The organism is Actinomycetospora aurantiaca (genome assembly GCF_037401875.1).
GTDB lineage: Bacteria > Actinomycetota > Actinomycetes > Mycobacteriales > Pseudonocardiaceae > Actinomycetospora > Actinomycetospora aurantiaca.
On the sequence record NZ_JBBEGN010000027.1, the window covers coordinates 1 to 55,147 of the forward strand.

Here is a 55,147-nt window from a genome sequence, read left to right on the forward strand (position 1 = left end):
TCAGGGCCGCCGTCGCCATCGCCGTGAGCACCGGGCCGGCGTGCGCGGCGTCGGTGTGCGACGCGCTGCGCGGGGTGGAGTTGATCAGCCCGAACGCGGCGTGGGCCGCGGTGCGCACCTCCTCGGGCGAGCGCGGCGGCCCGGTGCGCCCGATCGCGTCCTCCCAGATCTCGACGTAGGCGCGCTGCAGCGCCCGCACCCGCCGTCGGGACTCGTCGGGGAGGTTGGCGAGGTCGCGGTCCTGCACCGTGATCAGCTCCGGACGGTGCAGCGCGAAGTCGACCTGGAAGGCGATGAGGGCGCCCAGCCGGTCGGCGGCGCCCGGGTGCGCCGCGACGATGGCCCGCGCCCCGTCGAGCAGGTGCTCGCTGATGCCCACCAGCATCTCGGCGAGCAGGCCCTCCTTCGACGGGAAGTGCCGGTAGATCGCGGGGCCGCTGACCCCCGCGGCCGCGCCGATCCCGTCGATCGAGGTGCCGTGGAAGCCGTGCCGGGCGAACAGCCGCGCGGCCTCGACGAGGATCTGGTCCCGGCGGCGGGTCGGTGCGGCGTGCGCGATCAGGTCCACGACGAGGACCCTACGGGCCTTGCGCCGCCGTGTGAACGCTCGCTAACGTCTCGTGTTAGTCAACGTTCACATGGAGGGTCTGCGGTGACAGCCACGGTCGGTTCGGGGCACGCGGAACTGGTGGACGACCTGCGGTCGAAGCTCGCGACGGTGCGCCTCGGCGGTCCCGAGCGCAGCAGGCAGCGCCACGTCGAGCGCGGGAAGCTCCTCCCTCGCGACCGGGTGGACGCGCTGCTCGACCCGTCGTCACCGTTCCTGGAGCTCTCGCCGCTCGCGGCGCACGGCATGTACGACGACGCGGCGCCCGGCGCCGGGATCATCACCGGGGTCGGGCGCATCGCGGGGCGCACGTGCGTGGTCGTCGCGAACGATGCCACCGTCAAGGGCGGCACGTACTACCCGATGACGGTGAAGAAGCACCTCCGCGCGCAGGAGGTGGCGCTGCAGAACCGGCTGCCGTGCGTCTACCTCGTCGACTCCGGCGGCGCGTTCCTGCCCGCGCAGGACGACGTGTTCCCCGACCGCGAGCACTTCGGCCGGATCTTCTACAACCAGGCGACGATGTCGGGCCTCGGCATCCCGCAGATCGCGGCGGTGCTGGGCTCGTGCACCGCGGGCGGCGCGTACGTGCCGGCGATGAGCGACGAGGCGGTGATCGTCCGGAACCAGGGGACGATCTTCCTCGGCGGGCCGCCGCTGGTGAAGGCCGCCACCGGGGAGGAGGTCACGGCCGAGGAACTGGGCGGGGGCGACCTGCACGCCCGCACCTCCGGCGTGGTCGACCACCTCGCCGACGACGACGCGCACGCCCTCGCGATCGTCCGCGACATCGTCGACACGTTGCCCGTCGACCCCGCGCCTCCGTGGGAGCGCCGGGTGTCCGAGCCCCCGGCGAAGGACCCGCGCGAGCTCTACGACGTCGTCCCGGTCGACGGGCGCAGCGCCTACGATGTGCGCGAGGTGATCTCCCGGCTCGTCGACGGCTCGCGGTTCACCGAGTTCAAGGCCGAGTACGGCACCACGCTGGTCACCGGCTTCGCCCGGCTGCACGGGCACCCGGTCGGCATCGTCGCGAACAACGGCGTGCTCTTCCGCGAGTCGGCCCTCAAGGGTGCGCACTTCGTCGAGCTGTGCGACCAGCGCGGCATCCCGCTGGTGTTCCTGCAGAACATCACCGGCTTCATGGTCGGGCGCGAGTACGAGGCGGGCGGGATCGCCAAGGACGGCGCGAAGATGGTCACGGCCGTGGCCACGACCCGCGTGCCGAAGCTGACCGTGGTGATCGGCGGCTCGTACGGCGCCGGGAACTACGCGATGAGCGGGCGCGCGTACTCGCCCCGCTTCCTGTTCATGTGGCCGAACGCCCGGATCAGCGTGATGGGGGCCGAGCAGGCCGCCACGGTGCTGGGGACGGTCGGCTCGTCGAGTGCCGACTCGGTGCGCGAGCAGTACGAGCGCCAGGGCCACCCGTACTACTCCACCGCCCGACTCTGGGACGACGGCGTCATCGACCCGCTCGACACCCGCACCGTGCTGGGCCTCGCCCTCTCGGCGTGTGCCCACGCGCCCCTCGACGACCCGCGCTTCGGTGTCTTCCGGATGTGAGGACCCGACCGTCAGCAGTGCGGCCATGCTGACACCGGACGTCACATTCGTGCCCTGTACGACCCCGGAGAGGACCCGATGTTCGCCAGCGTGCTGATCGCCAACCGCGGTGAGATCGCCGTCCGCATCGCCGCGACGGTGCGCGACCGCGGGCTAGGCAGCGTCGCCGTGTACACCGACGCCGACGCGTCGTCCCCGCACGTCGACGCGGCCGACGTCGCCGTGCGCGTCCCGGACTACCTCGACGGTGCCGCGATCGTCGAGGCCGGCCGCCGGGCGGGCGCGCAGGCCGTGCATCCCGGGTACGGCTTCCTCGCGGAGAACGCCGGGTTCGCCCGCGCCGTGATCGAGGCCGGCCTGACGTGGATCGGACCGCCGCCCGGGGCCATCGACATGATGGGCGACAAGATCTCGGCCAAGGCCGCCGTCGAGCCCGCCGGGGTGCCGCTGGTGCCGGGCAGTTCCGCGAAGGGCCTCACCGACGCCGAGCTCGCCGACGTCGCCCGCACCACCGGCTTCCCCGTCCTGCTCAAGCCCAGCGCCGGCGGGGGCGGCAAGGGCATGCACGTCGTGGAGCGCGCCGAGGACCTCGACGACGCGATCGCCGCCGCCCGCCGCGAGGCGCGCGGCTCGTTCGGCGACGACACCCTGCTCCTCGAGCGCTACGTCACCAACCCGCGCCACGTCGAGATCCAGGTCCTCGCGGACACCCACGGCACCGTCGTGCACCTCGGCGAGCGCGAGTGCTCCCTGCAGCGCCGCCACCAGAAGGTCGTCGAGGAGGCGCCGTCGGCGGTCCTCGACGAGAAGCAGCGCGACGCCATGGGCCGCGCCGCCGTCGACGCCGCCGTCGCCTGCGGGTACGTCGGCGCCGGGACCGTCGAGTTCGTGACGAACGCGGACGCGAGCGAGTTCTTCTTCCTCGAGATGAACACGCGGCTGCAGGTCGAGCACCCGGTGACCGAGGAGGTCGTCCGCGTCCGCGGCGCTCGGATCGACCTGGTCGCCGAGCAGCTGCGCGTCGCCGCCGGCGAGCCGCTGGGTTACGACCAGGACGACGTCACGCTCGAGGGCCACGCGGTCGAGGTGCGCCTCTACGCCGAGGACCCGGCCCGCGGTTTCCTGCCCACCGGGGGCCGGGTCCTCGGGCTGGACTGGCCCTCGGGCGCCCGGGTCGACGCCGGCGTGCGGGTCGGCTCCGAGGTCGGCAGCGCCTACGACCCGATGCTCGCCAAGATCATCGCCCGCGGCGCCGACCGCACGGAGGCCCTCGACCGGCTCGACGAGGCCCTCGCCCGCACCACGGTCCTGGGCGTCACCACCAACCTCGCGTGGCTGCGCACGCTGATCACCGACGACGACGTCCGTGCGGGCCGGCTCGACACCGGGCTCATCGCCCGGCTCCCCGTCCCCGAGCAGCAGGTGCCCGACGACGTGGTGGTCGCCGCCGCGCTCGCCGGGCTCCTGCGACTCCCGGAGGGCGACGACCCGTTCGAGGCGCTCGGCGGCTGGCGGATCGGCGGCGAGCCCGCGCCCGCGCGCTGGACGCTGGTGCCGGTGGGCGAGAAGGACACCGCCTTCGACGTCGCCCTGCGCGGGCGGGCGGACGCCGCGACGGTCACCGTCGGGGACGGCCCGGCCCGGCCTGTCGTCGGGACCGAGCGAGAGGACCCTCATCGGTCCGCGGAGGGGGCCGGGAGCCCGATGAGGGACCTCTCGACCACCCTCGACGGCGTCACCCGGCGCTACCGGACGGCGCTCGCCGACGGCGTGCTGTGGATCGCCCGCGACGGCGGCACGTGGGCGTTGCGCGAGCGGGAGCGCCTCCAGGCCGCCCGCACGGCCGGCGGCGCGTCCGACGGCGCCGTCACGAGCCCGATGCCGGGCACCGTCACCGTCGTCGAGGTCGAGGCCGGTCAGCAGGTCGAGGCCGGGCAGCGACTCGTCGTCGTCGAGGCCATGAAGATGGAGCACGTGCTGACCGCCCCGATCGCGGGCACGGTCACCGAGCTCGCCGCGAAACCCGGGGCGACCGTCGCGCTCGACGCGCCCCTCGTCACCGTCACACCCGAAAGCGAGTAGTCATGCCCCTGTCCGAGGAGCACGAGGCCCTCCGCGCGACCGTCGAGGAGTTCGCGCAGAAGGAGGTGGCGCCGGTCATCGGGGACTACTACATCCGCGAGGAGTTCCCGTACGACCTGGTCGCGACGATGGGCGAGATGGGTCTGTTCGGCCTGCCGGTGCCCGAGGAGTACGGCGGCATGGGCGGCGACTACGTCGCGCTGTGCGTCGCCCTCGAGGAGCTGGGCCGGGTCGACCAGTCCGTCGCGATCACCCTCGAGGCGGGCGTGTCCCTGGGGATCATGCCGATCGCCCGCTTCGGCTCCGAGGAGCAGAAGCAGCGCTGGCTGCCCGACCTCGCGGCGGGGAAGGCTCTCGGCGGGTTCGGCCTGACGGAGGCCGGCGGCGGCTCCGACGCGGGTGCCACGAAGACCACCGCGAAGCAGGACGACGGCGACTGGGTGATCAACGGGTCGAAGGCGTTCATCACGAACTCCGGGACGCGGATCACCTCGCACGTGACGGTGACGGCCGTGACCGGGCGCAGCGGCGACAAGCGCGAGATCTCCGCGATCCTCGTCCCGAGCGGCACCGAGGGGTTCACGGTGGCGCCGAGCTACTCGAAGGTCGGGTGGAACGCCTCGGACACCCACGAGCTGGCGTTCTCCGACTGCCGCGTGCCGGAGGAGAACCTCGTCGGCGAGCGGGGCCGAGGCTTCTCGCAGTTCCTGTCGATCCTGGACGAGGGGCGGGTCGCGATCGCCGCGCTGTCCACGGGCGCCGCGCAGGGCTGTGTCGACGAGTCGGTGCGCTACGCCCGGGAGCGGCAGGCGTTCGGCGCGGCCATCGGGACCTACCAGTCCATCCAGTTCAAGATCGCCGAGATGGAGACGCGGGCCGTCACCGCCCGCCTGGCCTGGCAGCACGCGGCCGAGCGGATGGCGGCGGGCGTGCCGTTCACCAAGGAGGCGGCGATCGCCAAGCTCGTGTCGTCGAACGCCGCGATGGACAACGCCCGCGACGCGACGCAGATCTTCGGCGGCTACGGGTTCATGAACGAGTACCCGGTGGCCCGGCACTACCGCGACTCCAAGATCCTCGAGATCGGCGAGGGCACGTCCGAGGTGCAGAAGATGCTGATCGCGAAGCGGCTGGGGCTGTAGGGCGGTCGCCGTCGGAGTACGAACGGGCCGTTCGTCACGGAAGAAGGTGACGAACGGCCCGCTCGTGGTTCCGGGACGCGAGTCAGGGCACCTCGACCGGCGCGACGTCATCGGTCCGGGCGCCGATCCGGGAGGCGGAGGTGCTTCCCGACGACAGGTCCACCGCACGGCCCGCGGCGAGGAGGCCGATCTCGGGCATCGCGCCGTAGATCGTCTCCCACTGCCCGGCGCCGACCCGGTAGGTCTCGTGGAAGATGCCGACCGAGTCCGGGGACGTGCGGGCGGCCCGGTTGAAGGCCCGCCAGGCGGGCAGGTGCTCGGCCTCGGCGTTGCGGGCGTACGCCTCGAGGTGCTCGTAGGAGCGCCAGTACTGGACGACGGCGGGCCCACCGAACATCAGGCCGGCGTGGGCCTTCAACATCCCCATCTCGGGATGGCGGGCCAGCTCGGCGAGCATCCGCGGCATGGCCCGCGCGACCGGCAGCCAGGCGCGGACGTCGGTCCACCGGTTGACGTGCATCCCGATCAGGAAGACGACGAACTCGCCCTCGATGTCGGCACTGCGTCGGGTGTAGCGGGTCATGCCGGGACCTCCTCGCGGTGGACTGCGCGGTCGCGCAGGAACAGGAACAGCGGGAAGACGAACGCCGCGGCGATCGCGAAGGAGCCGACGACGAGCAGCACCAGCGACCACGTCGGCCACCCCAGCCGCCGGCCCTCGACCACCATGAACACGCAGGCCGCGATCGCGACGACGATGATGTCGACGGCGGCCGAGGAGCTGGCGGCGTTCGCGAACCACCCCGCGAGGTAGTTCTCGCCGGCGGACATCGAGGCGATGTTGAACCACCAGGTCCCGACGAGACCGACCAGCGAGAGCACCAGGTAGACGATCCTCATGCCGCCACCGCCACGCGGTCCGAGCCGTTCCGGCGCGGCGCGGACCGCAGGGCGGCCAGCGCGAGGAGCAGGGTCCCGACGACGAGGGCGGCGGCCGCCCCCACCGTGAGCGCGTCCGGCGCGAGCAGCGGCTGCCCGCGCAGCGCCTGCCAGGTCAACAGCAGCGTCAGGCCGGTCCAGGCCAGGGCGCCGACGACGACGAGGCGGGTCCGGACGACCTCGTGCCGCAGGACGGGGAACCGGGCCGCGAGCAGGCCGAGGCCGAGCGCGAGCACCGGCAGGGCCTGCAGCGCGTGCAGCCCGACGAAGTGCCCGATGCGCAGGTCGCCGCCCGTCGTCGACCACCCCAGCAGGGGCAGGCCCGACCCGCCGTCGGGCACGCCGACCGCGTGCGCACCCGCCGTCGTCATCGCGCCGGTGGCCTCGGCGGAGGCGATCTGGGCGCCGGTGGGCGAGGTCATGAGGAACGCGACCGCCATGCCGATCAGGGCGACCACGAGCCCGAGCCGGACCGCCCACGCGGTGGCCGCCGGCAGCGAGTGCTCGCGCATCAGCAGGACCGCGATGGCGAGGTTGGCCACCCACAGCACCGCGATCGACGAGCCCATCACCGCCCAGACGACCGTGTCGAGCGTCGTCGAGACGTTGAAGTGGCTGGGCACGCCGCGGACGGCCTGGCCGACGATCGCCACCATCTCGAGGACCGAGGTGACGGCCACGATCGTGCCGAGCCACCCGCCGATCCGGCGGGCCCGCGGTGCGGTGAGCCGGGAGATCATCCACGCGAGCGTCGGCGCGTACAGGGTGAAGCTGAGCGAGAACTTGAACGGCTTCGCCCAGACGGGCTGGCCCCCGACCACGCGCGGGTCGACCAGCAGGCCGACGAGGCTGACGAGGACGAGCAGGATCATGGCGCCGGTGAAGAGGACGAGGGGACGGTTCCAGGCGCGCATCGGGTCTCCCGTGATTAGATAGCGGCACTGTCCGAACAAGAATGGACAGTAAAGCTATCCGCCAGTCCTGGCAAGCGGGAGGAGCCCGATGAGGGTCGGCGAGCTGAGCCGACGCAGTGGCGTGAGCGTCGCGTCGATCAAGTACTACCTGCGCGAGGGCCTGCTGCCGGCCGGGGAGCGCACCGGCCCGAACCAGGCCGCCTACGGCGACGACCACCTGCGGCGCCTGCGCATGATCCGGGCGCTGATCGACGTCGGGGGCCTGTCGGTGGTCGCGACGCGCGACGTCCTGGCGGCCGTCGACGACCCGGAGCTGCCGTTGTTCGTCGCCCTGGGTCGGGCCTCCGGGACGACGACGGCGCCGGAGCCGTCGACCGACCAGGACGAGGCCTGGGAGGCGGCGGAGCGTGCCCTCGCCGCCGAGGTCGACGCCCGCGGCTGGCAGGTGTCCGACCAGAACCCGGCCTGGGCGACGGCCGTCGGCGTCCTCGCCACCTACGCCCGGCTGGGCGACGAGGACCTCGCGGGGCAGCTCGGGCTCTACATGACGACGATGGAGGAGGTCGCCGAGCAGGAGGTCGCGGCGGTCGTCGACCGAGGGGACCGCGCGCGGACCGTGGAGGGCGTCGTCGTCGGGACCGTCCTGGGCGACACGTTGCTCGGGGCCGTCCGCCGGCTCGCGCAGCAGCACCAGTCGCTGAAGCTGCTCGGAGAGACGCCGACCCACCCGCGGGGATAGCGTCGCGATCATGGCTGAGGCACGCATCGACTTCCCGTCCCGCGTCGGCGTCTGGTGGACCAGCGACTCCTGGCGGATCCAGGACGCGGCCGAGGTCGCCCGCGACCTCGAGGGCATGGGCTACGGGTCGCTGTTCTACGGCGAGGCGTACGGCAAGGAGACCCTGACGCAGGCCGGCGCGTTCCTCGCCGCGACCGAACGGCTCGTCGTCGGGACCGGCATCGCGAACATCCACGCGCGCGACCCGATCGCGGCCGAGACGGGCGCGCGGACCATGACCGCCCTGCACCCGGGCCGCTTCGTGCTGGGCCTCGGCGTGTCGCACGCACCGCTCGTCGAGCGCGGCCGCGGCGGGACCTACGCGAAGCCGCTGGCGACGATGCGCGACTACGTGCAGCGCATGGACGCGGTCCCGGCCGAGGTCGAGCCCGGCGCCCGCCCCACCCGCCTGATCGCCGCCCTCGGCCCGAAGATGATCGAGCTGTCGGGCAGCGCCGCCGACGGCGCGCACCCGTACCTGGTGCTGCCGCAGCAGACGCAGGCGACGCGGGACGCGCTCGGGCCGGACAAGTGGGTCGTCTCTGAGCAGGCGGTGGCGCTGGGCGACGACGAGACCGCGATGCGCCGGGCGCACGCGCACCTGGAGATCTACTCGGGGCTGCCGAACTACCGGAACTCGTGGCTGCGGCAGGGGTTCGAGGACTCCGACCTGGTGCGCGGCGGCTCGGACCGGCTCGCCCGGGCCCTCGTCGGGACCGGCTCGGCGCAGGACGCGGCCGCGTTCGTCACCGCGCACCTCGACGCGGGGGCCGACCACGTGCTGATCCAGGCCCTCGGCGACTCACCCTTCGACGACCCGCGCCCGGCGCTGCGGGAGCTGGCAGGTGCCCTCGGCCTGTGAGCAGTAATCCGTCTCTGGACGCGGATCAGTACTCACGAGCTATCGCACATCCCGCCGGATCGGGTGGTCCGGCGGGACCTCCACGAGCACGATGGCGCGGCCGTCCGGGTCGGCGATCCAGCACTCGCGCAGCCCCCACGGCTCGGTGCGGGTGCCCCGCGTGATCCCGACCCCGGCGAGGCGCAGCTCGGTCTCGGTCGCGGCGACGTCGCGGACCTGCATCCAGATCGCGTCCGGCCCGACCGGTGCGTCCGAGCTGCGCCCGGACACCTCCAGGTAGCCGGTGCCGAGGAAGTAGACGACGCCGCCGGGGAACTCCCGGGCGATCGCCAGGCCCAGGGTGCCGCCGTAGAAGGCCCACGCGGCCTCCGGGTCGTGCGGGCGGATCAGGACGCGGCTGGACAGCACCTCCACGTGAGGTCCCACCTTTCCGTGGTTCGCTCGGCCCGGCGGGGGCATCCTGACGGGCGTGAGTGCTCCCGACCAGGACGTCCAGCAGCCCGACAGGAACCGTTGGCGGGCCCTAATCGTCTGCCTGGTCGCCGGCTTCATGACGTTGCTCGACGTCAGCATCGTCAACGTCGCCCTGCCCTCGATGCAGCGGGGTCTCGGCGCGTCGTCGGCGGAGCTCTCGTGGGTGGTCTCCGGGTACGCGCTGACGTTCGGGCTGGTGCTCGTCTCCTCCGGCCGCCTCGGGGACGACCGCGGCCGCAAGAAGATGTTCCTGATCTCGCTGGCGCTGTTCACGATCACCAGCGCGGTGGCCGGGTTCTCGGTCGACCCGACGATGCTCGTCATCGCCCGGCTCCTCCAGGGCGCGGCGGGCGGCATGCTGAACCCGCAGATCATCGGCGTGATCCAGCAGCTCTTCACCGGGCGGGAGCGCGGCCGGGCGTTCGGCCTGTTCGGTGCCGTCATCGGCATCTCGACGGCGGTCGGCCCCCTGGCCGGCGGCGCGCTGCTGGAGTGGGTCGGCGAGGCCGAGGGCTGGCGCTGGGTGTTCTACGTCAACGTGCCCATCGGCATCGTCGCGCTGCTGCTCGGACTGTGGTGGCTGCCCCGCGACGAGGCGCAGGTCGGCGAGCGCCGCCCCCTCGACGTGGTGGGCGCCGTCCTGCTCGGCGGGGCCGTCGTCGCGCTCATGCTGCCGTTGGTGCTCTCCGAGCAGGACGTGTCCGGCGCGCCCTGGTGGCTGATCGGCGTCGCGGTCCTGCTCGGGCTGCTCTTCGTCGCCTGGGAGCGAAGGGCGAAGCGCACGCACGGCCACCCGCTGGTGAACTTCGCCCTGCTGCGCACCCGCAGCTACGCGATGGGGACGTCGCTCGGCCTGCTGTACTTCGCCGGGTTCACCTCGATCTTCTTCGTGCTCACGTTGTTCCTGCAGCAGGGGCGGGGGTTCACCCCGCTGGAGGCCGGCCTCGCCCTCACCCCGTTCGCCGTCGGGTCCGCGGTCTCGTCGGCGGTCGGCGGGCGGCTGATCTCCCGGCTCGGCAAGCCGTTGATCGTGGGTGGGCTGGTGACCGTGGTCGTCGGGCTCGTCGCGACCGACATCGTGCTGCGCTTCGACCCGCCCGACGTCGGCTGGGCGATCGCGCTCCCGCTGCTCGTCGCCGGGGTCGGCGGCGGCTTCGTCATCGCCCCGAACCAGACCCTCGCCCTCGAGGAGGTCCCGGCCCGCGAGGGCGGCACCGCCGCGGGCGTGCTGCAGACCGGGCAGCGGATCGGGTCGGCCATCGGCATCTCGGCGGTCGGCGCGGTGTTCTTCGGCTCGCTCTCCTCGACCCGCGGCGACTGGTCGAGCTCCATCAGCGCCGGCCTCGTGATCACCGTGGGCCTGGTGGTCCTGGCGCTGGTCGTCGGGGTCGTCGACCTGCTCGTCGGTCGTCGGAAGAAGACCGTTCCCGACGACGAGCCGGAGCCGGCTCCCGGGTCCGTCGAGGCGGCCGAGGCCGCCGGACCCGCCGTCGTCGGGACGGTCATGCGGTCCGAGGACGGCGAGCCGGTGCCGGGCGCGGTGCTGACCCTGGTCGACGAGGCCGGTCACCAGGCCGCCCGCGCCGAGGGTGGCGACGACGGGTCGTTCCGGCTGCAGCCCGACCGTCCCGGCACCTACCAGCTCGTCGCCCGCGCGGAGGGCCGGGCGCCGGACGTCGGACGGGTCTCGATCAGCGGGTCGCAGAGCGCCGCCGACGTGGTGCTGGGCCCCTCGGCTACGGAGCACGCCCTCCCGATCATCCACTGACCCCGGGGTCGTCACGCCCGCTTCAGCGGCGGCCGGGCCACGCCGTCGTCCCCGGCGAGCGAGGCCTGGGCGGGCGACCGGGCGAGCACCACGACCCCGCCGAGGGCGAGCACGAGGCCCACCACGAACCACGGGCCCCAGCCCGGCCGGATGCCGTCGCCGAGCAGGGCGAGCCCGAGCAGCCCGGGTGCCAGCGTCTCGGTGACCGCCAGGACCGCCACCACCGGCCCGACCGCCCCGCGCGCCAGCGCCACCGTGTAGAGGCCCAGCCCCAGCGCCGCGTACCCGACCAGCGACCACGCGACCGGGTCCGTCACCACGGTCCGCACGACCTCCTCGAACGACCCCTCGAGGTCGACCAGCCGCACCGCCACCGCGGTCCCGCCGAACGCGAGGCCGGAGATGAACGCCGTCGGGATCGCCCGGCGACTGCGCAGCGCGAGCCCGATCCCGCCGACCGCCAGCACCACCAGCACGACGATCAGCGCGATCGTGCCGCCCACCCCGACGTGCGGCAGCTCGCCGGTCCGCGCGCTGCCCACGAGCAGCGCCAGCCCGACGACGTTGGCGGCGGCCGCGACCAGGTCCAGCCGGCGCAGCGGGGTGTCGAAGACCCAGTGCGAGGCGATCACCGTGATCACGACCTGCCCGGCCACGATCGCCTGCACCGCGACGATCGGCATGTAGCGCAGCGCGAACACCGTCAGGACCCAGCCGAAGATGTCGAGCAGCAGGCCGGCCAGGTAGGTCGGGCTGGTGATCACCCCGGCCGCCCGGGTGGCCCGCCGGGTCGCCAGGGCCTCGAGCATCGCCGCCCCGGCGTTGGCGCCCGCGGCGACGAGGGCGGCCGCGAGCCCGACGACCAGCAACCGCCACCTCCCACGCGTGGTCTCCGACGCCGCCGAGTCTGCCTGCCCGACGCCCCGGCGAAGCGCTCATCGCCGGCGCGCGTCGGCGGCGCGCCACGGGGTATCAGGTCTGTCCCGACGTCGGGTCGGGGGACGTCGACGACGGGGGTTCGACCGTGGCGGTGGCGATCGGCCTCGCGGTGGTGGCGGCGGTCCTGCTCGGCGGGGCGGTCTACGCGCGGGCCCGGGCCCCGCGGTCGGTCGGGCGCTGCCTCCTCCTGGCCGGGGTGCTCGTCGGCGTCTCCGCGTCCGTGTTCGGGCTGGTGGCGGGGGACGACACCCTCGCCGCGACGGACGGTCCGGTCCTCGGCTGGATGGTCGCCCACCGGACCCCCGGGCTCACCGACCTGGCGGAGGCGGCGTCGCTGTTCGGCGGGACGTTCTTCACGGGTGGCCTGGCCGTGCTCGCGGCGCTGGTCCTGGCGGTCCGGGGCCGCCGGGCGCGGGCGGCGGTCTGGGTCGGCGCCGTCGTTGTGGGATCTCTCACCATCCGCCTCCTCAAGACCGCGGTCGAGCGGGTCCGGCCGCCGCTGGACGCGCGGCTCGCCGTCGAGACCTCGGCCTCCCTGCCGTCCGGCCACGCCCTGATGGCCTCGCTCGGGGTCGGCCTGACGGTGGTCGCGGTGCTCGTCCTGCTGCGCGACGCCGGGGTCGGTCGACCGGTCGTGCGCGAGGCGATCGTGCTGGTCGGAGCCCTGATCGTGCTACTGGTCGGTACGAGCCGGACCTATCTCGGGGTGCACTGGACCACCGACGTCCTCGCCGGGTGGATGCTCGGCGCCGCGCTCCTGGCCCTCGCGGTCGCGATGGCCACCGTGCTCGAGGCCGGACAGAGCGAGATCCGTCCCCTGAAAGGATCAGTTGACGCTCCCGTGAGCTGACGCAGATCGTCCCTCGACACGAAAGGGGGACACGTGGCGTCACTCGTTTGCGCTCATTAGGGTTCGTCGGGAGTGCTGTCAGTGCCGGACGTGGCGACACCGGATCGGGGGTCCACCGTGGAGCAGGTACCGCTCCTCGTCCTCGGGACCGGTGTCGACGGGTTGGCCACGGCGATGTGCCTCGCGCACCAGGGCTTCCCGGTCCAGGTCCTCGACCGTGGCCCGGACCCCCGCACCGAGCCCGACGCCGGGATGTCCGGGTCGACACTGCTGCGCCCGGCGGCCGCCCGCGTGCTGCACGGACTGGGTCTGCTCGACGGGCTGCTGCCGCGGACCCTCGAGGTCGCGCGGCTCACCCACTGCGACGCCGCGACGGGTCAGCCGCTGCGCAAGATCGAGCTGGGCGAGGTCGTCCGCGCCCGGTACGGCTACCCGTTCCTCATCGCCGACCGCCGCGAGCTGCGCCGCGTCCTCGGCGAGGCGTGCGCCCGCGACGAGATGATCGACGTGCGCTACGACAGCCGCCTGACCGGGGTCGAGGACATCGGCGACGCCGCCCTGGTCAGCCTGGAGGGCGGCCTGGAGTGGCGCGCGGAGGCCCTGGTCGGCGCGGACGGCTCGTCGAGCCGTGTCCGGGCCCTGCTCGACGGCGGGGCCGGCGCCCTGTCGCCCACCTTCGTCGTGCGGCGGGGCACCGTGGCGGCCTCGGCGGGGGAGTCCGCCCACCCCGATCTGCGCGTGTGGTCCACCCCGGCGCTGCAGGTGGCCCGCATCCCGTCGCCCAGCGGCGGCGCCGAGGTCGTGCTGGTGACCCGCGCCGACCTCCCCCCGGCCGAGCGGGAGTGGATCGTCTCCAGGCTCGACCCGGAGGTGCGGCGCACGGTGGCCGGCGTGGCCTCGCAGGAGCCGGAGCAGGTGGTCGCGCACCAGCGGCCGCTGCCGCGCTGGACCCGGCACCGGCTCACCGTCGTCGGTGCCGCGGCGCAGCCGCTGCTGCCGCACGCCGGCGAGGAGGAGAACCAGGCGCTGCTCGACGCGCACGCCCTGGGGGCCGCGTTCGACCGCTCGGACGGGCGCATCCTGCCCGGCCTCGAGGGCTACGAGACGCTCCGCGCGGCGGCACGGGCGGCGTGCGCGGCCCGGGTCGCCGAGTTCGCGGCGCTCTCGCACGCCGAGGGGCTCACCCGGCGGCTGCGCGACCGGTTGTGGGCCCGCGAGGCCGTGGACGAGATCGTCGAGGTCGTCGGCGACCTCTGAGCGACCTCTGAGCTCGGGGTCGATCACGACGGCGGACGGGCGCAGGATGGCGGGCGTGAGCACCGCAGCCCCGGACCGTCCGATCACCGTCGAGGAGGACCCCGCCGCGGTGGGGTTCGACCCCGCCCGCCTCGCGCGGGTGGACACCCACTTCCGCCGCTACGTCGACGACGGCCGCCTGGCGGGGTGGCAGGCCGTCGTCGCGCGCCGCGGCAAGGTCGTGCACGCCTCGGAGTACGGCCTGCGCGACGAGGAGGCCGGCCTGCCGGTCGAGCCGGACACCCGGTGGCGGATCTACTCGATGACCAAGCCGATCACCTCGGTCGGCGCGCTCATCCTCTTCGAGCGCGGCGAGCTGGAGCTCACCGACCCGATCAGCCGGTGGCTGCCCGCCTTCGCCGAGCCCCGCGTGTACGTCAAGGGCAGCGCCACCGCGCCGCTGACGATGCCCAGCCCGGAGCCGGTGCGCGTCTGGCACCTGCTCACGCACACCGCGGGCCTGACCTACGGCTTCCACCACGCGCACCCGGTCGACGAGCTGTACCGGGCACGTGGTTTCGAGTGGGGCGTGCCGGAGGGGATGGACCTCGCCGCCTGCGTGGACGCCTGGGCCGGGATGCCGCTGGTGCACACCCCGGGCACCGAGTGGAACTACAGCCACGCCACCGACGTGCTCGGCCGCCTCATCGAGGTGGTGTCCGGCCGGAGCCTGGACGAGTTCCTGCGCACGGAGATCCTCGACCCGCTGGGCATGACGACCACCGGCTTCGCGTCCGACGACCCGTCGCGGACCGCCGCGCTCTACGCCCTGGCCCCGGGCCGGCGACGGGTCCGGAACGACGCGATGGGGGACCCGTTCCTGCGTCCGCCGACGTGGCTCTCCGGCGGCGGCGGGATGGTCTCCACCGCGTCGGACTATCATCGGTTCACCCAGATGCTCGCGCGCGGGGGTGAGCTCGACGGGGTCCGCATCCTGGGGTCGCGCACCGTGGCCTACATGGGACGCAACCACCTGCCCGGGGGACTCGACCTCGAGCAGGTCGGCCGGCCGCTGTTCGCGGAGATGCCGTTCCACGGCGTCGGGTTCGGGCTCGGGGTGTCCGTGGTGACCGACCCCGCGGCCTACCGGACCCTCGTCAGCCCAGGTGAGATGGCCTGGGGCGGGGCGGCGAGCACCGCGTTCTGGGTCGACCCGGCCGAGGAGGTCACGGCGGTGTTCATGACCCAGCTGCTGCCGTCGAGCGCCCACCCGATCCGCAGCCAGATGCGGTCGCTGGTCTACCAGGCCCTCGTCGACTGACGCGCTTCGTGACCGTCGCCGTAACTCGGCGTCACGAACCTGAGGAGTCCCACTGTCACCCTGAGAGAGGGCTGCACAGGGTCCGCCTGCTCGGTAGCGTCCGGCCTGCCTCGCGGTGGACGAGGGAACAGGTGCTCAGGAGACGGATGAACGTGACGCCGGGTCCACGACGACGGCCAGCCGGACCGCATCCGGAGAGCGCGACCACGGCCGGTCCGACCGTCCCCTCGCCGCGGGGGTCGGAGCCGGGGGCGCTGGCCGGGGTGCCGGCCCAGCGCACCGCCGCCGACGTCTACCGGGTCAGCGAGGACCAGGTGCACCGGGCCCGCATGGCGGTCGCCCGCAACGCGCTGGACTCCGAGGACTGCCGCGATCTGCTCGACATGCTCGGCCTCATCGGCGAGCCGGGTGAGCCGCCACCGGTCCGGCGCTGAGCCGGCGGGCCGCGTCGGCGGTTAGCGTGGTCGGGCCATGGTCGACATCCCCGTCAGACACGCACCGCGGCAGGCCCGTGCCGTGGCGACGCGGGGGGCGATCCTCGACGCGGCCGCGTACGAGTTCGCGCTCGAGGGCTACCACGCCGCCTCGCTGTCGAAGATCCTCGAGCGCAGCGGCGTCACCAAGGGCGCGCTGTACTTTCACTTCTCCTCCAAGGAGGCGATGGCCGACGCCGTCGTCGCCGTGATGGAGGAGCGCTTCCCGGAGATCGCGGCGTCGTTCGAGGGGCTCGGCCTCGACGTGCTGACGACCGCGGTGCACCTCGCGATCGGCATCGCGGACGCCCTCGCGGCGGACGTGTTCTGCCGCGGCGGGATGCGGGTGGTCAGCGAGGGGGCGCTCGGGCCCGCCCGCGTCCCGTGGCCGTACCGCTACTGGGAGGACGTCTTCGTCGACCTCCTCGCCCGGGCGGCGGCCGGGGGCCTGCTCCGCGACACGGTCGACCCGCGCGAGCTCGCCCGGACCGTCGTCGCCATCGGGCACGGCCACCGGGTCGTCTCGACGGCGACCACCGGCCTCGCCGACCTGCGGGAACGCGCGGTCGCCTCGTGGGAGCTGCTGCTCGGCTGCGTGGCCGACCCGGCGTGGCTGGAGCGCTGGGAAGCAGCGGGCGGCATGGCCTCCCTGCCCGTCGGGCTCCCGACGACGGGGGTACCTGACGGTGCCTCCGGAGCCGTCCCGTAAGGTGATCCCCGCACCCAACGGAGCGGACCGGTCCAGCCGGAGGGGGTAAGGTCCAGACACCGAGCCCCCATCGTTCAGTGGCCTAGGACTCCGCCCTTTCAAGGCGGCAACGCGGGTTCGAATCCCGTTGGGGGTACGCAGTACAGTTCGACAAGCAAGGCCCAGTGGCGCAGTTGGTTAGCGCGTCGCCCTGTCACGGCGAAGGTCGCGGGTTCGAGTCCCGTCTGGGTCGCACAGTCAGGCCGGTCTCCGGCCGACACGGCCAGGTAGCTCAGTTGGTACGAGCGATCGCCTGAAAAGCGATAGGTCGGCGGTTCGACCCCGCCCCTGGCCACCCGCTCCGAAAGCCCACCAGGCGACTCGCCCGGTGGGCTTCCGTGCGTCTAGCGGGTGAACACGTAGGTCTGGTTGGTCGCCTGGTACCAGACGATCGTGCCCTTCGCGAAGTCCGTGCGGCGCCCGCCGGAGAACGTCGTCTCGTCCGTGGTCGGGAACCCGAGGACGCCCGAGGGGCCGTTCAGCGCCTTGTACCGGGTGAGGATCGCGCCCCGCACGGCGTGCGCCCCAGTGGCCTGGGACCAGTAGATCGAGCCGCCCGCGTAGTCCTGGGCCCGGCCGCCGGCCACGGTGTAGACCGCTGCCTTCGGCGCGCCCAGGTAGGACGAGGCGCCGCCCAGCTTCTGGTAGTACGCCGTCACCGGGTCGGTGGCGGGTGCCGTCGTGGTCGGTGGCTTCGGGGTGGTCGTCGTCGGCGGCACGGGCGTCGTCGTGGTCGGCGTCGTCGTGGTCGGCGGCGTCGTCCCGAGGTCGATCCCGGTGGCCGCGGCGTGGCGGCGCAGGGCCTCGATGAAGTAGTGGTCGCCGAACATGATGCCGGTGTCGGCGCTGCCCGACGGCTTGTTCTGCGTGCCGTGGAGCAGGACGGCCTGGTTCGTGGTGCCGTCGGCGAGGTAGGCCGGCGTGGACAGCGAGGCGATGATGTCCCGGGCGCCGGCGAGGTAGCGCTGCTTGCGGGTGGCGTCGGGCTCGAGCGTGGAGAGCTCGACGAGGCCGGACGCGGCGATGGCGGCCGCGGACGAGTCGCGCGGCTGGCCCGCCGTCGAGGGCAGGTTGAAGTCCCAGTACGGCACCTTGTCCGCGGGCAGACGCGAGAGGAAGTAGTCGGCGGACGAGCGCGCCGTCGTCAGGAACTGCGCGTCCTTGGTGAACCGGTAGGCCATGGTGAAGCCGTGGACGGCCCACGCCTGGCCGCGCGACCAGGTGGAGTCGTTGCTGTAGCCCTGGTGGGTGTACTTGCTCGCGACGGCGCCGGTGGCCTGGTTGTAGTTCACGACGTGCCAGCTCCCGCCGTCCGGGCGGAAGAAGTCGCGCGCGGTGGTCTTCGCGTGGTTCGTCGCGATGGTTGCCCACGCCGGGTCGCCGCCGTTCTGGGCCGCCCACCACAGCAGCTCCAGGTTCATCATGTTGTCCATGATCACCTGGTAGCGCGTGGTGTCGGTCCGGGCGTCCCAGGAACGGATCGCGCCGACCTTCGCGTTGTAGCGGGTCGAGAGGGTCCGGGCGGCGGTGAGGGCGACGGCCTTGGCGTTCGCGTCGCCGGTGAGGACGGCGTCCTGGCCGAACGTGTTGAAGATCTGGAACCCGACGTCGTGACTGCCGTCGTCGGTCTTGTTCACCTCGACCCCGGCCTGCCAGGCCTCGGCGCGCTGCTTCCACACCGGGTCCTTGGTGTGCGCGTAGGCCTGCCAGAGGGCGCCGGGGAAGAAGCCGCTGGTCCAGTCGCCCGCTCCGGCGGTGACCCAGGCGCCGTTCGCGCCGGTGCGCACGGGGTAGGCGTTCGTGGCGGTCCGGCCGGCGGTCGCGGCGAGGCGCGCCTCGGCGAACGCCAGGTCCTTGCGCACGGTCTCGGCGGTGAGGTCCGCGGCACGGGCCGGCGGTGCGGTCAGCACCTGTGTCCCCGCCCCCAGCACCGTGACCGCCGCCAGGGCCGCCACCACCGTCCACCGTCGGACCTTCGTCATGCTTCCCCCCGAGTGATCACCGACCGTCAACCACCACAGTCGTGTCGATCAACCGTCGGCGTTACGCCGGGTGGAGCACTTCTCTACGCCGTGACCCGCTGTGCGCGTCTGCTCGCGGACCGAGTGCGACGCCACGCAGGCTCGGCGGCTCCCGATCCTGCGTCACGGCGCACTCGGCGCCTCGGAAGTCCTCAGAAGTCGCCCCCGCCGCCCTCGGCCTTCGGGATGTCCGGCCGGCACCCCGGCGCGCCCACCGGCTGCCACCGCCCGTCGCCACCGGGTCGGGCAGCACCGTCGGCGGCGGTGACCGCGGGGCCACTGCCCTCCTCCGGGCGGTAGCAGCGGTCGAGTCCGACGGCGTCGAGGTGAACGAGGAACCACGTCACCATCACCGCGTCGACGGCCCCGGCCTCCGGCGGCAGCTCGGCGCTCCAGTGCATCGCGTCGGCGTCCGCGCGCACCCGCCACGCCCGGCCCCACCGGTCGAGCAGGGTCCGGCGGCTCGGGACGGCGTGCAGGCGCTGGCGCAGCCGCAGCGCCCCGAGCGGGAGGTCGAGCGTCCAGTCCACGAGGTCGCCGCGGCGTTCGCCCCGGGCCGACGCCACGACGCTCCCGGCCTCCTCGGCCAGGCGGAGCGCGACGGTGCTGATCGTCCCGTCCCCGGTGCGCGCGAGGACGGACTCCTCGAGGGTGAAGGTCCGCCGCTCGTGGCGCACGACCCGTCGTCCCCGGCGCTGGTTCGTGTCGGCGACCCCGCCGCCGGCGAGGCGCACCGCCCCGGCCTCGGCACCGTCGGGGAGCGAGAACTCGGCCCGGATCCCGCCCGCGTAGCGGGAGAGCTCGTCGTCGTACCGGTCGTGTCGCTGGGCCCAGCCGAGCCGGTACCCGGGCACCATGCACCCGATCGCGGCGAGCCAGCAGGCGAACCAAACGAGGAAGGCCAGGGTCTGGTCCTCGACGACGAAGGCCGCGACCAGCGCCACGAGCCCGAGGACCCCGAGCCCGGCACTGGCCCACCACCATCGGAGCCAGCCGTGTTCCCGGGCCCGGGATGCGGCGCCGTGCTGGAACAGGGGCCCGTTCCCGGGGACGAACGGGGCGTCGGCGGGCGGGAGGACGTCGTCGCGAAGAGTCATGCCACCAGCGTCGTCGTCACGCTGGGTAGATGACGATCGGCCGAACGGGTGGCGCTGCCTAGCGGGTCTGCAGCGCCGCCCACGTGGTGGCCGCGGCGACCCCACCGTCGGCGGCGAGGGTCTGGCCGTTGATCCAGCGGCTCTCGTTGGACATGAGGAAGGCGACGACGGCGGCGATCTCGTCGGCCTCGGCGTCCCGGCCGGCCGCGGTGCGTTGGCGGGCGAGCCGGCGCGGGTCCATCGAGCGCTCGACCTCGGGGAGCTGGGGCGTGCGGACGGGCCCGGGAGCGACGCCGTTCATCCGGACGCCGTCCGGCCAGGTCAGCGTGGACGAGGCCGTGGTGTAGGCGAGCACGGCCTCCTTCGACACCTCGTACACGGGGCGATCCGGACGCCGTTCGCGGCACCAGCGCAGGCCCTCCTCGAAGGAGGTGGTGGCCAGCAGCGGCCGCAGCTCGGCGAGGTGCGCGACCCAGTGCCGCCCCTCGGCCGACGACACGTTGACCACCGAGCCGCCCCGCTGGATGCGCGGGAGGAGCCGTTCGGTCAGGTGGCGCATGCCGAGGAAGTTCACCGCGAGCACGGTCTCGGCGGGCGAGGTGCCCGGGACGCCCGCGACGTTGGCCAGCGCGTCCACCCGGTCGTCCAGGCGCTCGACGGCCGCGTCGATCGAGCGCGGGTCGGCGAGGTCGCAGCGCACGTGGGCGATCTCGCGGTCCGGCGGGTCGCGCCGGTCGAGACCGACCACGGTGACCCCGTGGCGGGAGAGGAACTGCGCGAGGGCGCGGCCCACTCCCGAGGAGGTCCCGGTGACGACGAAGACGGTGCTCATGACACCGGTCAGAGTAGACAACGCCTTCTCGGTCACCGGCGGGTGATCGGTCCCCGGGGGTGGCCGTCCTCCCGGGTGACGCGCGGGTTCACAGCGACACGAGTGGTCGTCGGGGACCCTGGGGTCACCCACCACCGGAGTCGCTCATGCTGCTGTTCGGGCTCGTGCTCATCGCCCTCGGCGCCGCCGCCGTCGTCGCCGCCAACCGCCGGGTCGCCCTGCGCCACGCGATGATCGGCTCGTCGACGTCCGCCGTCGCCGACCTGGCCGTCGAGCGCGAGGCGCTCGTCGAGCTCGGGACCGTCGGCGGGTTCAGGAAGGTCTGCGCGGTCGTCGGGTACGCGCACCCGACCGACGACGGTCCGCTGCGCTCGCCGCAGACCGGCACCGAGTGCGTCTGGTACCGACGCACGGTCCGCCGCCGCACCGATCAGGACGGCGTCTGGGAGACGGTGCTCGAGGAGGCCTCGGAGCGCCCGTTCGTGCTGGTGGAGGAGACGGGCAACATCGGGGTCGACCCGCGCGGCACCGTGCCCGTGCAGCCGGAGAAGGTGGCGGGCGAGTCGTCGTTCGAGGGCGGTGGGCACCTCGTCGGTGAGGTCGTGCGCGAGGAGTGGGTGCTGCGGCCGGGGGCCGAGCTCTACGTCCACGGCGAGGCGCACGACCGGGACGGCTCCCTCGTGATCGCCCGCCCCGAGTCCGAGACCGACCCGTTCGTCGTCTCCACCCGGACCTCCACGGCCCTGCGCGACGACTCGCTGCTGCTCCAGCGGAGATGGGCGTGGGGCGGGGCGGCGTCCGGGGCGGCCGGGCTCGCCCTCGTGGTCGCGGCCCTGCTGACCTGACGCGCGTGTCGACCGGCCCGGGCATCGGTCACCATGGATCCGTGCCGCACCAGCTCGCCGTCGTCGACGCGTTCACCTCCGTGCCCTTCACCGGCAACCCCGCGGCGGTGTGCCTGCTCGACGGTCCCGCCGACGCGGGCTGGATGCAGGACGTCGCGGCGGAGATGAACCTCTCCGAGACCGCCTTCGTCGACCTCTCCACGGTCCCGACGACGGGCGCGGTCGGCCTGCGCTGGTTCACGCCCGCCGTGGAGGTCGAGATCTGCGGGCACGCCACCCTCGCCTCCGCGCACGTGCTGCTCGAACGGGGCCTCGCGAGCGCGCCGATCACCTTCACGACGGCGTCGGGGGAACTGCGCGCGGACCGCGCGGGCAACGGCGCGCTCTCCCTCGACTTCCCGATCGACACCCCGAAGGCCGGGAGCCCGGGCGGCTACGTCGCCGACGAGTTCGCCGACGCGCTGGGTGCCGCGGTGATCGCGGTCGCCCGGTGCCGCTACGACGTGCTCGTGGAGGTCTCGTCGGCCGAGGAGGTCCGCGACCTGGAGCCGGATCTCTCGGCGCTGCGGGCCGCGAGCGGACGCGGCGTCATCGTCACCGCCGCGAACGACCTGCCCGGCGTGGACGCCGACTTCGTCTCGCGCTTCTTCGCCCCCGCCGTCGGGATCGACGAAGACCCGGTCACCGGCTCGGCGCACTGCTGCCTCGCGCCCTACTGGGCCGAGCGGACCGGCAAGCCCTCGCTGGTGGGCGCCCAGCTGTCCCGGCGCGGCGGGACGGTCGGCGTGGAGGTCGTGGGCGACCGGGTCCTGCTGCGCGGCGACGCGGTGACGATCTCCGAGGGTGCGCTGCGCGCAGGTGAGCACTAAGTGGGCCTATAGCCCCACTTAGTGCGCACGTGAGCGAAGCTCACAAGTCTCCGCCCTCGTCGAGCAGCCGGTCGATCTCGCGGCGGAGCAGGCCGAGCCGCGCCTCGCGGACCAGCGGGATGTCCCGGCGACGCCGCCGGACGTCGGCGAGGTTGATCTCAACGGTGAGCGTCTCCTCGGCCTCGGGTCCCTCCCCGCACTCGCCCACGACCTCGCCCCAGGGGTCCACCACGTGCGAGCCGCCCCAGAACGTCAGCCCGCCCTCCACGCCCACGCGGTTCACGAACACCACGAACAGCTGGTAGATGCGGCCGTAGAACGTGGTGATGTTGCGCCAGTACTCCCGCGAGTCGTACCGCTCCGGCGACATCGACTGCGCCGAGTTCGCCGGCACCAGCAGGATGTGCGCGCCGTCCTGGGTGGACAGGAAGGCCACCTGCGGCTGCCACGCGTCGTTGCAGATCAGCGTTGCGGCGCGGTGCCGCCCGCCGCGCACCCCGTAGGCCCGCGAGTGCTGCCCGGGCAGGAAGTGCTTGCGCTCCTCGAACGTCGAGTACGTCGGCAGGTAGAGCTTGCGATGCGTGTGGACGAGGTGGCCGTCCTCGTAGTACCCGGCCGAGTTGTAGGTGTGCAGGCCGTGCGTGCCCGCCTCCGGGTAGCCGACGAGCATCCCGGCGCCGCCCGCGCGCTGGGAGAGCCGCAGCAGCCGGCGGTCGTCGGGGGACATCGACAGGTCGTGCGCCACGTCGCCGATCTGGTACCCCGACAGCGCGAGCTCCGGGAACACCACGAGGTCCGAGGAGTCCTCGACCGCCTCACCGAGGACCCGTTCCGCGCGCTTGAGATTGCCGTCGAGGTCGCCGAGCGTGGCGTCGGTCTGGGCCAGGGTGATGCGCACGCGAGGCTCCTCTTCCTGACGGCGGGTCCGGTGGCTCCGGCACCGCGGGCGCCCCGGGGCGCACGAGCGCGGCCGGTCCGATCCGGTCGCCGGCGTCGGTGCCGGGCCGGTCGGGCGCGACCGCGTCCGGGGAGTGTGCATCCCGGCGCGCTCCGTGGTCGACCCGGGTTCCGCTGCTCGTTGCCGGCCTGGGGCTCGAGTGGGCGCCCATCCGGCTCGCGCGCCGCACCGGCCCTGATGGACGCCCACTCGCTGCTCGGAGAAGCCATCTCAGCCTACGTCGAACAGCCCAATCTGGTTGCGAAGGGTGACCAGAACCAGGCACGCTCCGTGACATGAGCGACGTGCACGACGACCTCGGGCTCGAGGTGTCACCCTCCGTGCCCGGCGGTGGCCCGGCGTCCCGGTGGCGGGTGGGTCGGATCGGCAGCCGGTTCTTCTGGATCTGGGCACTGCTCACCCTCGTCTGCCTGGCCGTGCTCGGTGCCGTGCTCACCGCGTGGCTGCGCACCGGGATCTCCGACACCGGCATCGTGCTGTTCGTCCTGCTCGTGATCGCCCTGCCGCTGCTGCTCGCGGCGACCTTCGCGGCCGTGGGCGCGGCGACGGACAGCCGCGTGGACGACGACATGCGGGCCTACGGCGTCGGCATCGGCTCGGTCCTGCACACCAACCCGTACGCCGAGTCCCCCTTCGAGTTCGACGCCCGGCTCGACGGCACCGTGTCCACGGTCGGCCGGCGCGGGAAGAAGCGGGGGAAGCAGGAGGGACGCACCGTCGTCGTCGGGACCGAGTCCCGCTGGCTCGAGCAGCGCGGGAACCGTTTCGAGCTCCTCGACGGGCGCGACGTCGTCGCCACCGCCGCGCCCCGGAAGCGGGGACCGTGGCGGGACTGGGAGATCGACGTCGACGGCCGGCTGCTGCGGCTGCGCACCCACGTCCGCCGGCACCCCCCGCGCCGCACCCTGCTCGACGACCGAGGGCGGGCCTGGCGGGCGGACGTCGCGAAGCACCGCGTGGCCGCCCGCCTGCCCGAGGAGATCTCGCCCGGGGGCGCCGCGTTCGTGCTGACCGTCCTCGCCGCGATCCGCGACACCGTCGTCCCGCCGACGACGTCGGGCGGTGGCGGGGTCGACCTCACCGACAGCGGCTGGACGGACTGAGCTCGACGGGGGCTCCGATCCCGCGCCGTCTCCTAGGCTGGTTCCGTGCCCCGCCCCGTGATCCTCACCGTGGACGACGACCCGGGCGTCTCCCGCGCCGTGGCCCGCGACCTGCGTCGCGAGTACGGCGAGCACCACCGCATCGTGCGCGCCGACTCCGGCGAGGCCGCCCTGGAGGCGCTGCGCGAGATCGCGCTGCGCGGCGAGCAGGTCGCGGTGATGCTCGCCGACCAGCGGATGCCGCGGATGACCGGTGTCGAGTTCCTCGAGCGTGCGATGGACCTCTTCCCGCGCGCCCGCCGCGTCCTGCTCACCGCCTACGCCGACACCGAGGCCGCGATCACCGCGATCAACGTCGTCGACCTCGACCACTACCTGCTCAAGCCCTGGGACCCGCCCGAGGAGAAGCTCTACCCCGTCGTCGACCAGCTCCTCGAGGCCTGGCGGCGCGCGCCCGACCGGCCGAGCACCGATACCCGGGTCATCGGCCACCGGTGGTCCGCGCGGTCCTACGAGCTGCGGGACCTGCTCGCCCGGAACCAGGTGCCGTTCCGCTTCCACCTCGCCGACGACCCCGAGGGGACGCGCCTGCTCGAGGCGGCCGGGTGCGACGTCGAGCGGCTGCCGGTCGTGATCACCGGCGACGGCCAGGCCCTGGTGGAGCCGACCGACGCCGAGGTCGCCGAGCGGGTCGGCCTCTCCACCCACGCCACGGCCGAGCTCTACGACCTCGCGGTGGTCGGCGGGGGGCCCGGAGGGCTGGGCGCGGCGGTCTACGGCGGCTCCGAGGGGCTGCGGACGGTGCTCGTCGAGTCGCTGGCCACCGGCGGACAGGCCGGCACCTCCAGCCGCATCGAGAACTACCTCGGCTTCCCCGACGGCGTCTCCGGCTCGCAGCTCACCGACCGGGCCCGGCGGCAGGCGGTGAAGTTCGGCGCCGAGGTCCTGACGACGCGGACGGTCACCGGCCTCGGCGTGCGCGGCGGCGTCCGGGTGCTCACGTTCGACGACGGGTCGGAGATCGCCGCCCACGCGGTGGTCCTGGCGACCGGCGTGTCGTACCGGACGCTGGACGTCCCCGGGCTCACCGAGTTCGCCGGCGAGGGCGTCTTCTACGGCGCGGCCACCACCGAGGCGCCCCTGTGCGCGCAGGAGGTCGTCTACGTCGTGGGCGGCGCGAATTCCGCGGGACAGGCGGCGATGAACTTCTCCCGCTACGCGAGCCGCGTCGTGATGCTGGTGCGCGGCGAGTCGCTCGAGGCGTCCATGTCGCACTACCTGATCGAGCAGATCGCCGGGGTGGAGCACATCGAGGTCCGCACCGGCACCGAGGTGGTCGGGGCGGAGGGCGACGGGCACCTGCAGAAGCTGACGCTGCGCGACCGCGGGAGCGGCGCCGAGGAGGTCGTCGACGCGCAGTGGCTGTTCGTGTTCATCGGCGCGCAGCCGCGCACCGACTGGCTCGACGGCGTCGTCGCCCGCGACGACCGCGGGTTCGTGCTCACCGGACCCGACCTGCCGTCGGGAAGCAACCCGGACCGGGAACCGTTGCACCTGGAGACCTCCCTGCCCGGGGTGTTCGCCGTCGGCGACGTCCGGGGCGGGTCGGTGAAGCGCGTGGCCTCCGCCGTCGGCGAGGGCGCGATGGCGGTGAGCCTGGTGCACCGCTGGTTGGAGAACCGATGACCGAGACCCGTGACGAGCTGGCCCCCGAGAGCCTGCGCCGGCTGTTCCTGTTCGAGTCGCTCGACGACGCCCAGCTCGCGTGGATCGCCGAGCACGCCGACGTCGTCGACGCGCCCGCCGGCGAGGACGTGTGCCGCGAGGGCGACCCCGCGCGCTGCTTCTGGGTGCTCTGCCGCGGCGAGATCGCCCTGATCCGGCACTCCCGGGGTGACGAGGTCGAGGTCAGCCGGTCGACCACGCCGGGCACCTACGGCGGCTCCACCGAGGCGTTCGTCCCGGGCGTCGAGCAGACCTACAAGCACACCCTGCGCGCGTGCACCGACTCGACGCTGCTGGCGCTGCCGGCCGAGCGCTGGTCCGAGGCGTTGCGCGAGTGGTTCCCGATGGCGATGCACCTCGTCGCCGGGCTCTTCGTCGGGATGCAGCGCTCGTCGACGGCGATCGGCGAGCGGGAGCGACTGCTGGCGCTCGGGTCGCTGTCCGCCGGCCTCACCCACGAGCTGAACAACCCGGCCGCGGCGGCGATCCGGGCCACCGAGTCGCTGCGCGACCGGGTCGCCGGCATGCGGCACAAGCTCGCCATGCTCGCCTCGGGCAAGCTCGACGGTGCCGTGGTCTCGCAGCTCGTGGAGCTGCAGGAGGAGGCCGTGCTCGGCGTCGCGACCGCCCCGGAGCTCACCGCGATGCAGACCGCCGACGCCGAGGACGAGATCGGCGACTGGCTCGACGAGCGCTCGGTCGGCGGGGCCTGGGACCTCGCCGCGGTCCTCGTCGCCGGCGGCCTCGACGCGGAGTGGCTGGGCAAGGTCGAGCGCACCGTGCCCGAGGGCACCCTCGAGGCCGCGGTCCGGTGGATCGCCTACGCCGTCGAGACCGAGACGCTGATGGGCGAGATCACCGACTCGACCGTGCGCATCGGCACGCTGGTCAACGCCGCCCGGCAGTACTCCCAGCTGGACCGGGCGCCCTACCAGCAAGCCGATCTGCGGGTGCTGCTCAAGTCCACCGTCACGATGCTCTCGCGCAAGCTCGAGGGCATCACGCTGGTCAAGGAGTTCGACCCCGACCTGCCGCAGATCTCGTGCTATCCGGCCGAGCTGAACCAGGTGTGGACGAACATCATCGACAACGCCTGCTCGGCGATGGGCGGGGAAGGCACCCTGACGATTCGCACGCGTCGCGAGTCCGACACCGCGATCGTCGAGATCGCCGACACCGGCCCCGGCATCCCCGACGACGTCCGGCCGCGCATCTTCGAGCCGTTCTTCACCACCAAGGACGTCGGCGAGGGCACCGGGCTCGGGCTGGACATCTCGTGGCGGATCGTCGTCACCAAGCACCACGGGGACATCCGGGTGCACTCCTCGAAGGAGGGCACGACGTTCGAGATTCGGCTGCCCCTGGGCTGATCGTCCGGTTCACTGCCCTGTCACATCTGGTTACGTGCCCTAAACAATCGGGGTAGACCAGTCTTGTCGCCGATGACAGGAGGACAGCCGGAATGTGTGGCATCGCAGGGACGGTCGACTTCACCCGGGACTTCGCGCAGGACCGCGGCGCCGCGGCCGATGCGCAGGCGATGACGGACACGATGGCCTGCCGCGGTCCGGACGACGAGGGCCTGTTCACGGCCCGCCACGCCGCCCTCGGCCACCGCCGGCTCGCCATCATCGACGTGCCCGGCGGACACCAGCCGATGACCCTGGAGGACCCGGCGAGCGGGGAGACCCGGCTCGCGATCGTGTACTCCGGCGAGGTCTACAACTTCACGGAGCTGCGGACCGAACTGCAGCAACGCGGCCACACCTTCCGCACCGACTCCGACACCGAGGTCATCCTCCACGGTTGGCTGGAGTACGGCGAGGACGTCGTCGAGAAGCTGAACGGGATGTTCGCCTTCGCCCTCTGGGACACGCGCGGCGACGAGCTCTTCCTCGTCCGCGACCGGATGGGCATCAAGCCGCTCTACTACTACCCGACGCCCGACGGCGTGCTCTTCGGCTCGGAGCCGAAGGCGATCCTCGCCCACCCGCGGGCCGAGGCGGTCGTCGACCTCGACGGGCTGCGGGAGCTGCTCTCGCACGTCAAGACGCCGGGCCACGGCGGCTACCGCAACATGCACGAGGTCCGGCCGGGGTCGCTCGTGCGCATCCGGCAGACCGGCCTGTCGGTGCGGCGCTACTGGCAGCTCGAGGCCCTGGAGCACACCGACGACCGGGACACCACCGTTGCGCACGTGCGCGAGCTGCTCGACGACATCGTCGGCCGCCAGCTGATCTCCGACGTCCCGCTGTGCTCGCTGCTCTCCGGGGGCTTGGACTCGTCCGCCATCACCGCGCTCGCTGCGCAGCAGCTGAAGGCGCAGGGTGCGGGGCCGGTGCGGTCGTTCTCGGTGGACTTCGTCGGCTACGAGGACGCCTTCGCGGCCGACCCGATGCGCGACACCCCGGACGGGCCCTACGTGCGGGAGCTCGCGGAGTACGTGAAGGCCGACCACGAGGCCATCACGCTGTCCAACGACGACCTGATCGACCCGGACGCCCGCGCCGCCGTCCTGCGTGCCCGCGACCTCCCGCTGGCCCTGGGCGACATGGACACGTCGCTGTACCTGCTGTTCAAGGCCATCCGCGGACGTTCCACGGTGGCCCTGTCCGGGGAGTCCGCGGACGAGGTGTTCGGCGGGTACCGCTGGTTCCACGACGCCGACGCGGTCAACGCCGACACCTTCCCGTGGATGGCGGGTCGCGTCGGTCCGATGGACCTCGAGCGCAGCTTCATCGACCCCGGGCTCCTGAAGACCCTGGACCTGCCGGGCTACGTCGACCAGTCGTACCGGGACGCCCTGGCCGAGGTCCCGCACGTCGACGGGGTCAGCGCGCACGAGCGCCGGATGCGCGAGGTCTGCTACCTGCACCTGACCCGCTTCGTGCAGATGCTGCTGGACCGCAAGGACCGCATGTCGATGGCCAGCGGTCTCGAGGTCCGCGTGCCCTTCTGCGACCACCGGCTCGTGCAGTACGTGTTCAACACGCCGTGGTCGCTGAAGACCTTCGACGGCCGGGAGAAGTCGCTGCTGCGCGCGGCGTCGGCCGACGTGCTGCCGGCCTCGATCGTCGACCGGGTCAAGAGCCCGTACCCGTCCACCCAGGACCCGGGGTACGAGAAGGCGCTGCGCGGCGACCTCGCGGACGTGCTGGCCGACCCCGACGCGCCGGTCCGCTCGCTGATCGACGCCGACGCGGTGCGCGCCTCGGTCGACGCCCCGGCCGAGGGGACGACCAGCCTGGAGGTCGACCGGGCCAAGATCGAGAACGTGCTCGTGCTGGACGCGTGGATGCGCCGCTACTCGCCGACCGTCGAGACGACCTGATCGTGCGGGGCGCCCCCCGGCCACCGTGGGGCAGCACGGCGGCCGGAGGGCGCGAGAACCCCGTGCGGCCGGGCGCGGACGGTCGCACGGGGCGTTCGAGGGCGCGTCCCTGCGCTCGAGCCCCACGTTCACGGGCTCCCCGACGCCGGGCACTCGCGACGCTGTGAGTCCTAACGGCGGTGGTCCTGGTGACGATGCGGGCGATTCGGTTCTCGTCAGGTCGCTTCGCACGTCAGGCCGTGACGGTTCATCCGGTCGGGTCGGGGCACAATCGGTGGGTGTGAGCACCACGACGGATCCGACGGCGACGACCGGTCGGGCCGACCCGGGCGGGTCGGGTCTGACCGGGCTCGCCGACGAGGAGGGCAAGCAGCGCCGCCTGCGCCGCATGAAGATCGTGGCGACCGGCTTCCTCGTCGGCGCCGCGATCGTGTGGATCGTCTTCCTGACGTGGGAGCGCAACGGCGGGCCGGCCTTCACCGGGTTCGTCCGGGCCGCGGCCGAGGCGGGCATGGTCGGCGCCTTCGCCGACTGGTTCGCCGTCACGGCGCTGTTCCGCCACCCGCTGGGCATCAAGATCCCGCACACCGCGATCATCCCGCGCAAGAAGGACCAGCTCGGCGAGAGCCTGTCGGACTTCGTCGGGCAGAACTTCCTGTCCGTGCCCGTCGTCAGCGAGAAGCTGCGGTCGGCCCGGATCGCGAACCGGACCGGCGCCTGGCTCTCCCGGCGGGAGAACGCGGAGCGGGTGACGGCCGAGGCCGCGACGGTGGTCCGCGGCGCCGTCGCCGTGCTGCGTGACGACGAGGTCCAGGCCGTCATCGAGCAGACCGTCACGCGGCGCGTCGTCGCCCAGCAGTGGGGCCCGCCGATGGGCAAGCTCCTCGAGGGCATCCTCGACGACGGGTCCCACCGCCGGGTCGTCGACCTGATCTGCGACCGCGCCTACGACTGGGTGCGCGCCAACCACGAGACCGTCATGGCGCTCGTCAGCAAGCAGGCGCCCAGCTGGTCGCCCCGCTTCGTCGACGGCCTGATCGGCGACCGGCTCTACGCCGAGGCGCTGTCGTTCGCCTGGGCGGTGAAGTCCGACCAGGACCACCCGCTGCGCAAGGCCATCGACCGGTTCCTGACGAGCTTCGCGGGCGACCTGCAGCACGAGCCGGAGACCATCGAGCGGGTCGAGGCGATCAAGGCCCAGCTCCTCGCACACCCCGACGTGCAGGGCCTGATCAGCCGGGCCTGGGCGACCGGGAAGGCGATGATCCTGGACGCCGCGGAGGACCCGTCCAGCGAGCTGCGGCTGCGCGTGACCGACGGCGTCACCCGCTTCGGCGAGCGGATGGTGCTCGACGAGGGTCTGCGGGACAAGGTCGACAACTGGATCGTCGACGCGGCCTCCTACGTGGTCACCCGCTACGCCCCGGAGATCACCGCGCTCATCTCCGACACCGTCAAGCGCTGGGACGGCCCCGAGACCTCCCGCAAGATCGAGCTCCAGGTCGGCCGGGACCTGCAGTTCATCCGGATCAACGGCACCGTGGTGGGCGCCCTCGCCGGGTTGATCATCTACACGGTGGGCGAGGTGCTGGTCGGGTAGGTCGCCGCCCCGGCGAGTGCGACACCTGGCAGGTCCGGGGGCCGGAGTTCCTGCCTGACGGAGCACTCGGTGTGGGCCGGGGACCGGGTGGTCCGGCGAGTGCGACACCTGGCAGGTCCGGGGGCCGGAGTTCCTGCCTCACGGAGCACTCGGTGTGGGCCGGGGACCGGGTGGTCCGGCGAGTGCGACACCTGGCAGGTCCGGGGGCCGGAGTTCCTGCCTCACGGAGCACTCGGTGTGGGCCGGGGACCGGGTGGTCCGGCGAGTGCGACACCTGGCAGGTCCGGGGGCCGGGGTTCCTGCCTCACGGAGCACTCGGCGTCAGGACCACAGCGCGGCGCCGAGGATGAGGCCCAGCGACGCGGCTCCGAGGCCCGCGAACGTGGACATCACGACGTTGAACAGCGAGTGCGCCCGCTCACCGGCCTCGGCCAGGCGCACGGTCTCGTAGCCGAGGGTCGACCAGGTCGACAGCCCGCCGCAGAATCCGGTGCCGACCGCAGCCACCACCGCCGACGGCGATGCGCCACCGAGCACGATCCCGAGCACGAACGACGCCACGACGTTCACGGTGAACGTCCCCCACGGGAACGACGTCCCGTGCGTCCGCTGCAGGGCGCGGTCGACGAGGTAGCGGGTCGGCGCACCGACCGCTGCCCCGAGCGCCACCCACAGACCCGTCATCGCGCACCCGCCGTACCGCGGCCCAGGACGAGGCCGAGCCAGGCGGCGCCGACCGAACCGACCACGGTCGCGCCGAGGTAGCCGAGTGCAGGGCCGAGCCGGCCGGCGGCGAGGAGGTGCTGGGCGTCGACGGCGAAGGTCGAGAAGGTCGTGAACCCGCCGAGGACGCCCACCCCGAGGAACGGCCGCACGAGCGGATGCGCAGTACGGACCTCGGCCACGTGCACGACGAGGATCCCCATGAGCAGGCAGCCGACGACGTTGACGAGCAGCGTCGTCGTCGGGAACCCGCCCGCCGGCGTGGGCCACGCGAGGCTCAGGCCCCACCGGGCGAGCGCACCGAGTGCGCCCCCGAGGGCCACCGCTGCGACGGCAGCCCCCTGGCCGCGCAGGACGGATCCGCCGGGTTCACGGCCGGCGACGACGTCGTCGGGGATCTCGGGACGCTCGGACACGAAGGCTCCCTGGGCACGCGGAATCGGGCTCCAGGGACCGTTGGCGCCGTGACGACGCGGTTGTCGGCGGGCCCCACCGCCATCGCCGAAGACGCTAGCCGAGGCGTTCGCCCAGCGCACGACGCCACCCGGAAACGATCTCCGTTGATGTGGCACAGCCCACCCCACCTGCGCAAACAGAGTGCTTGCATCAGCTAGCACTCGTGTTAGCGTGGATGTCAGTCACGGCGAGGAGGTGAGCACGATGTCCGGTGTGGACGGTGTCGACAAGGCACTCAACCAGGCCGTCGAGGACATCGGTGCGTACATCCGCAAGCAGCGCGAGTCGGCGCAGGTCTCCCTGCGGCAGCTCGCCAAGGTCGCGGGGATCTCGAACCCCTACCTGAGCCAGATCGAGCGGGGGCTGCGCAAGCCGTCCGCCGAGATCCTGGGTCAGATCGCGACCGGGCTGCGCATCTCGGCCGAGGCGCTGTACGTGAAGGCGGGGATCCTCGAGGAGCGTCAGGGCTCCGCGGTCCTCGACTCACTGGCCTGCGACCCGGAGCTCACGGAGCGCCAGAAGCAGGTCCTGCACGACATCTACGAGTCGTTCCGCCGCGAGAACCGCGCGGCCGGGATCACGGCTCCGGCGCCCGCCGAGCGCGATGCCGCCTCCGGTGCCACCGCGGGGACGGCGGCCCTGTCCGTCGCCCCCGACCTCACCCGCATCCCGTCCGACGAGGAGTGAACATGCCTGTCACCTTCCCCACCAAGTTCGACGTCCGCGAGGCGCGCGACCAGGCCAACAAGGTCGTCTCCGACGTCGTCGACCCGTTCCGCGCCCCGGCGCTCGCCCTGCTCGGCCTCGGTGACTACGCCGTCGCCAGCGCCCAGGAGGCCTTCTCCAAGGTCCAGGCCGGCGCCACCGAGGTCCAGGCCCGCGTGGAGGACCTCCCCTCGGAGCTGCAGGAGCTGCGCGGCAAGCTGACCGCGGAGGACTTCCGTCGCCTCGCCGACAGCTACGTCGCCGCGGTGCGCAGCGTCTACACCGACCTCGTGAAGCGCGGCGAGACCGCGTACTCGCAGATCAAGGCGCAGCCGCAGGTCAAGCAGGCCCTCGACGCCGTCGACCAGGTCTCGAGCGAGCTCGAGAACCGGCTCGAGGACGCCACCGAGGGTGTCCGCGTCCGCGGCGAGGCCGCTCTGGCCGAGGTCACCAAGCAGACCCGTTCGGTCGGCGAGCGCGCCGCCCGCTACACCCAGCGGACCGCCGCCGAGGCCGCCGAGGCCATCTCCGAGGTCAGCGACGAGATCGCCGCCGACGTCAAGGAGGCGGGCGAGGAGGTCGCGCACGAGACCCGCTCGGCCACCCGCAAGACGGCCGCGCGCACGGCCCCGAAGAAGCAGGGCCCGAAGAACGCCCCGAAGTCGACCGCCACCAAGGCGGCCGCGACGAAGGCCCCGAACGGCAAGGCCTGACGCTCCCCGCACGAGACACGGCCCCGGTTCCCGCACCCGCGGGAGCCGGGGCCGTCGTCGTCCTGTCCCCTCTGCGCCGACTGGGTGGATCGGGCCGCTCCCACCTGCCCGTATCCTCGCCGGTGTGCTGCTGCCCAGCCCGGTGTTCGTGTACCTCGACTACTACCTGTCGACGCTGATCTGGATCATCATGATCCCGGTCGGCCTCTACGCGTTCATCCACGCGCTCCTGCAGCGGGCCGACGCCTTCACGGCGGTCGACAAGCTGACCAAGCCCGCGTGGTGCGCGATCACCGGGGTCGGCGCGCTGCTGCTGGTCGTCTCCGTCGGGGGCCCGGTCGCGAGCTTCGCGATCCTCTGGCTCGTCGCGGTCTGCGCGGTGCTGGTCTACCTGGTCGACGTGCGCCCGAAGGTCACCGAGGTGCAGCAGGGCGGGCGGTGGTGATCGGTCTGGAACCGGCCGCCGGCACCCTCGAACCGGTCCCGGCGCTCGACCGGCCCGACCTGCTCGCGGGCCCCGTCGTCGAGGCGCTGAAGGCCCTGCCCGACGACCTCGCCGCCTCCTGCGGCGTCGCCGCGATCGAACCCGACCTGGCCGACACGGCCGCGTTCTGCGAGGCCTACTCCTCGCCGCTCGAGCTCTCCGCCAACTGCGTCGTGGTGTCCGGCTCGCGCTCCGGCGAGCAGCGCTTCGCCGCGTGCGTGGTCCTCGCGACGACGCGGGCCGACGTCAACGGCGTCGTCCGCAAGCGGATCGACGTCCGCAAGGCGTCGTTCGCGCCGATGGACCTCGCGGTCGAGCTGACCGGGATGGAGTGCGGCGGGATCACCCCGTTCGGGGTCCCCGCCGACTGGCCGGTCCTGGTCGACCCCGCGGTCCTGGCCGCGCCCGCCGTCGTCGTCGGGAGCGGGATCCGGGCCTCGAAGCTCGTCGTCCCGGGCGCGGTGCTCGGCCGGCTGTCCGGCGCGGAGTCGGTGGAGGGCCTGGGGCGGTAGGTCTCAGCCGTCGAGCCAGCGCGTGAGGAAGTCCGCCTCCCAGCGCAGCAGCTCGCTCACCTGCTCGGCGACGATCCCCTCGATCCGTCCGCCGACCATCGGGACCGGCACGGAGGTCGACGCACCGACGGTCAGCCGGCTGCCCTCGCCGTCGGGCACGACCTCCTGGGTCCCGGTGATCGAGCCGGGCAGGCCGCGCACGTCGACCCGGACGTCGGCGCTCGTGCCGCGCCACTCCTCGGTCCGGTCGAGGATCAGGTCGTCGCCGGTGAACCGGCGCACCACCGACGGCAGGAACTCCACCGGCACGCCCTGCCGGAGCACGACCGTCCCGCCGTCGTTGCTGATCAGCTCGGCGTCCTTGCCGCCGAGCTCGGCGAGGCGCGCCTGCAGGAACGCGTCGTCGGTCAGGGCACCGACCACGGCGTCGACGGGGTGCGGGAACGACGCTTCGTGCGTGATGGGGCGGGCCACGGGCGGGGACGCTACCGGTCGCCACCGGCCGCTACCGTCGCAGACGTGCCCACCACGACGGTCCCGCTCGCGGATCTGACCACCCTGCGTCTCGGCGGCCCCGCCCGCCGGCTCGTGCGGGCGGCCGACCGCGACGCGATCGTCGACGCCGTCCGGGAAGCCGACGCGTCGGGTGAGCCGCTGCTGGTGCTCGGCGGCGGTTCGAACCTCGTCGTTCCCGACGACGGGTTCGACGGCACCGTGGTCCGGCTCGAGTCCCGCGGCCACGCCGTGACCCGGGACGACGAGGGTGCGCTGCTCGAGGTCGAGGCCGGCGAGGACTGGGACACCCTGGTCGCCGCGAGCGTCTCCGAGGGGCTCGGCGGGCTGGAGTGCCTGTCCGGCATCCCCGGCTGCGCGGGCGCGACCCCGGTGCAGAACGTCGGCGCGTACGGCGTCGAGGTGTCCGACCTGCTCGTCGACGCCACCGTCCTCGACCGCGCCACCGGCGAGGTGGCCCTCGTCCCCGCGGCCGACCTCGGCCTGGGCTACCGCACCAGCCGCATCAAGGGCCGTGACCGCGAGATCGTGCTGGCCGCCCGCTTCCGGCTCACCACGGACGGGCTGTCCGCGCCGGTCCGCTACGCCGAGCTCGCCCGCACCCTCGACGTCGAGCCGGGCGTCCGCGTGCCCGCCGCGGACGCCCGGGACGCCGTGCTGGGGCTGCGGCGCGGCAAGGGCATGGTGCTCGACGAGACCGACCACGACACGTGGAGCGCCGGCTCGTTCTTCACCAACCCCGTCGTCGGGAACGACGTCGCGGACGAGGTCGCGCGCCGGGTCGCGGCGCTCGACCAGCGCCCCGTCACGGCGTGGCCGACCGACGACGGGCGGGTCAAGCTCTCCGCCGCCGCCCTCATCGAGCGGGCCGGGGTCCCGCGCGGCCACCCCGGCCCGGACGCGCCCGTCCGCGTGTCCACCCGCCACACCCTCGCGCTGACCAACCGCGGCGGCGGCACGACGAGCCAGCTGCTCGCCCTGGCCCGCGACGTGCGCGACCGGGTGGAGACGGCGTTCGGGGTGCGGCTGGTGCCGGAGCCGGTGCTGGTGGGCGGTGCCGCCCTCTAGGTCCGGTGGAAGCGCATCCCGGTCGCCTGGTCGCGCGGCTTGAGCACGACCGTGTCGATGTTGACGTGCGGCGGACGGCTCATGACGAAGGCGACGGTGGCGGCCACGTCGTCGGCGGTCAGCGGCGTGATCCCTGCGTAGACCTTGTCCGCCCGCTCCTGGTCGCCGTCGAAGCGGACCAGCGCGAACTCGGTCTCCACCGCGCCGGGCGCGATCTCGGTGAGCCGCACCGGCTCGCCGAGCAGCTCGCCCCGCAGCGTGCGGTGCAGCGCGCCCTCGGCGTGCTTGGCCGAGGTGTAGCCCGACCCGCCGTCGTAGACCTCCAGGCCGGCGATCGAGGTGATCGTGACGATGTGCCCGTCGCCGGAGGCGATCAGGTCCGGGAGCAGGGCCTTCGTCACGCGCAGGGTGCCGAGGACGTTGGACTCCCACATCCAGCGCCAGTGCTCCTCGTCGGCCTCGAGCACCTTCTCGGTGCCCTTGGCGCCGCCGGCGTTGTTGACCAGCCCGCGCGCCGTCCCGAGCTCGCGGACACGCCGGGCGAACTCCTCGACCGACCCGGCGTCGGTGACGTCGAGCGGCAGCGCCGTCCCGCCGACCTCGTCGGCGATCTCCGCGAGGCGGTCCTGACGACGGGCGCCGAGGACCGGGTGCCAGCCGTCGGCGGCGAGGGCCCGGGCGGTGGCCGCGCCGATCCCGGAGCTGGCGCCGGTGACGACGACGAGGGGCCGGTCCGCGGGATCCGTGGGAGAGGTCACGGCGGGCCACCCTAGGACGTTTTCGGGCGGACGCCGATCTGGTCGTTGCCTAAGCTGTTGGCCGTGATTCCGGCGGCGAGGACGGCGACGGACGGTACGGCCGCGGCGCGGCCGAGACCGAGAGCGACGGGGTCGGTGGGTTCCCTGGCGGCGGTCCGGCGGGCACCGCGCCGGGTCGCGGTGATCTCGGTCCACACCTCCCCGCTGGCCCAGCCCGGCACCGGCGATGCGGGCGGCATGAACGTCTACGTCGTGCAGACCGCGAAGGAGATGGCGCGGCGGGGCGTCGAGGTCGAGATCTTCACCCGGCAGACGTCGTCGGACCTGCCGCCGGTCGCGGAGCTCGCCCCCGGGGTGCTGGTGCGCCACGTGGTCGCGGGGCCGTTCGGCGGGCTGGGCAAGGAGGACCTCCCGAGCCAGCTGTGCGCGTTCACGGCCGGGGTGCTGCGCGACGAGGCGGGCCGTGAGCCGGGGTGGTTCGACGTCGTGCACTCGCACTACTGGCTGTCCGGACAGGTCGGGTGGCTCCTGCGCGACCGCTGGGGCGTGCCGCTCGTGCACACCGCGCACACGCTGGCGAAGGTCAAGAACGCCGCGCTGGCCGAGGGCGACACCCCCGAGCCGTTGGGACGGCTGGTCGGCGAGGAGCAGGTGGTGGCCGAGGCCGACCGCCTGGTGGCGTCCACCCCGGCCGAGGCCGAGGCCCTGATCGCCGAGTACCACGCCGACCCCGACCGGGTGCGCACCGTCGCCCCCGGCGTCGACCTCGAGACCTTCACCCCGGGGCGCGACCGGGCCGCGGCGCGCGCGGCCGTCGCGCGGGAGATCGGGACGCCGGTCGGCGACGACGACGTCGTGCTCGCCTTCGTCGGGCGCATCCAGCCGCTCAAGGCCCCCGACGTCCTGCTGCGGGCGGCCGCGGAGATGATCGCCCGCCGTCCGGATCTGCGGTCCCGGTTGCGGGTGCTGGTCGTGGGCGGGCCGTCCGGGTCGGGCGTCACCCAGCCGCGGGTGCTCGTCGACCTCGCCGCGGAACTGGGTATCACCGACGTCGTGAGCTTCCTGCCCCCACGCGCCGGCGCCGCCCTGGCCGAGGTCTACCGCGCGGCCGACGTCGTCGCGGTCCCCAGCCACTCCGAGTCGTTCGGCCTGGTCGCGCTGGAGGCGCAGGCCTGCGGCACGCCGGTGGTCGCGGCGGCGGTCGGCGGGCTGCCGGTGGCGGTCGCCGACGGCCGATCGGGTCTGCTGGTGGACGACCACGCGGCCGCGTCCTGGGCCTCGGCGCTGGAGCAGGCCGCGGTCGACCGGTCGATGCGCGGCCGGCTGGCCGCCGGCGCGATCGAGCACGCCCAGGCGTTCTCCTGGGACCGCACCACCGACGCACTGCTCGCCACATACGCCGAGGCGGCCGCCGTCCGCGTCGCGGCCCCGCAGGGGGTGGCGGTGTGAGCGCGCAGGTGATCGTGGACGCGCTCGCCGAGCGGGAGCTCGACTACCAGCGCCGCGACGAGAACAGCTTCTTCGTGACGTTGCCCGGCACCAAGAAGCTGCAGACCAACTGCTGGCTGGTGCTCACCCCGCACGCGCTGCTGGTCGAGGCGTTCGTGTGCCGGCGCCCGGACGAGAACTTCGAGGGCGTCTACCGCTGGCTGCTGCAGCGCAACGTCCGGCTCTACGGCGTGCACTACTGCCTCGACGACGTGGGCGACATCCACCTCGTCGGGCGGGTCGGGCGGGACGCCGTGACCGACGACGAGCTCGACCGCATCCTCGGGCAGGTGCTCGAGGCCGCGGACGGCGACTTCAACACCCTCATCGAGCTGGGGTTCGCGACGTCGATCCGGCGCGAGTGGGCCTGGCGCGAGTCGCGCGGGGAGTCGCTGGCGAACCTGCGGGCGTTCCAGCACCTGGTGTCCGATTCGTAGGTGATCCTGGGTGCTCTTCGTCGTACCGCTGGGTAGGTTGTGACCCAGCTGACCCAGACCGAGGAGCCGCTGCATGACCGTGCGTAGTCCGTATGCCGACGTCGAGATCCCCGACGTCGGGTTGCCCGAGTTCCTCTTCTCCGACCTCGGCGAGCACGCGGACCGGGTCGCGCTGATCGACGGGCCGTCGGGCCGGACGATGACGTTCGGCGAGGTCGCGACGGCGGTCGACCGTTTCGCCGCCGCCCTCGGCGAGCGGGGCCTGGGCCGCGGGGACGTCATCGCGCTGTTCGCCCCGAACACGCCGTACTACCCGGTCGTCTTCCACGGCGCCCTCGCCGCCGGCGTCGCCGTCTCCACCGTCAACGCCCTCTACACCCCGGACGAGCTGGCCTTCCAGCTCCGGGACTCGGGCGCGAAGATGCTGGTCACCGTCTCGCCGTTCCTCGACCGCGCCCGCGCCGCGCTACGCGAGGAGGGGCTCGCCGTCACCGAGGTCGTGCTGCTCGACGCCGCCCGTGACGACGCGTCGACGCCGCTGCCCGAGAACGCGCTGGCCGACCTGCTGACGACGACGGCCGAGAAGCCCTCGGTGCAGATCTCCGGCGACGACGTGGCCGCGCTGCCGTACTCGTCGGGCACGACCGGTCGGGCGAAGGGCGTCGTGCTGACGCACCGCAACCTCGTCGCGAACCTCGTGCAGTTCGCGGAGATCCAGAAGACGACCAGCGAGTCGAAGATCCTCGCGGTGCTGCCGTTCTTCCACATCTACGGCATGACCGTGATGATGAACAACGGCATCTACACCCGGGCGGCCGTGGTGACGATGCCGAAGTTCGACCTCGCGGAGTTCCTGCGGATCGTCTCCGAGCACCGGGTCGACCGGATCTACATCGCCCCGCCGATCGCGGTGGCCCTGGCGAAGCACCCGATGGTGGAGCAGTACGACATCGACTGCGTCGAGGTCGTCTTCTCCGGTGCTGCCGCGCTCGACGCCGACCTCGGGCACAAGGTCGCGAAGCGGCTCAACTGCACCGTCTTCCAGGGCTACGGGATGACCGAGCTCTCGCCGGTCAGCCACGCCATGCCCGAGGAGCGGCCCGACATGGACCTCTCCTCGATCGGCGTCGCGCTGCCGAACATCGAGTGCAAGCTCGTCGACCCGGAGACCGGGGAGGAGGGCTCGCGCGGCGAGCTGTGGGTCAAGGGCCCGAACGTGATGCGCGAGTACCTCAACAACGCCGAGGCCACCGCGTCGACGCTGGACGACGACGGCTACCTGCACACCGGTGACGTCGCGACGGTGACCGACGAGGGCGTCTTCTACATCGTCGACCGGGTCAAGGAGCTCATCAAGTACAAGGGCTACCAGGTGCCGCCGGCCGAGCTGGAGGCGCTGCTGCTGACCAACGACGGCATCGCCGACGCCGCCGTGATCGGGGTCAAGGACGACGAGGGCGAGGAGATCCCGAAGGCGTTCGTCGTGCTGCAGCAGAACGCGTCGCTCTCGGCCGACGACGTCATGTCCTTCGTCGCCGACCGGATCGCCCCGCACAAGAAGGTCCGGCGCGTGGAGTTCATCGACCAGATCCCGAAGTCGGGCTCCGGCAAGATCCTGCGCAAGGACCTCCGGGCGCGCGAGAACGCCGGCTAGGCAGGTCCCCGACGACGGGCGATGCCCATCTGAGTAGGGGAGACGTCCCGGGCCCGACGCGACACCGTTGTGACGCGTCGTGGCTCGGGACGGCTCGTCGGCGTGTCGCGCGGGACAGATGGAGCACGGTGGGTCACGCCTCCGGGTCGAGGAGGGCGGAGATGCGGGCGTTGAAGGTGTCCCGCTGGCCGTCGAGGCACTTCGCGTAGACCGACAGCAGGACAGCGACCGTGTGGCCCGCTCGCTCGGCCACCTCGGTCGGCGGGACGCCCGCGTTGAGCCAGGACGACAGCGCCGCGTGGCGGAGGTCGTAGGGCCGCGACGCCATCGGTGACGCCGCCTGCGACGGGGTCAGGCCGATCTCGCGGGCCTGCTTCCAGACGCGCGTGTAGACCGCCGTCGGTACCGGCCCTCCCGTGAGCGTGGCGGGGAAGAGTCGGCCGTCGGCGGCCGTGCCGTAGGTGTCGAGGTGGGCCCGCAGGATCGCGACGAGGGCGGGCGGGATCGGGACGCGTCGGACGTCTTCGCGGCGGCGGCGCTTGAGCGGGCGGTGGGTGTGGTCGCGCACGCCGTCCGCGAAGTGCCGGCCGCTGACGTCGGTGAGTGAACCGGACAGCAGCAGCTCGCCCCACCCGGTGGCGGGGAGCTTGGCGTCGGTGTCGCGGAGCTGCTGGGCCTCGCCGGGCCGCAGACCGCCGTAGTAGAGGCAGGCGAAGAACGCGTAGAGCCGGCGACCCCGCTCGCGCTCGTGGCTCTTGCGGGCGCCGACGTAGGTCGCGGCCGCGAGGAGCTGCCGGGCCTGCGCCGGATTCACGACCACACGGGGGTCGACGCCCTCGCTCTTCCGCCCGGTCCCGGCGCGCCGGCCGGTGACGGGGTTGGTGGCCAGGACGCCGGTGTCAACGGCGTAGCCGGCCACCCGGTGCAGGACGGCGCGGCGCTTGTCCCAGGTGCTCGAGGTGACCGGGCGGCCATCGGCGGCAGTGCCCAGGGCGTGGAGCAGCGCGCCGAGCGCGAGGGAGTCGGCGAGGTCGGTCACGGGGCGGGACGCCCGGTGCAGCCAGGCGGCGGCCGTGCGCTCCTCGGGCGTCAGCGTCTCCTCGCGGCGCGGGGGCGGGAGCAGCCGCGTCGTCAGGAGCCGTTGCAGCTCGACCGGCGTGGGCGGGTGGTCGAGGTCGCGGACGAAGGCCGGGACGATCGCACCGAGGTTCACCACCGCGGCCCGGCGGGTGTTCGGCGGCGCCGACGACCAGACGTGGTCGACGTAGGCCACGGCCAGTTCGAGCAGCGTGTTCACGCCCCGCTTGCGGATCGTCGTGGCCGGAAGTCCGGTCGCGACGTCGAACGCCTCCCCGGACCGGGCCGCGCGCACCAGCTCCGAGCGGAACGACTCCGCGAGCGCCTTCGTCGTGTACGACTCGGAGTGCTCCTTGCCCGCCGTCACCCAGCGGACGCCCCAAGGACGACGACGGCCCTCGGTCCTACGCAGCTTCCAGAACTGGACCTGGAACGTCGTCTCGTCGCTCATGCCGCGTCGCGGAGCGCTTCGAGCCAGTCGAGCAGGTCCCCGCGCCGGACGCGGAGCTGTCCGTTCGGGAGCCGGAAGCACGGCGGCGCGACCCGACGCTCCCGCCACTCGTAGAACGTGTGCTTCGACAGCCCACCCAGCTCTTCGAGGACCTGGCGCACGTTCAGCAGCTCGTCGCGGTTGATCTTCGGCGAGTTCGCGGTCATGGCTCAGTCCTCCACGAAGTGACGGCCGATGTGGCCGAGGTCGTTGTGCGCGGCGGCGAGCTGGTCGTGCAGCGCGTCGGCGAGGTGGCGGGAGTCGTCGAGGTGGTCCATCGCGAACCCGAAGGTGCGGACGACCGGGACGCCGGGCCGGTCGTCGTAGTGCGCGGCGAAGTCCGCGCGCCGGGCGGAGCGGCGGAGGTGGTCGAGGAGTTGGGGGAGCCGGGCGACCAGCTCCCGAAGGTTGCCGACGACGACGGCGGCTGATGGTCCGTCGAGCGGGTCGTCGTGGGTGGCGTGGTTGGCCGCGCGGAGCTGCTCGGCGGCCTGCTCGACGTGCTCGGCGATCGTGTTCACCGCTGGACCTCCTCGTCGGGAACGGTGGCGGCGCGGTCAGCGGCGCTGCCGAGTTGGCGGGCGAACTCGGCGGTGCTGCTCGTGACCGCCGGTCCGAGGGCGGGTACGGCGGCGAAGAGCAGGCAGACGGTGACGACCCCGAATACGACGGCGGGGCCGGCCTTGTGGCTCTTGGCCAGCAGCGCGGTGACGAGTCCGGATATGAGGACCAGGGCGACGAGGTTCATGCCGCCCGCCCCTCGGTGTCCTCGCGGCGGCCGTGGCGGGTGATGCGGTCGCAGTAGGCGCCGTAGCCGCCGAGGTAGGGAGCGCGGAGACGGACGCAGTCCTGGCCGGGGGCGGACAGGTACGCGATCCCGGGCTCGGTGTTGGCGTGCTCAGGGCCGAGGCGGCGGGCGTCGTCGCCGTGCAGCATCGCGAGCGACTCGGCGGGGACGCGGAAGGAGAGCCGGACGGCGAACTGGTCGCGGGCGTAGCCACCGCCAACGGCGTTGGCCTCGAAGCGTTGGGCGAGCATCAGGACCCGGAACGCGGCCTTGCGCCCCTCGGACAGGAGGCGCAGGACGGCAGAGGTGATGCGCTCGGCGAGCTTGCGGTCCTTGGCCTGGGCGGCTCGGAGCAGGCCGGGGAACTCCTCCAGGACCACGAGCACCAGCGGCGTCTGGACCGTCGGGGCGATGTTGTCGATGCGGGGCGGCATGGTGTCGAGGCGGTCGTCCATCCAACCCACGAGCCGGTCGAGGTGCGCGGCGTGCGCGGTGAGGTCCTTGGAGCCGGTGACCTGGTGGGCGCGGTGGGCGGTGCCGTCCCAGGCGCGGCCGAGCAGGAGCCCGGTGATGTCCGAGCCGGAGATGAGGACGTCTGCGGCGGCGGCGAGCTGGGCGAGTAGCCCGTAGGAGAGCTGGGACTTGCCGGACCCGTTCTGGCCCTGCACCGCGATGTGCCCCGGGGAGGCCAGTGCGTGCTCGACGAGGGCGCCGTCCTCGCGGCGGCCGAGCAGGATCGGAGCATCGGCCCGCCCCACCACGTCGTGCGGAAGGGCGAAGGTCGAGGCGAGGGGGTCGACCTCGAACAGCACGACTCGAACCCACCGGCCGCCGAGCGGGGCGACGCGCAGCCCGGCGAAGCCGAGAGAGTGGGCGAGACGCAGGGCGTGAGCCTCCACGTCGGCGGGTTCGCCGCCGGGCATCAGCTCCACGGTGAACGACGTCCCCGCCGGCCCGACCCGCAGCCCGCCGAAGCGCGGGGTGCGGACGGTCATCCCCGCGGCATTGTCGACGTACTGGCACAGCCCGACCCCGGCGCACGCTTCGCGCCACAGTCCGCGCATGTCGGCCTCGAGGAAGCGGTGGGCCTCGAGGCGCTGTTGCTCGGCGACCCGGGCCCGGAGCCGGTTGATCAGACGCCGCGCGCCGCTCGGGCCGCCGGTGTACCAGCGCACCGGCTCCCGCATCGCGGGCGTGTGGTCGGTGGCCATCAGGCGGCCTCCTTGCGCTCCGAGCAGCGCGAACACAGCTCCCCGTCGACGGCGGGCATCGGGAACAGCAGCGCGCACCCGCCACACAACGGCTCGTCGTCGGCGACCGGGTCCGGGACGCCGGCAAGGCGGGCGCGGCGGATCGCGCGCCGGTCGGTGGGGGTGGTGGCCGCCCACAGGCCGTGGTCCTGCCCGGTGTCCAGCGCCCACCGGAGGCAGTCGGTGGCGACGGGACAGCGCCCGCAGATGGGGGCGACGGCGATGCGGTGGCGGGCGACGAGCACGGAGTTGTCGTCGTCTGAGGCGGGGAAGAACAGTTCGGGGTCGGTGTCGCGGCACGCCGCGTCGGTCTGCCAGCCCATGGGTCACGCCGCCTCGGAGTCGGCGGAGCGGCGGCCGGTGCGCTGCGGCCCGGCGGGGCGCACGGTGTCGGCGGTGAAGGAGACGTCGACGCCCTTGCCCTGCCGCGACCCGCGGACCTTGATCCGCAACCCGACCAGCTCCACCGGCGAGTACGGCGGGAGGTCGGGGACCTCGTGGGAGGCGAACCGGACCCCGAACAGCTCCGGGCGCCCGTCCCGTCCGAGCGGGAGCATCACGTCGATGACCTGGAACGGGGCGCCGGTGGCCTCGTCGAGCTCCGGGGTGGTACCCGGGCGGCGGCCCTGGGCGGTGTCCTCCCAGGCCATCACTGGCGCGACGTGCCCGGTGGTCACGGCGTTGATCGCGGTGGAGTCGAGCGGGGCGTCGACCTGGAACAGGTTCGTCACGGTGTCCTCCTGACACTGACCTAGCCAGCTTGGCTAGCCATGTACAGAGTGACACAGCATGGCTAGCCATGTCTACGAGATGGCTGACCTGCCTAGGCAACAATGGGGTCACGGCCATACGCTGGGGAAATGACCGACCTGGAGGGCCTGGACCCGAACGACCCGCGCCCGCCCTACCAGCAGGTCGCGAACGCGCTGCGGGCCTCGATCCTCACCCGCATCCTCAGCCCGGGGGAGAAGCTGCCTTCAGGGGCGGAGCTGGCCAAGCGCTACGGCGTGGCCCGGATGACCGTGCAGCAGGCGATCCGGCTGCTGCGCGACGAGGGCCTGGTCGTGTCCCGGCAGGGCTCCGGGGTGTTCGTGCGCCAGCGCGCCGAGCGACCCGTCGGATTGCGGCCGCACCTGGAGCGGGCGTTCAACGAGTCAGTGGTGACCGTCGACTTCGCTGGGTTCTCCGGGGAGACCCTCCACGGCGCGATCTCCGAGCCGCTCGACCAGATCCGGGCCGGGCGGCTACGCCCCGACTCGATCCGGGTCCGGCTGATCGTCCCCGACCCCACGAGGCCGTGGGCACTCCCCGCGCAGGTGGACGACCTGGAAGACAGTCCGGCGTTCCGCAAGCGCGCCACCGGGATCATGTCCCGGCACACCCTCGCCGTCGTGGACCAGGTCAACGAGCTGCGCGAACTCGGCCTCGTCCCCGACGCGGTCGCCGAGGTCCGGGTGATGCCCTCGGTGCCGATGTTCAAGGTCTACGTCCTCAACGGCGCCGAGGTGTTCTTCGGCTACTACCCCGTCGTCGAGCACGAGGTCACGTTGGCCGGCGAGCCCACCAAGATGTGGGACCTCATGGGCAAGGACACCGTCCTGATGAGCCACACCCTCGACACCGACCCCGAGTCGATGAACTCCCACCAGGTCCGCCAGGCCATCCTGTGGTTCGAGTCGGTGTGGGACACCGTCGCCCGCCCCTACGAGGCCGCGACGTGACCCGCACCCTCGCCGAGGTCATGGCCCCGGTCCGTCATGTCCTGCTCGACTTCGACGGCCCCGTCTGCAGCGTCTTCGGCGAACTCCCCGCAGCAGTGGTCGCCCGCCGGCTCGCCGAGGCCATCGACGCGAGGCTGCCCGACGAGGCCATCGGCACCGACCCCCTCGCCCTGCTCACCGTGTTCGCCGAACGGGGCCGAGACACCCTCGTCGCAGCCGAGGCCAAGCTGACCGAGCTGGAGATCGAGGCCGTGCGTACTGCCCCCATCACTCCTGGCGCAGTCGAGGCCCTAGAGGCGTTCCGCACTACCGGGCGCACCGTCACCATCGTCAGCAACAACTCCCAGGCCGCCGTCGAGGCCTTCCTCGTCGACCGCGGCTTGCAGCACCTCGTCACCGGGGTGTGCTCCCGCCAACACCCCGAGCCAGAGCTACTTAAGCCCAACCCATTCCTCCTTCGCCGCGCCATCGTCGAACGCGGGGCCTCGGTCCATGAGTGCGTAATGATTGGCGACAGCTTGGGTGACATCCAGGCTGCTGGAGCTCAACTGGTGCCAGCCATCTTCTTAGCAAACAGGCCGAGCAAGTTGCGATCTTTCCTCGGCGGAGAGATCGATACACGGAGCCATATTAATTCGATGTTTGAGGTCGTCCAGCTTCCGTTGGAGAACCGGGCCCGGCCGGCACAAGAGCCAGACTTTCGATGAGCTTAAGCACTGACAAGGGCAGGTGTTCGACGCAGTCACGGACTGCGATACTCACTACCTCCCTCTTCGTCTGTCCTTTGAATCGTTTAAGTTCCTCGAACGTTTCAACATATCGTTTCTCTATCTCGTGCCCGTTGCCATCAATAAACTTCTTTGGAATTTCGAGCGAGAAGCCGCCTGTATAGGTAGTGGCGACGCGCTCGGCATCGGAGTATCCGCTTCCGAGAGCGTTGGAAACACTGTCAACAACCAGCTGTGCCTGCTCAGGGTCTAGCGAGAAGTGGCGCGCGTTCTCCGCGAGGCCCAAATCTTCAGGCTTACGAAAATTAAGGGCGAGCAGCAGGGTCCCGACTAGGAGTGGATCGAGGATGTGATTCTCAAGGGAGTAGCGCTCGGAGCTGTAGACGATTCCGTCTGGCGCCCCTTGCCTCTTATCGCGATCAACAATACCGACGACGCGATCGTTCCCATTAGTTCTAAATGCTTGTACAAGCCTAATCACCTCGACGCTAGACCCGGCGTTCTCGCTCCCGAGACCGGAGGGCACGAAGGTCAGAGAGAAGGGACTACTTAAACGGTTCCTGATTCTCCGATAGACTGCTTCATAGCACGTAGCGTCGCTCTCGGCTTCGGTCAAGACTGTTAACCGATTCTCTTGACGGATGCTGAGGGTAGGAAGGCCGACAGTGAGGCTTGCCAACGCTCGGTCTCTCCCTACCGAGACCATGCGCGGGACGGCGTACTTCTGCATTAGGTATAGCGACTGCTCCGGTGCGAGCGCAACGGTCGTTGGGGAGTGTGTAGTCATGATTACATTGACTGAGTGTCTACGAACAAAAACTCCGTCGATGACGGACAGCAGAGACTGAATCATTTCCGGATGGAGGCTCGCATCAGCCTCATCAAGCAAGAGCGTTTCAGGCATTCGTAGCTCGGCTGTGTCGGATTGACCTGTGTAGAGGGCTAGTGCGACGCTCAATAAGGTGCGTTCTCCCGTGGATAACTCCTCCACGGGAACCTCAAGTCCGCTTCCCCGGTCACGAAGCTTGGGCTGGTACGGAACATTCTCCGGTATTCCGGCAGGCTCCCTGAATTCGTAATGCAAGCCAATGCGTTCGAGGGTATCGTTCATCAATTCCCACGGCGGCGGACCGTACTTCGCGGCGAACTCTTCGTCGTTCAGAAAGGGAGTCGGATCGTTGTAGCGATGATTACGGTATTCGTACTGACGATGCTGCTCACGGCGCGCATAGTAGGTGCCGAAGACGGTAGACAGAGATGCTTTAAACGGGTCAAGCTCTTCAAAGTTGAGGGGAAGTGCTTCCCGGATATCGTCGAATTCAAACTCGTGAAGAAATCCATCCCTATAGTCGAGGAGCTCGAGCAACGCTGCCTCACTTACAAGCCGGCTCTGCTTTAAATTTTGGATGACAAACGCTTCGCGCTGCTCAGGCTGCAGGCCAGGGTTCTGCTCAGCCCAAGAGCGAATCTGTGTTGCGATATTGGCCCAGCGCTCGGCATGATTCTTCGGTGTGTCTTGGGCGGGAGGGTCTGCCATCAACTCGGAGAGGCGAAAGGTGCGCACGCCAACATGAGGCGGCTTGCTTGCCCCGACGATGGTGATCGCACCTTGCTCCAGGGCGGACAGCAAGTGCGACTTCCCCGAACCATTGACGCCGGTGAGAACTACGAATGATCCAACGTCTTCAGAAGTGGGAACACTCACTATCGACTTATAGCGGTGGACGAACTCAAACTGCACTTTTTGTCAACCCCTATCTCGTATCCTCTAGCAACTGACGAGTGGGACAGCATCAAAGGTGAGTCAGGGCGATCCCTTCATTGCATGTTACTGAAGGCGACGCTGCATCTCCGACAGGCACGGCAACGCGACTATTCGAGCGCGTGCGTTCTTGATTGTCAAGCCGTCGGACGAGCGAACCTAGCCGCCGAACAAGAGTCGAAAGAGTGCAGCGGCACCTGCAATGGAAACCCCTATCAAAATGGGAATCGCAACGTCGCGACGAAATCGAGATAACACACTCCGCCAGCGTCGGAGGGACCGCCCCGGAGTGTCTGGTATTTCAATATCAAGTGGTTCTGCAGGGCGATCGCGCGAGTGAATTCCTATCAGAGCCTGAACGCATCCCTCGGTCGCTACCTCAAGTCGGGTAGTCGGCTTCGCGAGAGACCATTCAAGCAGCCTAACAAGCCGAGTCCAGGGTTCCTCGAGTCCGTCCCTGCGGGGGAGGCCAGCCGTCTGGGCAAAGCCACGGCACAGCGAGGTGCTTTCCCGCTTCAGCTCTCCTCTTAGGTTTCCGACCGCTAACGAGTACGAGCCGAGACTTCCCGCCTTGAATCGCATGTCGAAGTCAGCCTCCCGCACTTTAGAAAGCTTCTCAAGAATCTGATAGATCTGACCCGATGTTCGTAAGTGCGCACTCTCCATGCTCTTGAAAAGTCGTAGAATGAATAACTGGTACAACCCGATAGCGAAAACTGAATACAGTAGCGCGTGGAACAAGTAGCCGAGCGCAACAAAAAGATCTGGCTGCTCTTCGTTTGGCAGGCCTGAAAGCGAGAGAGAAGGAAAGCTGGTTCTGAGTAGCCCAGCTATATCGTCGATTATTGGTGGCCTGGCCGGCGGTGCAACGCTGTGTAGGTAGAGTGTCGCGAGGGCCAGATAGGCAGTAAAGGATACGAACAAATACCGCTTTTGATTGTATCGAGCAAATTCGAGCGCATCAATTTCTATTCGAGATGGAGTGCGCGCTATGATCTTGACTGTACGTTCAAAGCGTCTGACTCTCCGACTCTTGCGGCGCACGCTCCCCCTTGTCAGGCTTCGGCTCCCTAATTAGAGTCGAGGAACTCCGGTCGCAGCCATCCTCTAGTTGCATTATTGGGCACGTGGCGTCTCGTAGTCTAGTCCGTAGGGGACTTTCGACTGTTGCGATAGCCAGCACATGGCCCGGTCTAGGCCATCCGCTTCGGCGACAGCCAACAGTTCTGCTGCATTACCCGCCTGTAGCAGCCAGCGCCAGCCCCTCGGCGAAACCGCGACGCGAGCCTCGGCGTCTTGCTCGTCGTCGGCGATCTCTTCGTCGGTGGCCTCGCGCCCGAGGCCGGCGACGGCGCGGAGGTCGCGGGTTCCAGTGGACCACGTGAGTTGGCGGCGGCCGTCGGAGGCGGTCTCCCACTCCCACCAGCGGTAGACCGCGGTCTCTTCGTAGGTCTCGACGGCGTCGACGAGTAGCTGCATCGGGGTCCGTCCGCCGTGGCGCCGGGCTTCCTTGCGGTGCCCGCTCGTGACCTCATGGGCCATCTTGGTGAAGTAGTCCGCCAGGTCCCCGTCCCCGAGCTGCGCGCGGCGCAGGTCCCACCCGTGCTCCTCCGAGGCGGAGAACCCACGCCGCAGCAGCGCGCGGTTCCAGCGGCCGAAGATGCGCGGCCCGAGCGCGGCAGCGGCCAAGTCGGCGGAGACCTGCTCGCGGAAGCAGAGCAACACATGGACATGCACGTGCCACCCGTTGACGCCGTGGGTGACCTCCACTGCGCGGGCCCAGCCCAGCAGCCCACCGAAGAGCTGCACGTCGGCCTGCCACGACGACCCGGAGGTGACCGCGGACCACGCGTACCCGAGAACGTCCCAGCAGCCGGCCTTCTCCTCGAGGAACGCGGCGTGGGTGTCCTTGGCGGCCTGGACCTGGTCGGCGGTGACGTGGTCCCAGCCGTTGGCGTGGGCTAGCTTGAGGTCGCGGTGCTCCTCGGCGAGCCGGTCAGCGGTCCGGCGCTCGTCGCGGGACATCCCGAGACGGTCCGCGCGGGTGTGGCGCATCGTCAGGGTCAGCAGGAACGCCGACCCGCCCAGCTCGTCGACGGCGCGCATCACGGTCGCGAGATCGTCAGCGCGGCGGGTGGCGATCTTCGCCGCGCACACCGGGCAGGACCAGACCGAGCCGCACGTCTTCAGCCCGCCGTAGGCCGCGGTGCGGGTCCCGTCCGGGTTCGTGATCACCCCGAGGGTGACCCCGGAGTCGGGGTTCATGGCGTGCCCGCAATACCGGACCCGCTTGAGGCTGCTGATCCGACGCACCTGCGCCCGACGAGCCCACCGGTTCGCGCGCCGCTCCTGCGCTCCTGACACCTGCTCCGGGGTGCGCGGCTGGCACGACTCCCGACGACGCCGCCTGGGCGTGGTGGGTGCGGGTCGAAGAGTTGTTGCCCCTTTACCGAGAGCGGGCCGGGTCACCGGGCACCGCCAGCCGTGAGCGGGGCCGGCGCTGACGCGCCAGGGGTGCCCGGCCCCTGCGGGCCGGGCACGCCACCCCTCCTGTCTTCGACCCGGGGCGCGCGCCCAGCCCGGGGGCCCGGCACCCACGCGACGACAGCACCAAGCAGCGCGACGACAGCGAGCACCAGGACCACGAGCCCAGCTCGAGCACAGGGCACAGCGCCCACGAGCCCGTGACGCGGCGTAGGGCGGCTCAGGGCCGCGCGGCCACGACGGGAGCAGTAGAACCGGCTGCGCCGGGCTGCCGTGTCGGCGGCGGCCGAGTTTGCCCGGCCGTCCCTCACCAGCAAGGGCCGCAAACCATCTTCCCCGCCAGCAGACGACGACCCGGCGGCTACGGGGGAGGGGCGGTGAAGATCGTTTGCTTCCTCCCTTGCTGGTGAGCCTCCGACGGCCGAACGGGCCGCAGGCGCGGTGGAGCCGGGGACGGCCCCACCCACAGCGCCCGCCGCCGACACGGCACACCACCGGAGGCCCCCATGCCCAACCTCGCCGCCCTCCTCGACACCTGGCAGCAGTGGAACGCCCACCACGTCATGACCGACGTCCCCGGGCACGAAGCAGGGGAGCCGGCCGTCAGCGCCCTCGACGCCCTCCGGGACAGCCGGGAGCTCGTCGAACTGCTCACCGGCTGGCAGTGGCAGGCCGCCTACGCCGCCCGCCGCGACGGGAGCAGCTGGGAACAGATCGCCGCCACCACGGGCACCACCGTCGAGCAGGCCCGCGCCGACTACGCCGCCGTGCTCGACCGCCAGGAGCAGGTCCTCGGCCGCGACGTCAGCACCCACCGCGAGGTGCTGTGACGCTCGGTGACTGGGGCCACGTGTAGTGCTCCGGTGGGGACGGGGACCATGAATCTTCCGGTCCACACGTCGTGCCGGCCCATTGCCGACATGGTCGATCGTGACCGCGAGGGAGCTTTGCGTGCCCCAACCCGTGACTCTGACTGGCCTCCTGTCTCTGCTGACCCCGGAGCGGGCAGAGCGGTTCGAGGCCGAACGGCGAGAGGAGATCGCTCTCCACACGAGAGCTGACCGCCTCGTCGTGAAGGGCTGTGCCGATGAGGAGGGCCAGGTCCTGGCTCCCGCCGTCGAAGCATGGCTGCACGAGCACCTCAACGGCTCGTCTTCCGAGGGGGCAAGCGCGGTCGAGTAGCCCTCTCCTCGAGTCGGGTTGATGCTGGTGGAGCCGAGAACTAGACACCGTGCGAAGTGCTTGTACGGTTTCGGTCGAGGGTCGACCACACGGCCTGCTCTGCCGGCCCGAGTCGGACTCGGCTCGTTCCCGGCGCCTTCCAGCATCAGGAGGCAGGCGAGTCCATGCAGGACGCGGAGGACGAACAGCTGGTCAAGGCACTGCGCCGGGCCGCCGAGCATCTCACCGACAACCGCAGCATCCGCGACCTGGAGACCACGGTCGACAAGCTGATGCACGCCGCGGTGGCGACCATCCCCGGCGTGGTCGGCGGTGGTATCTCGCGCACGGAAGAGAACACGGTTCGCTCCACGCACGCCACCGACGACCACATCTTCGAGCTCGACCAGCTCCAGTCCGAACTCGGCCAGGGACCCTGCATCACCGCCGCCGACGACCCGCCGCTGGCCGGGGTCGTGACCGCCAACGACCTGGCGGGTGCCGACGCGAGTCGCTGGCCGGCGTTCGCCCCACGCTGCGTCGAGGCGGGATTCCGGTCGCTGATGTCGGTGCAGCTGTCCCTGCAGGGTCGCCGTCGTTCGGCGCTCAACCTCTACGGCCACGACCCCGACATCTTCGACGCCTCGGCCGAGCTGACGGGCGGCCTGTTCGGCATCCAGGCGGCGACGCTGCTCCACGGCGCCGAGCACGCCAGCTACCTCGGACAGGCGCTGGAGAGCCGCGACAAGATCGGGCAGGCCAAGGGCATTCTCATGGAACGCTTCACCGTCGACGACGACGAGGCCTTCCAGATGCTCGTCGGCTCCTCGCAGGACACCAACATCAAGCTCGTCGACGTCGCCCACTGGCTCGTCGAGGAAGCACGCGAACGACGCGGGAACGGTGGTCCACGCAGCGACCGCCGCTGACCTCCGAGCGCCCGTCCCGCTGTGACTCGTCGCCGGCGGTCAGGTAGGGCGTAAGGACCTCCGGGCCCGCGAGGCGACGTCCTGGCAGCAATCACGACGGCGGCCGATTCGTGCTTGACCCTGGACCCGGCTCCAGGTTCTAGCGTCTGCTCATGACGGACGCGGGCCCGCTCACCATCTCCGACCTGGCGGCGCGCACCGGCCTGCGCCCGGACACCGTGCGCTACTACGAGCGCGTCGGGCTGATGCCGCCACCGGCCCGCACCAGCGGGGACCATCGTCGGTACGACGCCCTCGCCGTCGACCGGGTGCAGTTCATCCGGGGCGCTCAGCGGCTGGGACTGCGGCTGGCGGACATCCGGAACCTGCTCGCGGTGCGCGACACCGGCGAGTGCCCCTGCGAGCCTGCTGAGCCGCTCCTGCGCAGCCGGGTCGCGGAGATCGACGCCGAGATGGAGCGGCTGGCCCGGCTGCGGGCCGACCTCGTCGCGATGGCGGACCAGCTGCCGAGCGCGACCTGCCCGGACCCGGTGCCCGGCACCTGGTGCCCACCCGACCATCGGCTCACCGAGGGGAGGTGTGACGCATGCTCGATCTGACCGCCTGTCCCTGCTGCGAGGACCCGACCTGTGACTGCAGCTCGTGCGACTGCTGCTGACACCCCGGCTCGTGCCCGCCGCCGTGCGCGGCGGCGGGCACGTCTCGTGACTCAAGGTGGCGTCGCGTACGCCGACGGAAGTGGTGGCCGGCCAGGACTTCCCGTCGGTCACCGCTGTCCGTCACGCTGGGTGCGTCCGACCACGTCCACGGGAGGCTGCGATGGCCGCGACCACGCTGACGGGTGACAAGGCGACGTGCGCCCGCTCCCTGGCCCTGATGGCGACCGGGACCGTCGAGGAGATGGCCGAGGTGTACCGGGCCGACGCCACGAACCGCGAGGCCAAGGACGAACCGGAGGCCACCCGCGGGACCGGACCCGAGGCGACCCACGCCACCGCCCTCTGGCTGCGCGAGGCCTACTCCGACCTGCACTGGGAGGTCCACGACGCGGTGCAGGAGGGCGAGCTCGTCGTCCTGCACACGACCATGAGCGGGCGCCAGACCGGGCCGTTCACGGTGTACGACGAGGACGCCGCGGTGAAGGTGGTCTTCCCGCCCCGCGGACGGTCGTTCGCGGTGACGCAGACCCACTGGTTCCGCATGCGGGAGGGTCTGATCGCCGAGCACTGGGCCAACCGCGACGACCAGGGCCAGGGCGAGCAGCTCGGCTGGACCCCGCCGAGCCCGGTCTACCTCGTGCAGATGCTCCTCGCGCGGCGGCGGGCGCGCGCTACCGAGGCTGCGGCGCCGCACCGCTGACCCGCCGCACCACCAGCTCCGGCGTCGGGTCGGGGCGGCCGGGGACCGCGCGGTCGGGGAAGTCGAAGACGGCCAGGATCAGCAGCATCGGGTAGTCCGGGGACTGGACCGAGCGGCGGACGACGTGGTCGTCGACCAGGAAGTCGACGCCGTCGGCCCGCCAGTCCACGGCGTACCAGTGGAACTCCGCGACGTCGACGCGGTGCGGGTCGGCCGAGAACTCCTCGACCAGGGCGGGATCGCGGAACGGATGGAGGCCGGTGGCGAGCACCGCGGTGTCCTCGCCGATCGCGTCGCCGAACACCTCGACCAGGCAGATCTCGCCGCAGCGCTCCGGGCGGTCCTCCATGCCGATCATCCACGCCGAGAACATCGAGCGCGGCCCCAGCGTCGCGCGGCACTCGACCTCGATCCGCCCGAGGTGCGGCACGAAGCCGCGGACCTCCGGCTGTTCCTCGCGCACGAGCAGGCCCTCCCGGAACGGCTGCTGTCCGTCGGTGCTGCCCACGGGGCCGGACCGGTTGCCGGACTGCACGGCCGAGACGCGCAGGGGCGGCTCGTGCAGGTCCGGGCACCAGACCGGGTGGTCGTCCGGGATCGTCAGGTGCAGCCCGTCGTCGGTCAGGGCGTAGGTGGCCGCCGCGGCCGCGCGCGAGCTCCACGCGGGCAGGTAGGCGGGCGTCCAGACCGCGGTGTCGAGGCCGGGGCCGTCGAAGGTCTCGTCGAACGTCGTGCCCATGCCGCGCAGCGTAGGGCGGGCCACCGACACCCTCCCCGAGCCGGAACGAACGACTCGTTCGTGCAGGTA

General features: G+C 72.0%; 55 protein-coding genes, 3 tRNA genes and 1 pseudogene. 35 read left to right on the forward strand and 24 right to left on the reverse strand.

Translation table 11 applies throughout. From position 1 onward, the window contains the following. Positions 1-568, reverse strand: a 568-nt coding sequence (locus tag WCD74_RS28335; protein WP_337698276.1) for a TetR/AcrR family transcriptional regulator, incomplete at its 3' end; no start/stop codon positions are given. 105 nt (positions 569-673) lie between these two features. On the opposite strand from WCD74_RS28335, the pseudogene WCD74_RS28340 reads away from it, so the two are divergent. The 3 genes and pseudogenes from WCD74_RS28340 to WCD74_RS28350 all read left to right on the forward strand — a co-directional run. Next, positions 674-2,173: pseudogene (locus tag WCD74_RS28340) on the forward strand (carboxyl transferase domain-containing protein); the annotation flags it as partial. A 78-nt stretch (positions 2,174-2,251) separates the two neighbouring features. After that, on the forward strand, positions 2,252-4,255 hold the full coding sequence (locus WCD74_RS28345; protein WP_337698278.1) for an acetyl/propionyl/methylcrotonyl-CoA carboxylase subunit alpha: 2,004 nt from the start codon (positions 2,252-2,254) through the stop codon (positions 4,253-4,255). A gap of 2 nt (positions 4,256-4,257) precedes the next feature. Then, the gene (locus WCD74_RS28350; protein ID WP_337698280.1) at positions 4,258-5,397 is read left to right on the forward strand and encodes an acyl-CoA dehydrogenase family protein; all 1,140 of its coding nucleotides are present in this window, start codon (positions 4,258-4,260) and stop codon (positions 5,395-5,397) included. Positions 5,398-5,479: 82 nt separating this feature from the next. Here the strand turns inward: WCD74_RS28350 and WCD74_RS28355 are convergent, their stop codons facing one another. From WCD74_RS28355 to WCD74_RS28365, 3 genes are read right to left on the reverse strand one after another with little or no spacing between them, the layout of a single operon-like run. Then, complete coding sequence (locus WCD74_RS28355; RefSeq protein ID WP_337698281.1) at positions 5,480-5,980, reverse strand: DUF4188 domain-containing protein; 501 nt, start codon at positions 5,978-5,980, stop codon at positions 5,480-5,482. After that, positions 5,977-6,297 carry a DUF2834 domain-containing protein gene (locus WCD74_RS28360; protein ID WP_337698282.1) on the reverse strand — a complete coding sequence of 107 codons (321 nt, stop codon included), beginning with the start codon at positions 6,295-6,297 and terminating at the stop codon, positions 5,977-5,979. The genes WCD74_RS28355 and WCD74_RS28360 overlap by 4 nt, the downstream gene beginning before the upstream one ends. Then, positions 6,294-7,250 carry a hypothetical protein gene (locus WCD74_RS28365; protein ID WP_337698283.1) on the reverse strand — a complete coding sequence of 319 codons (957 nt, stop codon included), beginning with the start codon at positions 7,248-7,250 and terminating at the stop codon, positions 6,294-6,296. The genes WCD74_RS28360 and WCD74_RS28365 overlap by 4 nt, the downstream gene beginning before the upstream one ends. A gap of 88 nt (positions 7,251-7,338) precedes the next feature. On the opposite strand from WCD74_RS28365, the gene WCD74_RS28370 reads away from it, so the two are divergent. Both WCD74_RS28370 and WCD74_RS28375 read left to right on the forward strand, forming a co-directional pair. Then, a complete protein-coding gene (locus tag WCD74_RS28370; RefSeq protein ID WP_337698284.1) occupies positions 7,339-7,989 on the forward strand; it encodes a MerR family transcriptional regulator in 651 nt (216 codons plus the stop codon). A 10-nt stretch (positions 7,990-7,999) separates the two neighbouring features. Next, a complete protein-coding gene (locus WCD74_RS28375) occupies positions 8,000-8,890 on the forward strand; it encodes a TIGR03620 family F420-dependent LLM class oxidoreductase (protein WP_337698285.1) in 891 nt (296 codons plus the stop codon). Between the two features lie 39 nt (positions 8,891-8,929). Here WCD74_RS28375 and WCD74_RS28380 read toward each other — a convergent pair whose 3' ends face one another. Continuing rightward, positions 8,930-9,304 carry a VOC family protein gene (locus WCD74_RS28380; protein ID WP_337698286.1) on the reverse strand — a complete coding sequence of 125 codons (375 nt, stop codon included), beginning with the start codon at positions 9,302-9,304 and terminating at the stop codon, positions 8,930-8,932. A gap of 55 nt (positions 9,305-9,359) precedes the next feature. Between WCD74_RS28380 and WCD74_RS28385 the strand changes: the two genes are divergently transcribed. Next, positions 9,360-11,132 carry an MFS transporter gene (locus WCD74_RS28385; RefSeq protein WP_337698287.1) on the forward strand — a complete coding sequence of 591 codons (1,773 nt, stop codon included), beginning with the start codon at positions 9,360-9,362 and terminating at the stop codon, positions 11,130-11,132. Between the two features lie 11 nt (positions 11,133-11,143). On the opposite strand, the gene WCD74_RS28390 is transcribed toward WCD74_RS28385, so the two are convergent. Further along, positions 11,144-12,001, reverse strand: coding sequence for a hypothetical protein (locus WCD74_RS28390; protein WP_337698288.1), 858 nt, complete (start codon positions 11,999-12,001; stop codon positions 11,144-11,146). A gap of 155 nt (positions 12,002-12,156) precedes the next feature. On the opposite strand from WCD74_RS28390, the gene WCD74_RS28395 reads away from it, so the two are divergent. From WCD74_RS28395 to WCD74_RS28430, 8 genes are all read left to right on the forward strand, one after another. Next, the gene (locus tag WCD74_RS28395; protein ID WP_337698289.1) at positions 12,157-12,921 is read left to right on the forward strand and encodes a phosphatase PAP2 family protein; all 765 of its coding nucleotides are present in this window, start codon (positions 12,157-12,159) and stop codon (positions 12,919-12,921) included. A 117-nt stretch (positions 12,922-13,038) separates the two neighbouring features. Beyond that, positions 13,039-14,178, forward strand: a complete 1,140-nt coding sequence (locus WCD74_RS28400) for an FAD-dependent monooxygenase (protein ID WP_337698290.1) — start codon at positions 13,039-13,041, stop codon at positions 14,176-14,178. Between the two features lie 55 nt (positions 14,179-14,233). Continuing rightward, on the forward strand, positions 14,234-15,478 hold the full coding sequence (locus tag WCD74_RS28405) for a serine hydrolase domain-containing protein (RefSeq protein WP_337698291.1): 1,245 nt from the start codon (positions 14,234-14,236) through the stop codon (positions 15,476-15,478). A gap of 146 nt (positions 15,479-15,624) precedes the next feature. After that, on the forward strand, positions 15,625-15,912 hold the full coding sequence (locus WCD74_RS28410) for a hypothetical protein (protein WP_337698292.1): 288 nt from the start codon (positions 15,625-15,627) through the stop codon (positions 15,910-15,912). 82 nt (positions 15,913-15,994) lie between these two features. Continuing rightward, positions 15,995-16,660, forward strand: coding sequence for a ScbR family autoregulator-binding transcription factor (locus tag WCD74_RS28415; protein ID WP_337698293.1), 666 nt, complete (start codon positions 15,995-15,997; stop codon positions 16,658-16,660). 63 nt (positions 16,661-16,723) lie between these two features. After that, positions 16,724-16,796, forward strand: a tRNA-Glu gene (locus tag WCD74_RS28420). 22 nt (positions 16,797-16,818) lie between these two features. Continuing rightward, positions 16,819-16,892, forward strand: a tRNA-Asp gene (locus WCD74_RS28425). A 28-nt stretch (positions 16,893-16,920) separates the two neighbouring features. After that, positions 16,921-16,994, forward strand: a tRNA-Phe gene (locus tag WCD74_RS28430). A 49-nt stretch (positions 16,995-17,043) separates the two neighbouring features. Here WCD74_RS28430 and WCD74_RS28435 read toward each other — a convergent pair. The 3 genes from WCD74_RS28435 to WCD74_RS28445 all read right to left on the reverse strand — a co-directional run bounded on the left by WCD74_RS28435 (position 17,044) and on the right by WCD74_RS28445 (position 20,649). After that, complete coding sequence (locus WCD74_RS28435) at positions 17,044-18,681, reverse strand: glycoside hydrolase family 88 protein (protein ID WP_337698294.1); 1,638 nt, start codon at positions 18,679-18,681, stop codon at positions 17,044-17,046. Positions 18,682-18,872: 191 nt separating this feature from the next. Further along, positions 18,873-19,817: a hypothetical protein gene (locus WCD74_RS28440; RefSeq protein ID WP_337698295.1), complete on the reverse strand. Its 945-nt coding sequence runs from the start codon at positions 19,815-19,817 to the stop codon at positions 18,873-18,875. Positions 19,818-19,875: 58 nt separating this feature from the next. Then, on the reverse strand, positions 19,876-20,649 hold the full coding sequence (locus WCD74_RS28445) for a coniferyl-alcohol dehydrogenase (protein WP_337698296.1): 774 nt from the start codon (positions 20,647-20,649) through the stop codon (positions 19,876-19,878). A 146-nt stretch (positions 20,650-20,795) separates the two neighbouring features. Between WCD74_RS28445 and WCD74_RS28450 the strand changes: the two genes are divergently transcribed. Next, complete coding sequence (locus WCD74_RS28450) at positions 20,796-21,494, forward strand: GIDE domain-containing protein (protein ID WP_337698297.1); 699 nt, start codon at positions 20,796-20,798, stop codon at positions 21,492-21,494. Positions 21,495-21,535: 41 nt separating this feature from the next. Beyond that, positions 21,536-22,363: a PhzF family phenazine biosynthesis protein gene (locus WCD74_RS28455; protein WP_337698298.1), complete on the forward strand. Its 828-nt coding sequence runs from the start codon at positions 21,536-21,538 to the stop codon at positions 22,361-22,363. 40 nt (positions 22,364-22,403) lie between these two features. On the opposite strand, the gene WCD74_RS28460 is transcribed toward WCD74_RS28455, so the two are convergent. After that, positions 22,404-23,261, reverse strand: a complete 858-nt coding sequence (locus tag WCD74_RS28460; RefSeq protein WP_337698299.1) for a nitrilase-related carbon-nitrogen hydrolase — start codon at positions 23,259-23,261, stop codon at positions 22,404-22,406. 335 nt (positions 23,262-23,596) lie between these two features. Here WCD74_RS28460 and WCD74_RS28465 point away from each other — a divergent pair, with 335 nt between their 5' ends. The 5 genes from WCD74_RS28465 to WCD74_RS28485 all read left to right on the forward strand — a co-directional run bounded on the left by WCD74_RS28465 (position 23,597) and on the right by WCD74_RS28485 (position 31,080). After that, positions 23,597-24,424: a hypothetical protein gene (locus WCD74_RS28465; RefSeq protein WP_337698300.1), complete on the forward strand. Its 828-nt coding sequence runs from the start codon at positions 23,597-23,599 to the stop codon at positions 24,422-24,424. Between the two features lie 45 nt (positions 24,425-24,469). Further along, positions 24,470-26,110 carry an NAD(P)/FAD-dependent oxidoreductase gene (locus WCD74_RS28470; protein ID WP_337698301.1) on the forward strand — a complete coding sequence of 547 codons (1,641 nt, stop codon included), beginning with the start codon at positions 24,470-24,472 and terminating at the stop codon, positions 26,108-26,110. After that, positions 26,107-27,519, forward strand: a complete 1,413-nt coding sequence (locus tag WCD74_RS28475; RefSeq protein ID WP_337698302.1) for an ATP-binding protein — start codon at positions 26,107-26,109, stop codon at positions 27,517-27,519. The genes WCD74_RS28470 and WCD74_RS28475 overlap by 4 nt, the downstream gene beginning before the upstream one ends. Positions 27,520-27,611: 92 nt before the next feature. Next, positions 27,612-29,480, forward strand: coding sequence for an asparagine synthase (glutamine-hydrolyzing) (asnB, locus tag WCD74_RS28480; RefSeq protein WP_337698303.1), 1,869 nt, complete (start codon positions 27,612-27,614; stop codon positions 29,478-29,480). Between the two features lie 280 nt (positions 29,481-29,760). Then, a complete protein-coding gene (locus WCD74_RS28485; RefSeq protein WP_373696146.1) occupies positions 29,761-31,080 on the forward strand; it encodes a DUF445 domain-containing protein in 1,320 nt (439 codons plus the stop codon). Between the two features lie 321 nt (positions 31,081-31,401). Here WCD74_RS28485 and WCD74_RS28490 read toward each other — a convergent pair whose 3' ends face one another. Next, a complete protein-coding gene (locus WCD74_RS28490; RefSeq protein WP_337698304.1) occupies positions 31,402-31,764 on the reverse strand; it encodes a fluoride efflux transporter FluC in 363 nt (120 codons plus the stop codon). After that, a complete protein-coding gene (crcB, locus tag WCD74_RS28495) occupies positions 31,761-32,219 on the reverse strand; it encodes a fluoride efflux transporter CrcB (protein ID WP_337698305.1) in 459 nt (152 codons plus the stop codon). Before crcB ends, WCD74_RS28490 begins: the two co-directional genes overlap by 4 nt. A 244-nt stretch (positions 32,220-32,463) precedes the next feature. Here crcB and WCD74_RS28500 point away from each other — a divergent pair, with 244 nt between their 5' ends. The 4 genes from WCD74_RS28500 (at position 32,464) to WCD74_RS28515 (ending at position 34,673) form a co-directional block, all read left to right on the forward strand. Continuing rightward, positions 32,464-32,946, forward strand: a complete 483-nt coding sequence (locus tag WCD74_RS28500; protein ID WP_286051367.1) for a helix-turn-helix domain-containing protein — start codon at positions 32,464-32,466, stop codon at positions 32,944-32,946. Between the two features lie 2 nt (positions 32,947-32,948). Further along, positions 32,949-33,677 (forward strand): hypothetical protein, encoded by a 729-nt coding sequence (locus tag WCD74_RS28505; protein WP_337698306.1) that lies wholly within the window; start codon positions 32,949-32,951, stop codon positions 33,675-33,677. A gap of 148 nt (positions 33,678-33,825) precedes the next feature. Continuing rightward, the gene (locus WCD74_RS28510) at positions 33,826-34,122 is read left to right on the forward strand and encodes a DUF2516 family protein (RefSeq protein WP_337698330.1); all 297 of its coding nucleotides are present in this window, start codon (positions 33,826-33,828) and stop codon (positions 34,120-34,122) included. Further along, entirely contained in the window at positions 34,116-34,673 is a 558-nt protein-coding gene (locus tag WCD74_RS28515) for a YbaK/EbsC family protein (protein ID WP_373696147.1), read from the forward strand. Before WCD74_RS28510 ends, WCD74_RS28515 begins: the two co-directional genes overlap by 7 nt. A 3-nt stretch (positions 34,674-34,676) precedes the next feature. On the opposite strand, the gene WCD74_RS28520 is transcribed toward WCD74_RS28515, so the two are convergent. Continuing rightward, entirely contained in the window at positions 34,677-35,147 is a 471-nt protein-coding gene (locus WCD74_RS28520) for a DUF2505 domain-containing protein (RefSeq protein ID WP_337698307.1), read from the reverse strand. Positions 35,148-35,192: 45 nt separating this feature from the next. Between WCD74_RS28520 and WCD74_RS28525 the strand changes: the two genes are divergently transcribed. Further along, a complete protein-coding gene (locus tag WCD74_RS28525) occupies positions 35,193-36,254 on the forward strand; it encodes a UDP-N-acetylmuramate dehydrogenase (RefSeq protein WP_337698308.1) in 1,062 nt (353 codons plus the stop codon). On the opposite strand, the gene WCD74_RS28530 is transcribed toward WCD74_RS28525, so the two are convergent. Continuing rightward, positions 36,251-37,012, reverse strand: coding sequence for an SDR family NAD(P)-dependent oxidoreductase (locus WCD74_RS28530; protein WP_337698309.1), 762 nt, complete (start codon positions 37,010-37,012; stop codon positions 36,251-36,253). The genes WCD74_RS28525 and WCD74_RS28530 overlap by 4 nt on opposite strands. A 135-nt stretch (positions 37,013-37,147) precedes the next feature. Between WCD74_RS28530 and mshA the strand changes: the two genes are divergently transcribed. The 3 genes from mshA to WCD74_RS28545 all read left to right on the forward strand — a co-directional run bounded on the left by mshA (position 37,148) and on the right by WCD74_RS28545 (position 40,591). Next, positions 37,148-38,461, forward strand: coding sequence for a D-inositol-3-phosphate glycosyltransferase (gene mshA / locus WCD74_RS28535; RefSeq protein ID WP_337698310.1), 1,314 nt, complete (start codon positions 37,148-37,150; stop codon positions 38,459-38,461). Then, positions 38,458-38,937: a type III secretion system chaperone family protein gene (locus tag WCD74_RS28540; RefSeq protein ID WP_337698311.1), complete on the forward strand. Its 480-nt coding sequence runs from the start codon at positions 38,458-38,460 to the stop codon at positions 38,935-38,937. The genes mshA and WCD74_RS28540 overlap by 4 nt, the downstream gene beginning before the upstream one ends. A gap of 73 nt (positions 38,938-39,010) precedes the next feature. Continuing rightward, the gene (locus WCD74_RS28545) at positions 39,011-40,591 is read left to right on the forward strand and encodes an AMP-binding protein (protein ID WP_337698312.1); all 1,581 of its coding nucleotides are present in this window, start codon (positions 39,011-39,013) and stop codon (positions 40,589-40,591) included. A 133-nt stretch (positions 40,592-40,724) separates the two neighbouring features. Here the strand turns inward: WCD74_RS28545 and WCD74_RS28550 are convergent, their stop codons facing one another. The 7 genes from WCD74_RS28550 to WCD74_RS28580 are packed head-to-tail and all read right to left on the reverse strand — an operon-like array spanning position 40,725 to position 44,926. Then, positions 40,725-42,119 (reverse strand): site-specific integrase, encoded by a 1,395-nt coding sequence (locus tag WCD74_RS28550; RefSeq protein WP_337698313.1) that lies wholly within the window; start codon positions 42,117-42,119, stop codon positions 40,725-40,727. Next, positions 42,116-42,325, reverse strand: a complete 210-nt coding sequence (locus WCD74_RS28555; protein ID WP_337698314.1) for a helix-turn-helix transcriptional regulator — start codon at positions 42,323-42,325, stop codon at positions 42,116-42,118. The genes WCD74_RS28550 and WCD74_RS28555 overlap by 4 nt, the downstream gene beginning before the upstream one ends. A 3-nt stretch (positions 42,326-42,328) precedes the next feature. Then, positions 42,329-42,679 carry a hypothetical protein gene (locus WCD74_RS28560; protein ID WP_337698315.1) on the reverse strand — a complete coding sequence of 117 codons (351 nt, stop codon included), beginning with the start codon at positions 42,677-42,679 and terminating at the stop codon, positions 42,329-42,331. Continuing rightward, positions 42,676-42,906 carry a hypothetical protein gene (locus WCD74_RS28565; RefSeq protein WP_337698316.1) on the reverse strand — a complete coding sequence of 77 codons (231 nt, stop codon included), beginning with the start codon at positions 42,904-42,906 and terminating at the stop codon, positions 42,676-42,678. Before WCD74_RS28565 ends, WCD74_RS28560 begins: the two co-directional genes overlap by 4 nt. After that, on the reverse strand, positions 42,903-44,156 hold the full coding sequence (locus tag WCD74_RS28570; RefSeq protein ID WP_337698317.1) for a hypothetical protein: 1,254 nt from the start codon (positions 44,154-44,156) through the stop codon (positions 42,903-42,905). Before WCD74_RS28570 ends, WCD74_RS28565 begins: the two co-directional genes overlap by 4 nt. Further along, positions 44,156-44,518 (reverse strand): WhiB family transcriptional regulator, encoded by a 363-nt coding sequence (locus tag WCD74_RS30015; RefSeq protein WP_373696148.1) that lies wholly within the window; start codon positions 44,516-44,518, stop codon positions 44,156-44,158. The genes WCD74_RS28570 and WCD74_RS30015 overlap by 1 nt, the downstream gene beginning before the upstream one ends. Before the next feature lie 3 nt (positions 44,519-44,521). Then, on the reverse strand, positions 44,522-44,926 hold the full coding sequence (locus WCD74_RS28580) for a hypothetical protein (protein ID WP_337698318.1): 405 nt from the start codon (positions 44,924-44,926) through the stop codon (positions 44,522-44,524). Positions 44,927-45,055: 129 nt separating this feature from the next. Here WCD74_RS28580 and WCD74_RS28585 point away from each other — a divergent pair, with 129 nt between their 5' ends. Next, positions 45,056-45,916 carry a GntR family transcriptional regulator gene (locus WCD74_RS28585; protein WP_337698320.1) on the forward strand — a complete coding sequence of 287 codons (861 nt, stop codon included), beginning with the start codon at positions 45,056-45,058 and terminating at the stop codon, positions 45,914-45,916. Next, complete coding sequence (locus tag WCD74_RS28590; protein WP_337698321.1) at positions 45,913-46,623, forward strand: HAD family hydrolase; 711 nt, start codon at positions 45,913-45,915, stop codon at positions 46,621-46,623. Before WCD74_RS28585 ends, WCD74_RS28590 begins: the two co-directional genes overlap by 4 nt. On the opposite strand, the gene WCD74_RS28595 is transcribed toward WCD74_RS28590, so the two are convergent. Further along, complete coding sequence (locus WCD74_RS28595; protein ID WP_337698322.1) at positions 46,547-48,385, reverse strand: AAA family ATPase; 1,839 nt, start codon at positions 48,383-48,385, stop codon at positions 46,547-46,549. The two genes, WCD74_RS28590 and WCD74_RS28595, sit on opposite strands and share 77 nt — an antisense overlap. Before the next feature lie 1,137 nt (positions 48,386-49,522). Then, positions 49,523-50,641 (reverse strand): rep family protein, encoded by a 1,119-nt coding sequence (locus WCD74_RS28600; protein WP_337698323.1) that lies wholly within the window; start codon positions 50,639-50,641, stop codon positions 49,523-49,525. 755 nt (positions 50,642-51,396) lie between these two features. Here WCD74_RS28600 and WCD74_RS28605 point away from each other — a divergent pair. The 4 genes from WCD74_RS28605 (at position 51,397) to WCD74_RS28620 (ending at position 54,339) form a co-directional block, all read left to right on the forward strand. After that, complete coding sequence (locus WCD74_RS28605) at positions 51,397-51,720, forward strand: hypothetical protein (RefSeq protein WP_337698324.1); 324 nt, start codon at positions 51,397-51,399, stop codon at positions 51,718-51,720. A 516-nt stretch (positions 51,721-52,236) separates the two neighbouring features. Next, entirely contained in the window at positions 52,237-52,980 is a 744-nt protein-coding gene (locus tag WCD74_RS28610; RefSeq protein WP_337698325.1) for a GAF and ANTAR domain-containing protein, read from the forward strand. Positions 52,981-53,132: 152 nt separating this feature from the next. After that, a complete protein-coding gene (locus tag WCD74_RS28615; RefSeq protein WP_337698326.1) occupies positions 53,133-53,579 on the forward strand; it encodes a MerR family DNA-binding protein in 447 nt (148 codons plus the stop codon). 220 nt (positions 53,580-53,799) lie between these two features. Continuing rightward, the gene (locus WCD74_RS28620; RefSeq protein ID WP_337698327.1) at positions 53,800-54,339 is read left to right on the forward strand and encodes an ester cyclase; all 540 of its coding nucleotides are present in this window, start codon (positions 53,800-53,802) and stop codon (positions 54,337-54,339) included. Here WCD74_RS28620 and WCD74_RS28625 read toward each other — a convergent pair. Beyond that, a complete protein-coding gene (locus WCD74_RS28625) occupies positions 54,311-55,078 on the reverse strand; it encodes a glycoside hydrolase family 16 protein (RefSeq protein ID WP_337698328.1) in 768 nt (255 codons plus the stop codon). The two genes, WCD74_RS28620 and WCD74_RS28625, sit on opposite strands and share 29 nt — an antisense overlap. Positions 55,079-55,147: the final 69 nt, after the last annotated feature.

Bases quoted from the DNA above. Each gene is read 5' to 3' on its own strand.
- WCD74_RS28555 (WP_337698314.1), bottom strand. From the start codon at position 42,325: ATGACCGCGAACTCGCCGAAGATCAACCGCGACGAGCTGCTGAACGTG.
- WCD74_RS28570 (WP_337698317.1), bottom strand. From the start codon at position 44,156: ATGGCCACCGACCACACGCCCGCGATGCGGGAGCCGGTGCGCTGGTAC.
- WCD74_RS28450 (WP_337698297.1), top strand. From the start codon at position 20,796: ATGCTGCTGTTCGGGCTCGTGCTCATCGCCCTCGGCGCCGCCGCCGTC.
- WCD74_RS28610 (WP_337698325.1), top strand. From the start codon at position 52,237: ATGCAGGACGCGGAGGACGAACAGCTGGTCAAGGCACTGCGCCGGGCC.
- WCD74_RS28355 (WP_337698281.1), bottom strand. From the start codon at position 5,980: ATGACCCGCTACACCCGACGCAGTGCCGACATCGAGGGCGAGTTCGTC.
- WCD74_RS28550 (WP_337698313.1), bottom strand. From the start codon at position 42,119: ATGAGCGACGAGACGACGTTCCAGGTCCAGTTCTGGAAGCTGCGTAGG.
- WCD74_RS28435 (WP_337698294.1), bottom strand. From the start codon at position 18,681: ATGACGAAGGTCCGACGGTGGACGGTGGTGGCGGCCCTGGCGGCGGTC.
- WCD74_RS28360 (WP_337698282.1), bottom strand. From the start codon at position 6,297: ATGAGGATCGTCTACCTGGTGCTCTCGCTGGTCGGTCTCGTCGGGACC.
- WCD74_RS28475 (WP_337698302.1), top strand. From the start codon at position 26,107: ATGACCGAGACCCGTGACGAGCTGGCCCCCGAGAGCCTGCGCCGGCTG.
- WCD74_RS28620 (WP_337698327.1), top strand. From the start codon at position 53,800: ATGGCCGCGACCACGCTGACGGGTGACAAGGCGACGTGCGCCCGCTCC.
- WCD74_RS28365 (WP_337698283.1), bottom strand. From the start codon at position 7,250: ATGCGCGCCTGGAACCGTCCCCTCGTCCTCTTCACCGGCGCCATGATC.
- WCD74_RS28350 (WP_337698280.1), top strand. From the start codon at position 4,258: ATGCCCCTGTCCGAGGAGCACGAGGCCCTCCGCGCGACCGTCGAGGAG.
- WCD74_RS28500 (WP_286051367.1), top strand. From the start codon at position 32,464: ATGTCCGGTGTGGACGGTGTCGACAAGGCACTCAACCAGGCCGTCGAG.
- WCD74_RS28605 (WP_337698324.1), top strand. From the start codon at position 51,397: ATGCCCAACCTCGCCGCCCTCCTCGACACCTGGCAGCAGTGGAACGCC.
- WCD74_RS28345 (WP_337698278.1), top strand. From the start codon at position 2,252: ATGTTCGCCAGCGTGCTGATCGCCAACCGCGGTGAGATCGCCGTCCGC.
- WCD74_RS28445 (WP_337698296.1), bottom strand. From the start codon at position 20,649: ATGAGCACCGTCTTCGTCGTCACCGGGACCTCCTCGGGAGTGGGCCGC.
- WCD74_RS28545 (WP_337698312.1), top strand. From the start codon at position 39,011: ATGACCGTGCGTAGTCCGTATGCCGACGTCGAGATCCCCGACGTCGGG.
- WCD74_RS28490 (WP_337698304.1), bottom strand. From the start codon at position 31,764: ATGACGGGTCTGTGGGTGGCGCTCGGGGCAGCGGTCGGTGCGCCGACC.
- asnB (WP_337698303.1), top strand. From the start codon at position 27,612: ATGTGTGGCATCGCAGGGACGGTCGACTTCACCCGGGACTTCGCGCAG.
- WCD74_RS28565 (WP_337698316.1), bottom strand. From the start codon at position 42,906: ATGAACCTCGTCGCCCTGGTCCTCATATCCGGACTCGTCACCGCGCTG.
- WCD74_RS28465 (WP_337698300.1), top strand. From the start codon at position 23,597: ATGAGCGACGTGCACGACGACCTCGGGCTCGAGGTGTCACCCTCCGTG.
- WCD74_RS28375 (WP_337698285.1), top strand. From the start codon at position 8,000: ATGGCTGAGGCACGCATCGACTTCCCGTCCCGCGTCGGCGTCTGGTGG.
- WCD74_RS28585 (WP_337698320.1), top strand. From the start codon at position 45,056: ATGACCGACCTGGAGGGCCTGGACCCGAACGACCCGCGCCCGCCCTAC.
- WCD74_RS28615 (WP_337698326.1), top strand. From the start codon at position 53,133: ATGACGGACGCGGGCCCGCTCACCATCTCCGACCTGGCGGCGCGCACC.
- WCD74_RS28505 (WP_337698306.1), top strand. From the start codon at position 32,949: ATGCCTGTCACCTTCCCCACCAAGTTCGACGTCCGCGAGGCGCGCGAC.
- WCD74_RS28370 (WP_337698284.1), top strand. From the start codon at position 7,339: ATGAGGGTCGGCGAGCTGAGCCGACGCAGTGGCGTGAGCGTCGCGTCG.
- WCD74_RS30015 (WP_373696148.1), bottom strand. From the start codon at position 44,518: ATGGGCTGGCAGACCGACGCGGCGTGCCGCGACACCGACCCCGAACTG.
- WCD74_RS28410 (WP_337698292.1), top strand. From the start codon at position 15,625: ATGAACGTGACGCCGGGTCCACGACGACGGCCAGCCGGACCGCATCCG.
- WCD74_RS28625 (WP_337698328.1), bottom strand. From the start codon at position 55,078: ATGGGCACGACGTTCGACGAGACCTTCGACGGCCCCGGCCTCGACACC.
- WCD74_RS28440 (WP_337698295.1), bottom strand. From the start codon at position 19,817: ATGACTCTTCGCGACGACGTCCTCCCGCCCGCCGACGCCCCGTTCGTC.